This is a genomic window from Clostridium sp. CM039 (assembly GCF_055081075.1).
This window is the reverse complement of record NZ_CM143649.1, coordinates 1,095,757-1,153,427: the sequence shown is the minus strand read 5'-3', so window position 1 is coordinate 1,153,427 and position 57,671 is coordinate 1,095,757. Positions and strand designations below refer to the sequence as shown.

Genomic DNA, 57,671 nt, shown 5'->3' with positions numbered 1-57,671 from the left:
GTTTCCCAAACATGTCTTCTAATAGTTTTAAACTTGCTTTTTGCAGAAAAGCATTGAGCTCTATTTGGACATATCTCGCAATATTTTGCATTACCAACATATTCTTTATATCCTTCTCTTGTTGTCGTTTTATAATGTAAAGCCCTTAGGTCAGGGCATACGTAAATGTCCTGTTCTTTAAGATATTGGAATTTATTTTTTGTGTACATTCCTTTTGTATGTGGAGACCTACGGTATCCCATTACAGATTTTAATTCCCTCTCATATAGTTCTTTACATATAAGATTTGTAGCATAACCAGCATCTGCACCAACATATTTTGTATTAAAATTAAACTTTTTTATTTGCACATCTAATCTATCGATATAAGGATCAACATCATTTATGTTTCCAGGAGTAACATACACATCAGTAATTATATTATGTCTGCTATCGACAGTTCTGTGATCTAAATATGAGAAGCCTTCCGGCTTGCCATCTCTCATCATATATCCACTGTCAGGGTCGGTTGTGCTAACTTTAGTTTCTTTTATTTTGGTGACAGGTTCTTTTTCCTTTAAAGGTTTTTTACCATGGTTTATTCTATCTTCTTCCACTGCTTTATTAAGTTCAGCTACATATTCTTTCGGCGTTTTTTCAACTTCAATTTTCACAAGCTTTCGCTTATTAGCATTTGCTTTTAGGTGTGTAGAATCTGTGTAAAGTATTTTACCGGTTACCATCTTAAGATTTATAGCCTTAAATACTACTTCGTCAAATATTTTTTGAAACACATCTGTACCTTTAAACCGTCTACGTCTATTTTGGCTAATTGTTGAATGATCTGGAATAGGATCAGTAAGACTTAGTCCTAGAAACCATCTATAAGCCACATTTACTTCAATGTCCTTTACAAGTTGTCGTTCAGATTTTATTCCAAATAAGTACCCAATAAACAGCATTTTAAAAAGTATAATAGGATCTACGCCAGGTCTTCCATTATCTAAGCAGTAATATTTTTTAGTCAGTTCTCTTATAAAAGAGAAATCCATGTATTTATCTATATTTCTCAGAATATGGTCTTTAGGAACTAAATCTTCTAAATACACCATTTCTAGTTTTTGTTGTGTAAAATTCTTTTCATTAATCATAATAATGCCCTCCGAATTATAAAGTTTGTATACTATATATATTCGACATTGATGTCCTAAAATCCTTTTTGAATATAAAAAAAAACACTCCAATTTTAAATTAGAGTGTTTTACATTTTATGTTTGTCAACGGTCTGAAAGCCACCTTTATGCAGGTGGCTTTTGTTTCTTTTGAGTTATCACTGCCTTTTTCATCATTTAGTTTAATTTCTATTTATTTTCGTCTCCACAGTAGCAACATCTACATCCTCTAGTTTGTGCAAAACAATATAATTATCTTCTGTTATTCTTTTTTCTTAATTATGGTTTAAAAAGGATTTTAGAAAAAAATAACATTATATTAATATTATTAACCTAATTATAATATTCAGCTTTTTTTCTTGAGTGACCATTGGATAACTTTCAGTTAGCTATTATGGGTTGATGGAGATTTAAATAGAATAAGATATTGTGGTGTTGGGTTATCATTAGCATATCCAAGTTGAACTTTCGAATATCTATGATATACTTGAAGTGGTGGCTTTCGGAGATACAAAAGAAAACATTAAAGCTGTAATTGTTGAATTAACTATAATAGAGTTGCATCTTTACAAGCTTAAATTTATTATAATGGAGGAATTATTATGAAAATGGATGAATTGCCAAAGTATTTTAAAAAAATTGATAATGAACTGTGGTTTGAGGAAGTTGAAGTTGAGAAAAAAAGTTTGAAAATTACTTACAAAATTAATAAATGTTTTTCATATAGCAAATCGCCCTATCAAGAGGTAGCTTTGATTGATACTGTGGCATTTGGTCCATGTCTTGTGCTTGATGGGTCAATGCAGACTACTTCAGCAGATGGTTTTATATATAATGAAATGATTACTCATATTCCAGTAATCACACATAAAAACCCACAAAACGTATTGGTAATTGGTGGAGGAGACTGTGGAGCGGTACGAGAATTATCAAAGTATAAAGGACTTGAGACAATTGACATGGTTGAGCTCGACGAAGTAGTAACAAAAGAAAGCATAAAATTTCTTCCGGAAATAAGCGGAGGCGCAGGTTTTGATAAAAGAATCAATTTTAAATTCGGAGATGGAGTTGAATACGTAAAGAAGACCGATATTAAGTATGATATAGTCATGGTCGATTCACCAGATCCTGAGGGTCCTGCTAAGGACTTGTTTGGAGAAGAATTTTATAAAAATGTAAAAAGAACATTAAAAACTGATGGAGTAATGGTATGTCAAAGTGAATCTCCAATGCTTCATCGTAATATAATTGAGAATACAAGAAGGATATTAAAGAATAACTTTAAAATTGTAAAAACCTATATAGCGTTTGTTCCAACTTATCCAGGTGGATTATGGAGTTTTACAATGGCTTCAGATGTTTATGATCCTAGTAACATGGACGTAAATAAATTGCCTCTTGAAACTCGTTATTTAACAAAGGAGATTGCAAAATCTTGCTTTGATCTTCCAAATTTCATAAGTGATCTAAAATAGAAAAAGCTGAGCTTAAAAGTTTAGAGACTACAATTGATTAGGGTATAGACATGAAGTCTGTATCCTTTTTAATGTGATGGTTAAGGAGGGTTTAAATTATGCCAATCTGGGTGTCGTTTTTAATTGGGTTTATTATAGCAATTGTATTTAGCATTTTTATTAAAAAAAACAAATAACTTTTAAATAATTATGATTATAAAGTTATCACTATAAAAGCATATGCGAGGAGAAAAAACAAATGAAAAAGTCAGTAAAAGCACTTGTAATCTTATCACTCATAGTACTATTAGTTATAGTAGTAAGTATATACAGAATAGTCTCAACACCACCATCACAAGTATCATCAGAAGCTGCAACAGGAACACCAGAGCAAATAGCGGATAAAAGGATTTCAGATGCGAAAATAGTAGCGGATAAAAAAATAGCAGATGCAAAAATAGTAGCAGATAAAATAATAGAAGATGCAAAAGTGGCGGAGGAAAAAAAAACATCGGATTTAAAAGCAATCGAGACTAAAAAAATATTAGAGGCAAAGTCTCAGGGTAATCAACTTAAAGAAGATGAATATAAAAGTTATAGTAATGAAAAATTTTCATATTCAATTATGTATCCTAATGATCTTAAAGTAGTTAATGATACTGCAAATGGTAATATATTTAAATCTGACGATGGAAAGGTTTATTTGCAGGTATATGGAACTAATAATGCACCAAATGATACTATTGATTCAATATACAATAAAGCAATTAAAAATAATAATATGTATTATAAAGCTAAAGGTGGTAGTTGGTTTGTAATATCTTATACTGAAGGTGACGAAATAGTATATCAAAAAAAAGTAGTAGGAAAAGCTTCAACAAATACTTTTATTTTTAAATTTCCAGCAAATGAAAAGGACAAATATACTAAAGTTGTGGATAGGCTTGAAAAAAGTTTCAAGACATCTTCTACTGATAAAAATCATTAATGGTAGAGTTGATAAGCCGCATAAAAAAATAGATAACTATTATAAATAAATATAATAGAAAAAGGAGATAATTAAAGTTATCTTCTTTATTTTATTTCAAACACAATCAAAATTAATAAACCTAAATAAAAATTTTAAAGATGAATTAATGAATAAAAAGTTCGTTTTAAAAAATACTAGTTGTAGATATACAAGGTTGAGATCAAAATTATTACAATATATCTTGGGTATTTACAATATAAAATTATATGGAGGTAGTAAAATGACTAAAAGAACATTAGTACCAGAAGCAGCGGGAAAACTTCAAAAATTTAAGATGGAAGTAGCACAAGATATGGCAGTAGATAATATTGAAAGCAGAAATGTAGATATGGGCGATGTGCCAAGTAATATTGTAAATAAAATAAAAAATTCAGGTAATGTCGGCGGAGAAATGGTAAAGAGAATGGTAGAGGCAGCAGAAAAAAATATGGTGGATAATAAGTAAAGGGTGTCGTGCATCCGTATGAAGTTTCTCCGCCGTGCCTTGAAATAAGGGTTTGAAATGTGAATTCATAAAAGCAATGATAAGGGGTAATTTTAAATTTACAAAACAAGAATTAATAAAAAAAATTTAAGCAGAGAGTGATCTCTGCTTAAATTTTTTTACTCGTAAATTTTTTCTATACTTACTTCATAATTGCCTTCAGGAGATATAACAGAGCACTTTTCTCCAAGTGCCTTTTTATATATTGCCATTCCAAGAGGGGATTCAATACTTATGTTCATTAAATCAGGGTTGGTCTCTACTGTTGATACCAGGTGTATGTTCTCAATATCACCTGTGTCAAGAAATTTAATATCAGCCTGACCTCCAAGACCTAATTGGTCGTCACTACTGTAATCATCTACGACTGTAGAGTTCCTAAGTAACTCTTGAACTGCAATTATTCTATCATTATTGGTTGCTTCCTCATCTTTAGCTGCATCATACTCTGCATTCTCACTTAAATCGCCATGGCCCTTTGCTTCTTTAATTGCGGCTGTTATTTCTCTTCTTTTTTCTCCTGTGCGAAAGGATAATTCTTCCTCTAATTTTATTACTCCACTAGGTGTTAATATTGTATTTTTCATAGTTTTGTCACTCCTAACAATTTTTGCGTATATGATTCTGTCTTCTATTTTAAAATAAATTAGACATATCAAATTTTTTTAAATATAGAGAAGACAATAAAGAATTATTATATCACATTTTTGGACAATATATTAAATGTAATTTTGAAGTTAATGTTTATTTAAATGTATTCTAATAAACATTACAAACTATATTTATAAAAACTGCAATATATTTTGTTGTTAATGAGCCCTGAAGTAGATTGAATAATTTAGGCTTGCAGAATAAGAAAAAATGTAGAACATGTGTTATACTAGAAAATAGGTATATCAATGGTTAATGCCGCATATCTAAACATATGTGACTCAAATAGAATAATATAAAATTACTGGAAATTGTAAAAGTTTCTTACTGACATTTTAAATTTATATTTTTAGTATGGAGGAATGTTTTTATGAATCAAACAAAAGAATTAGGAACAGAAAGTATAGGAAAACTACTGGTTAAGTTTTCGGTGCCAGCTATAACAGGGATGATTGTAAATGCGTTATATAACATTGTAGATCGAATGTATATAGGGCATATTAAAGGGGTAGGATCCTATGCACTTTCAGGACTTGCTATAACGTTCCCCATATCAGTTATTATAATGGCTTTTGGAATGCTTATTGGGATAGGTGCTAGTGCAGTTATATCAATAAAACTAGGAGAAAAAAACAAGGAAGCGGCAGATAATATTTTGGGAAATGCCTTTATACTTATAACGATAATATCATTAGTGATTAGTATACTTGGAGTTTTGTTTTTAAATAAACTCCTAATCTTATTTGGAGCAAGTGAAAATAGTATCCCCTATGCAAAAGCATATATACAAATCATACTTATGGGAGCTGTTTTTCAAAATATAGGATTTGGTATTAATAATATAATTAGAGCAGAGGGTAATCCTAAAATGGCAATGCTTACAATGGTATTTGGTGCAATTATTAATATTATATTAGATCCAATATTCATATTCGTTTTTGATATGGGAATTCAAGGTGCTGCAATAGCAACCATAATTTCTCAAGCTTTTAATACTATATTAGTATTGAAATATTTTACATCTAAAAGCAGTGGAAGCGTGCTAAAAATAAAGAAAGCCAATTTAAAGCTGCATAAACATATTATAAAAGATATTTTTGCTATTGGCATGGCTCCTTTTTCTATGCAAATTGCATCAAGTTTTGTAATTATTTTATATAATAAAGGTCTTTATTCTTACGGAGGGGATCTTGCAATAGCTGCAATGGGAATATTAAATAGTATATCAATGCTTATTTTTATGCCTATATTTGGTATAAGTCAAGGGATTCAGCCTATAATAGGATATAATTATGGGGCTAAATTGTATCCAAGGGTTTTAAAGGTTTTAAAGCTTGCCATAACTTTTGGCACTTGCATTGCTATAATTGGATTTATAGGAGTACAAGTATTTGCGAAGCAGCTTATTGGCGTATTTGTAGGTAATAATACTGACCTAATAAATCTAGGTGCACGTGGAATTAGAATAGACTTAATCTTTTTACCTATATTAGGGTTTCAAATTTTAGGGGCAAGCTATTTTCAAGCAATAAATGAGGCAAAAACCTCAATGATTTTAAGCATATTAAGACAAGTCATAGTACTAATTCCACTTATTCTTATACTTCCATTATTTTTTAAATTGGATGGATTATGGCTTTCACAACCTTGTGCAGATTTGATCGCAACTGCACTAACCGCATTCTTCTTATGGAAAAGTATTAAAAAACTTAAATGTAAAAACATTGTATAGAAAAACAACAAATGTAACACAATAACAAAATAGATCCAACAAAAAAAGGTGTTTATAAAGAACACCTTTTTATGTTAATTATTTTTAATAATTCAGGAGGTTGAATAAGTATGCAAATACCTTATTAATAGCATATATGTAATATAATAGGAGAAATGCGATTGTCGAAAACTTGTATTTACTGTCGAGGTCTAGTACAATGTAAGAATATCGCTTAAATCTAAAGGGATGTGTTTACAAATAATACATAGATTAAATAATCAAAGAGGTGAATAAATGTTGAAAATTGAAGTTAAAGGTTTGACCAAGATTTTTGGTAAAAACCCTAAACAAGGAATAAAGCTTTTACAAGAAGGAAAAACAAAACCAGATATCTTAAAAGAAACAGGAATGACTGTAGGTGTAAATAGGGTATCGTTTGAAGTACACTCTGGAGAAATTTTTGTCATTATGGGATTGTCAGGAAGTGGGAAGTCCACCCTTGTTAGATTGATTAATCGTCTAATCGAGCCAAATGCAGGTAGTGTGTTAGTGGATGGTGAGGATTTGGCGAAAATGGATAAACATAAATTAAGAGAAACTAGAAGAAAGAAACTAAGCATGGTTTTTCAAGGATTTGGATTATTTCCCCATCGTACTATTTTGGAGAATGCCGGATTCGGATTAGAAATACAAGGTATGGATAAAAAAGAAATTGAGGAAAAAGCCCTCGAATCATTACAATTGGTAGGGCTTAAAGGATACGAGGATCAATATCCTAGTCAATTATCAGGAGGGATGAAGCAAAGAGTAGGTCTTGCAAGGGCTCTAGCTAATAATCCAGATATTTTATTAATGGATGAAGCCTTTTCAGCACTAGATCCTTTAAACCGTAAAGAGATGCAAGATGAGCTTATAGATTTACAAGCAACCATGCATAAAACAATTATATTTATTACGCATGACTTAGATGAAGCACTTAAAATTGGAGACAGAATAGCAATTATGAAAAATGGATTAATAGTGCAGGTTGGTACTCCAGAAGAAATTATGACAAATCCTGCTGATGAATATGTTAGAAAGTTTGTTGAGGATGTAGATAGATCCAAGGTTTTTTCTGCACAACATGTTATGAAACGCCCAGAGACCATAGATGTAGAAAAACATGGTCCACGAGTTGCATTAAAACGTATGAGACAGGCTGGAATTTCAAGTATCTATGTTATTAATAAAAACAAAGAGTTCTTAGGAGTTGTAACTGCAGATGCGGCAGCTGAAGCAGTGAAAAATGGAACTAAAGATATTTATGATGTTATGATTACGGATGTTCCTGTAGTTCTTCCAGATTTGTCATTAAATGATTTGTTTGAGATAATACACGATTCTCCTGTACCAGTAGCTGTTGTTGAAGAAAAAATATTAAAAGGAATTATAGTTCGAGGTGCAGTATTAGCGGCTCTTGCAGGAAATGAGGTGAATAACGATGAAACAAATACCAACGATACCAATAGTTAAATGGGCTGACATGCTTGTAGCATGGTTAAGAGATAACGCTCAGTGGTTTTTTGAACCAATTAAAGATATTCTAAATGCTGTTGTAAATGGGTTAAGTGACGCATTAATAGCTATCCCTCCAGTGGTTTTTATACTGATTATCGTAGCATTAACTATATTTATAACTAAGAAAAAATGGGGTTTATCTATATTTGCATTATTGGGGTTGCTATTAATCCTAAATCTTGGATATTGGGAACAAACCATGCTTACCCTTTCATTGATTTTGACATCTAGTTCAATATCAATTTTGATTGGTATTCCTCTTGGAGTTTGGATGTCAAAAAGCAGAATGGTGCAAGATATAGTAACGCCTATATTAGACATTATGCAGACTATGCCTGCTTTTGTTTATTTAATACCAGCTGTTTCTTTCTTTGGGATAGGAATGGTACCTGGAATTATTGCATCTGTTATATTTGCAATGCCTCCAGTTGTAAGGTTAACTAATTTTGGTATTCGCCAAGTTTCAACAGAACTTATTGAGGCAGCAGATGCCTTTGGGTCAACTCCTGCACAAAAATTATTTAAGGTTCAACTTCCGATTGCGAAAAATACAATTATGGCAGGGGTTAACCAAACAATTATGTTAGCACTATCTATGGTTGTTATAGCTTCTATGATTGGTGCTGACGGGTTAGGTGTTGAAGTCTTTAGAGCGGTTACAAGAAATGAAGCCGGACAAGGATTTGCTTCAGGTTTAGCTATTGTTATATTAGCGATGATATTGGATCGTATTACTCAAGCGCTAAATAAAAAACACACTACATAAGGTTTTAACGACATTTCAGAAGGAAAGTCTCCACTTCTATAATTGGGAGTGTAAATCTCCTTCTGAAGTTGTTAATATTGCAGCTTCGAAGAAGATGATTTAACGACATTTCAAAATAAAATAAAAGGAGTAAGTAAATTAATGATTAAAAATAATTGGAAACAATTTGGAATAGTAACATTTAGTCTAATAGCTCTGACTTTTGTAGGATGTAGTAGTAAAAGTGGCGAAGTAAAAAAGACTGATAATTCAAGTATTGAAAAACAATTAAATTATAAGATTACAGGTATAGATGCGGGCGCGGGCGTAGTGCAAGCTGCTGAAAAAGCTGTTAAAGACTATAAATTAGATTATAAAGTGCAAACTAGCTCAGGTGCTGCTATGACACAAGCACTTTCAGATGCAATTAAAAATAAGGAGCCAATTATAATAACTGGTTGGTCACCTCACTGGATGTTTAGTAAATATGATTTGAAATACTTAAAGGACCCTAAAGGATCTTTCGGTGGTGCTGAAAATATAAATACAATTGCACGCTTAGGATTAAAAAAAGATAAGCCAGATGCTTATAAAATTTTAGACCAATTTTCATGGACAGCTGATGATATGGAAGCTGTTATGCTTAAAGTTAACGAGGGTGAAGTTGTAAAGAAAGTTGCAAGACAATGGATTACTGACAATAAAGATAAAGTAAGTAAGTGGACAGCGGGTGCAAAAAAAGTGGATGGTAAGGAAGTCAAGCTTGCTTATGTTTCTTGGGATACAGAAATTGCATCTACTAATGTAATTGCATTAGTACTTGAAGATATGGGATACAAAGTTAGACTTACGCAAGTAGAATCAGGTCCTATGTGGGCGGCTGTAGCTACTGGAGATGTAGATGCTATTGTTGCAGCATGGTTACCAGGAACACACGCTAAATATATGGCTGACTACAAAGGTAAAGTTGAAGATCTAGGTCCAAACCTAGAGGGAGCTAAAATAGGGTTAGTTGTTCCTAAATATATGAACATTAATTCTATAGAAGATTTAGCTAAATAGATTATTTATTAAAAATAGGCCTTCAAAAGGCCTATTTTTTTACGTTATTAGATTCAGTGTATGTAGCAAGTTAGAGTGAGGTTAAATTGTCATCTCTAGTTCTACTTATTAATCTTTTCTGCAGCAATTCTTGTGAACCCAATTTTTATAGTCTTCTTGAAATCCTAAGTCAGTATAACAAATTAATTCTCCAGGAGAAATGGAATTAGTACATACCTGACAAGTAGAGTTATACTCAGCTGTCTTTGTAATCCCTAACCATAGGGGTTCATTAAGTTTTAAAAGTTCATGTTCTAGTTCATTATCTGTAAATTCCTTGCATACTAACTCACGTAAATAACCTGAAAAATTATTTTCTCCATGAGTTAATTTAGATTTTCGCAGTGCTAATTTATACACATGATCTGGCAGGTTAATTGATACTTTTTTACTCATTATTACTAACTCCTATAGTATTAATATCTACTGATATAATATGAGGGTTATTATAATTAGTGCACACTTTGTATCGAATATTGCCTTGGACGTGGTACTACTTTAAAGGTAATTATTAAAAAGTGCATAAGTAATCAATTAGAAGCAGATAGGATAGGGAACAACCTATATTAGTATTAACTACAAATTTGTTGTTGGGTATTTTTTTTCAAATGCAAAATCGGTTACTCTACTTAATAGATAAATAGAACTGCCCAAAAACCCGATCTGTTCACCAGTTAGTAAATTTAATATAGATAATATACCTAATAGTAGAAAACTAAATCCCGCTATAACAGTTGAAACTTTTTGTTGTTTTAGATATTTATTTAGTACATTCTTGTCTTGAATGTTCATTTCTAGTATTTTTTTTTTGGTATTATAAATTCCTAATAAAATGAGTGTTATTCCTAGAACTATTATAAGTGAACTCAGTGCTAATTTAAACATACTGTTACCTCCCATCATATAAATACATTTGCGATAGCCTGACAGAGCTATTGCTTATTAAATCATCTCCTGCGGAGCTGTATATTAACGACTTCAGAAGGGGATTTATACTCTCACTGAAGTTTTCTATTTGTTAGGGTAAGTAACGCCTACTTATAGTAGGTAACTCCCACTTATAGAAGTGGGAGACGTTCCTTCAGAAATGTCGTTAAATTGTACTTTATTTATATGGTAATTGTAACATTAATTTTAATAACATTACATTTTAAATGTTATAATTGAAGTGTTTTTTATTTCTCAATCGTTATATTAAGTGTAAGGGCAAAAAAGGGGGTGATGGTTGTTCAAAAAGAACAGTTTGCAAACTATATAAAACAATATGAACGTTTAATCATTACTATTTGTCTATCCTTTACAAAAAATTACTTTGATGCAGAGGATTTGGCACAACAAACTTTTTTGTCTGCATATATAAGCTTTGGTAAATTTGATGGGGTAAATTTTAAAGCTTGGCTTACAACAATTGCAGTGAATAAATGTAAAGATTTTCTTAAAAGTCCTGCAAGAAAAATTCACAGCATACCTGATGAAGATTTTGAGGGTATAAAGTATAAGGGGGAAACACCTGAGGAGTCGCTTTTAAAAAAACATAGTAGCGAAAGAATATATAGTTTATGTAAGAAATTAAAAGAGCCTTATAGGGCGGTGTCAGTAAACTATTTTTGTGAAGATGTTAAACTTTCTGATATGGCAAAAAACACAGGTCAAAGTTTGAAAACATTGCAAACACATCTTTATAGATCCAAAAAGATGTTGAAAGTTTTATGGAAGGAGGAGTTTATGTGAGTGGTACATTATTTAAAGAAAACGGACACTTAAGTAAAATATCAATAAAAGGGCTTAAAGAGGGATCTCTAAGTGATAATGAACTAATTTTATTATCAGAACATATTTGCCATTGTGAAGGCTGTGCTGATGCTTTAGCTAATAGTTTCGATGATAATGAACTTACTGATGCTCCTTTAGGATTTGAGCAGGAAATACTAAACAAAATAAATAAGGAAAAAGAAATTAATACTCAATTTATCTTTTATTCTATGAGGGTAGTAATGGCAGCAAGTATAGCATTAATGTTTGTTTTTTCAAATCCATTAAATTTTGTGGCCAATGCTAAAAGTGAAACACTGGAGGTAACCCCTATGAGTTTAAGTACCATAAACTCAATTAATGAAAGTCTTAATAATTTCTCGCAAAAAATAATTAACTTGGAGGTTTTTAATAATGAAAAAGGAAAAAAATAAATTTTTAACCTTTAGCTTTTCAATGTTACCTGGCGCAGGTCACATGTATATGGGATTTATGAAGATGGGTTTATCACTTATGACAGCATTCTTCTTTTTAATATTTCTTTCTAGCTGGCTTTCTATAGGGCCACTACTATTCGTTTTACCATTGATTTGGTTTTATTCGTTTTTCGATTGTATGAATAAACGTTATTCAACGGATGAGGAGTTTTTACTTTTAGAGGATAATTATTTATTTTCTCTCGATGAATTAGTGAAAATAGATAAAGGTTTATTTAAGAAGCACAGCTTGATTGCAGGGATATTACTAGTATTTACCGGAATTTATTTAATATGGAATAACATCATAAACAGCTTACTTGGACGTATGAACATGTCGGGCGAACTATATAGTCTTATTAATGATGTAACAAGAGTGGTGCCTCAAGTAATAATAGGTATTGTAATAATTGTTGTGGGTGCGAAACTTATTATAGGCAAGAAAAAAGAGTGTGATATGAATGATTAAGGGACGTAGAGCGGGAACATTTACTACTGGAATAGTTTTAGTTATATTTGGAATAATGTTTTTACTACGATTAATAAATCCAAGTATTAAATATTTACTAATAGCATCGATGTGGCCCCTAGTTTTAGTTCTACTAGGAATTGAAATTATTGTAGCCTACTTAATAAACAAAAAAGAAGCAATGAAATACGATTTTGGCGCAATAATACTGATAATAATGGTATCATTCTTTGCAATGGGTATGGGATGTATGGAGTATACAATTACTCACATTGAACAGTTTAGAACTGTATTTTAACGTCATTTTAGAAGCTGTGTAGCTTTGCAGGAGATGACTTAAGTTAAGAATCCCAGCACTTAAATATATTTAAGTACTGGAAAGTTTTGTTAAGTAAGTGGAAAATAGTAGTATAAAAAAATAGTTTAACCCCTAAAAGTATGCTATTTCCTGCAATTGTAGGGTTTGAATTGTAACTTTATGCATACAATGATATAATAGATGTATAGGTAAGAATAGTGATAAGTAATAGTTAAGATTTACAAATAAAATTTTTGAATTTACGAATGGGGTGAAGTCTGTGTTAGCTTATAATGAAAAAAATTCTACAGTTGAAAAATATCTAAAAACGTCTAACATAGTTATAGGTAAATTTACTTGCGTGAAAACTAATATGAAGTTAAATTATAATATAGTTAAAAACACCTAGAAAGGGCTATGAGCTTTCTAGGTGTTTTATTTTTGGAATTAAACAGCTAAAATATATACAATTAAAAGGAGAGTTTAAATATGAATAAGAGTGAGATTATAATTAAGGGATTACCTGTAAAAACAAATAGGTTAGAGAATGGAGATGTTAATTTACTATTTAAAATAGGAACTTATGATGATATGAATTCAATTTATAGAGTAATTGTCAAAAAAGATTATTGGAGAGATGCAGTAATAGGTATGAAGGATGTAAATTATTTTGTAATTAAAGGTGAATTAAAAGCGTGCGTAAATAGCAAGGGAACCCCTTTTATTTCAGTTGAAGCATCATCAATTAAAATATTCAATCTGTTAAAAGATGCGAATGGTCAAATAGATTTAAATTACGAAATGCCAATTGGAACAGACGAAATAATGGATATTTCAAAGTTAGTAAATGAAAATGAAGATTTGTCAATAAAACGTTCAAAAAACAAAGCAATAAATTATATGAAGAATAATAAAAAGTTTAACAAACCTATTGTTATTAAAAAAGGAAGCTTTGTAATTGTATCGGGCCATGATCAATATGCAGCAGCGCAAGAACTTGGAATAAATAACGTGCCAGTTTCATATGAAGAAAATTAGTAAGTCAAAATTATATTTTTATTTTACTATTTATATTAGTTTTTAATATTATCTACAGTCAGTGATGTGAATATGTTTGAACATAGTATGCAAACAGGCTATAATATATTAAATACAACATATTGTTTATTTTATATAAATGTTTGGAGGGAGAAAATGGTTTGCAACAGCTGTAAGAATGAATTTACTAATATTAATGGATTAAAATTTTGCCCATATTGTGGAGAGAAAATAGAAGAAAAAATAGATTTAGAAGATGAACGGATTACTAATAAAAATAATAACAGGGATAAAGAAAAGACAGTTGGAGCGGACAAAAAAGAGGAAAAACATCAGGAGACGATAGCGATGCCTGCAATAACTGAGGAAAACATAAAAAAGGATAAAAGGGATAAGTTTTTTGCTTATTTTAAAAAAACATTTGTGCATAGGAAAGTAATTATACCTATAATATCATTATTAGTTGTTACCTCAGTCGCAGTCTTTGCATACACAGTTTTTATTGTTAAACCAGTGGATGAAGTGAAAATAAAAGACGACTTGCTAGGAAAAGTAGTAACTCTTCCTAAAGGAACAGTAATAAAAATAAGCAAAAATGATATGAAAAGCTTTAAGATAAATAGTAGGAATACATATAAGGGCAAGGATGACATAAAAGTAGATTTAACTTTAAACAATGGCGCTATTGAGGCAAAGACTTCTTTGGCTCTAGTATATAATGATGAAGGAAAAAATCAATGGAAGATTAGCCCTAAAATTATAGTTGAGAGCGTTAATTCATTGAAACCGTTGGTAGGTATGAATGAAAAGAAGTTTTGGGTTGGATTAAAAAAATTAAGTATTAATATTGCAGATATACCAAAAGTATTAGGTGGACAAGATGTCACAAATCTTGGCATGGTTTCAAGAACACCGGATTTAGAAAACAAAAAAGAAGAAATTTTGGTGACAGCTTCTATAGACAGTGGACTTCTGGTTTCTACAGGAAAGATAAAGTGTAACCTTGTTTTTGAAAATGAAACTTGGAGAATTGATAACATTGAAGAAAACAGCGCAGAGGGATCTAAATTAGTCTTATCACCAACTTTTTCTGATGAAAAGGTTATTGAAACTATAAAAGAACAAGGAGTGGGAGAAACAGTATCCTATTCAAGTTTTTTTGGTGGCAAAGGGTTTGCTATAAATGATAGATTTACTAAGAGTATTAATATATCTGATAAAAAGTTTGATGTACAAAATGGAACATTAATTGTTAATGCTAAGAGGGAGAGTATAGTGGGAGAAATAAAGTTGGTATTATCAACTAATTATACTTTCTCAATATCTTTCGCCAATATATCTTTTTTAAACAGGTCAAAAACTACCGTTGATAGTGGGACAATAAACAATGTGCCTACGGAGATAATAGTACCCTCTATTACCAATGCCGAAATTGAAGGGAGTAATTTATTTTTCTGGTGGTCTAATAACCATAAAATAACAGCTAAAGAAGCGAAGACCTTTAAATCTAATGAAATATTGTCTAAGAAGGGATTAGATAATATAAAATATGTTTATGGAAGTATTACTTATAAAGATGAGAAAAAGAATGAAAACAAAAACGTTTCTTTTGTAGCGCTTTATTTTCTTGTTTACGATGCTGACAAGGGATATAACTGGAAATTAGATAAATTAGTTGGCGAAGATTCGCCCAATTACAAGGCTTATAAAAATCAATAAATGGAACAATTTATTGCTTGGCTCATAAGATATTTTATAAATCTTATAATGCAAAGGAGCAGTTATGTATAATAGATATAATAGGATAAATCCGAGCATTGTTAGTTATGCAAGTGGAGATGTAAATGGTGATGGAATAACAGATGCTGTGTACTTAACAGGTATAAAGACACCAGATAGTCCATATACTCAAAATATCGTCCTTGTAATTCAAGATGGAATAACAGGTGATTTTGCTAGTATACCACTTAGTGAAAATACAGGATACAATCCTACACTATTTTTGGGGGATTTTACTGGAGATGGTGTAGATGATATTTTAATAAGTATTGCAACAGGTGGTAGTGGTGGAATAATGTACTATTACATTTACTCGTTTATTAACAATGAAGCAAAATTACTATTTGACTTTAATGTATATAATGAGCAATACAAATACGATGTTACTTATAAAGACAATTACAAGGTTGAAGTTATCAGTAAGAAAAATAACCAAAAATACATTATAGATATATCCAACAAGGACGCCGATTATTTAAATGAAATATACGACGAAAACGGAAAGCTAAAGAATCCAATCAACGGATTCGTTGATCCTATAAGCGGCTTATATCCTGTGGATTTTGATTCAGATAAAGTATATGAGCTATTGGGTTATCAAAAAATAGCTGGAAGATACCATGCAGACTCCTTAGGATATGTTTTAAATACTTTAAAATGGAAAGATAAGATATTTGCTTTGGATAATCAGCAAGTAGCTATTAATGGATTACAAGTATAGGTATACTTGTAACGACAGTTTTGGAGGAGAGCGAGAAACGCTCTCCTTATTTATTGAATAATTCTAAGTAATCTCCATATCCTTCATCGCAGAGCTTATGAATTGGTATAAACTTTAGTGAAGCACTATTTATGCAATATCTTAATCCACCCTGGGAAATCGGACCATCGTTGAATAAATGTCCTAAATGACTGTCACCATATTTGCTCCTTACTTCTGTTCTCATCATACCATGGGTTGCATCCTTATTTTCTTTAACGTTAGCATCCTCAACAGGCTTTGTAAAACTAGGCCACCCACAACCTGAATCAAATTTATCAAGAGATGTAAATAAGGGCTCTCCACTATTAATATCTACATAAATGCCTTCTTCTTTATTATTCCAAAATTCATTTTCAAAAGATTTTTCTGTGCTGCTTTCCTGACTTACTTCAAACTGAATTGGAGTTAAGATCTTCTTTAGTTCTTCTTTACTTTTTTTAGTATAAACTTTATTATCCATAATAATGCCTCCTTAATAATGAGTATAATATTTATTGCACCAATTAATAGTTATTATATACTAAATACATTATAAGCAACAGGGGTAAAGATGTGTTGAAAATAGTATCCTGAGGGTATTAATTCTCTAGTTAATATAATTTATTTTATAATATATTTGTTTAATATGCAAAAAAATAAACTTTTAAAAATCATACTATTTAATTATACGGTTCAAGTGTTATAATAAGTAAGGGGTGGTAAAAAAATGTCGAAAAAAAACTTAAAAGTAGTACTTTTTACAACGATAGGGATTATATTAATAGTAATGGCAGTATTTATGTTTAATTTTTTTACAAAAGTGGATAGTGCAACAAAAACATTTGATACATATAAGAACAAGTGGGTAAAGCAGGATTTCAAAACAATGTATAGCATGCTTTCAGTTAAAACTAAGGAAACAATAACTGAAAAGGAATTTGTAGACAAATACAATGCTATTTATAGTGGAATAGAGGCTAAAAGTATATCTATTAATGTGGAGAATGAAGATAAAATTAAGGAAGGAAATAAAAAAGCTATAAATATACCATTTTCTATAGTTATGGATACTGCAGCAGGGCAATTAAAAATGCCAGGCTACCAGGCTACTATGGTGAAGGAAGAAGTTAACAATAAAAAGCAGTGGACATTAGTTTGGAATGAGAAAATGATATTTCCTAGTATGGAAGCGGGAGATAAGGTTAGGGTAGAGCCAGAAGTGGCTATACGTGGAGAAATTTATGATAGGAGTAAAAAACCACTTGCAATAAATGATTTAATTGTTACGATTGGAATAAAACCCATTACATTTATTAAAAATAAGGATGCTAATATATCGCAGATGGCTAAGATACTAGATATTGATGCTTCGGTTATAGAAAATAAACTAAAGGATAATGAAAATTCTGATCAATTTATACCGATTATTAACATATTGCGTAGTGAAAAAGTAAAAATAGATGGAGTTATGAAGCTTGATGGGGTAATCCCGAACAAGACTAAAGGTAGAGTATATCCAGGTGGGGAAGCTTTGGGGTCGCTTATAGGATACATAAAGCCGATAACTGCTGAGGAACTACAAAAGAATTCTAGTAAAGGGTATAACTCATTTAGTTTAATAGGAAAGGCAGGTCTTGAACAGGTTTATGAGGACAAGCTTAAGGGTGAAAATGGGGCAACAATATATATATCAAAACAAAATAATAACAATAAGGTTGTAATTCTTAAAAAAGAATCAAAAGCAGGTGAAAATATAACATTATCAGTAGATAGTGAACTACAGAAGAAAATATATGAAGGGATGAATAAAGAGCCGGGAGCCAGTGCAGCAATAAATCCAAAAACTGGAGAGGTATTGGCTTTAGTAAGCTCGCCGTCATATGATACAAATGCAATTACTACTTATGTTTCTAATACCCAAAAGGCAGAATGGGAAAAAGCAGGGGATCCATTTAATAATAGATTTAAGGCTGTATATTCTCCAGGGTCTACATTTAAACTGATAACGGCTGCAGTTGGGTTAGAGCAAGGGAAGATAAAACCTAGTGAACTTATTAACATACCGGGAAACGAATGGCAACCGGATAAATCATGGGGACTCAATAAGGTTACTAGGGTTGGTGAACCGAGAGAGTCAGTGAATTTACAGGATGCATTTGTATACTCTGATAACATATATTTCGCAAAGGCAGCTCTTAATATAGGTAAAGAGGAATTTATAAAAGGATGCAACAATTTTGGAATAGGTCAAAAGCTTCCAATAAATTATCCAATAGCAAATTCACAAGTAGCCAATGGTAACAACATTAAGAATGATGTAGCATTAGCAGATACTGGTTATGGTCAAGGGGAGGTCCTTATGAGCCCACTTCACCTTGCACTATCGTATAGCGCAGTTGTTAACGATGGAAATATTATGTCTCCAACTTTAGAAAGTTTGAATGAAAAGGTAAAGGCTAAGGTATGGAAAGCTAATGCAATTTCCGCGGATAATATAAAATTTGTAAAAGATGGTCTCACTGGAGTTATCGATAACCCAAATGGTACAGGTCATGCGGCAAAAGTTGATGGGCAAGCTCTCGCGGGTAAAACTGGAACAGCGGAACTTAAGAAAGATGACAAGGATAAAGCTGCAGAAGAAAATGGATGGTTTATATGTATGGATACAGTTAATCCTAAAATAGTAGTATCAATGTTAATGGAAAACGTTAAAGAGAAAGGTGGAAGTCACCATGTGGTACCTATTGTAAAAGGAGTAATGGAATATTACTTAAATAAAACACTGAAATAGCGTTAGAAAGTAGGTAGAATGATTTACATTGCTTTAATATTTTTTTGATGTTACAATAAAAATAGTCAACTTAATAAAAATTAAATATTGTTTTAGGTGCCTTGTAACAGGGGTTAAAAGGGAAAGTGACTAAAAAACCACTGCAGCCCACCGCTACTGTATTAGAGGATGAAATCCAAAGAACCATTGGGAAACTGAGAAGGTTGGAGAGTAAGATGATGCTAAAGCCAGTAAACCTGCCTATTGCTTGAAATTTTAGTCTTCGGAGGGAGGATGAAAAATGCGTGATTTAACAATAATATTGGGTTATCCAATATATGAAAAATTTAATTGCATTATTCCACATCCTTGAGATGTGGTTTTTTTATTTTCTGATTTTTTTACATTAGAGCATATTATTAAAATAATAAGGAGCATACTATGAAAAAAATTATACTTATAACAGGTGGCGCAAGGAGTGGGAAAAGTACATATGCTGAGAAGCTAGCCAAAGAAGAGAAGGGCAACGTACTTTATATTGCAACTTCAATTCCGTTTGATGATGAAATGAAGGACAGAGTAAAAAAACATAAAGAAAGAAGACCAGCTAATTGGTATACCTTTGAAGGCTATAAGAATTTAAAACAGGTATTCTATAACGAAGAAATGCAGTTTGATACGATTTTATTAGATTGTATTACAATAATGACTACAAATCTTATGTTTGATGAAGCGGGGGATAATTTCGATGATCTTAATAATCAAGCTATAAGCGCAATGGAAAAAGGGATTTTACAAGAGGTAGCAGTATTTCTTGACGAAGCAGAAAAAAACTTAAAAACAATAATTCTTGTAACTAACGAAATTGGCTCTGGAATTGTACCAGAATACAAGATGGCAAGGGTTTTTAGAGATATTGCGGGTAGAGTTAATCAGTATATTGCATCAAGGGCTCAGGAAGTTCACATGGTGGTTTGTGGTATCCCAATTAAAATTAAATAAGTAATTAAAAAATTAAAATTTATGGAGGCAACTTATGTTTAAAAGAAAAAGTATAATAAGTCTAGTTTTAGCTGTTTTTGTTTGTGTTGTATTTAGCGCGTGTGGCAGCAAAGGTGAGAATAAAGGGTCGCTTAATACTACTAAAAAGGAAACTAACGCTGTAGTATATCCGCTAAAGGTAGTTGACTCATATGATAGAACGGTTATCATTGAAAAAGAACCTAAAAGAATTATTACAATTGCACCAAATATAACAGAGGGAATATATGCACTTGGTAAAGGAAGCAGTGTAGTTGGTAGAAGTGATTACGATGATTACCCAGCTCAGGCCCTTAAGGTTACATCTGTTGGTGACTTATTGCAACCAAGTGTAGAGAAAATTGTTGAATTAAAACCTGATGTAGTTATTGTATCAGCTCTTTTTGATAAGGCTATTATTAAAAAATTAGAGGCTCTTAATATAAAGGTTGTAGCGCTTGGTGGTGAAGAAAATTTTAATGGTGTGTATGACACAATGTCAAAACTTGGTCAGGTTGTAAATGCTAGTGGGGAAGCCCAGACAATAGTATCAGATATGAAAAGGAAAGTTGCAGAAATAACTGATAAGGTTAAGGATGCTAAGAAGCCAACAGTGTACTATGTAGCAGGATTTGGCAAGAGTGGTGATTTTACAGCAGGAAAAGATACATTTATAGGTAGTATGATAGACATTGCTGGCGGAAAAAATGCTGCGGGCGACGTAGTTGGTTGGAACTACAGTGTAGAAAAGCTTGTAGAAAAGAATCCTGATGTGCTAATTTGTTCAAAGCTCTATGATTCAAAAAAAGGTATAAAAGCTACCAATGGTTACAAAGATTTGAATGCAGTTAAGAACGGCAAATTATTGGAGATTGATGAAAACATTATTGTTAGGCAGGGACCGAGACTTGCAGAAGGACTTGAAGCAATTGCTAAATTAGTTCATCCTGAACTTTTTAAATAAAAGGGGTTAAATAACCATGACGTTTATAGAAAATAAGAGTTATTATCGACGAGTTTTTGCAGTAGGGGTATTTTTACTCCTAATTGTAATGATTGTAGCAACAAATTTTGGGGTAGCAGATATTTCTTTAAAACAGACAGCCCTAATTATTATAAGCAAAATTCCAATATTAAATAACAGTGTATCCTTAGATGGAATTAATCCTACATCTGCAATCATATTGGTAAAGTTAAGACTTCCTAGAATCATTTTATCCTGTTTAGTAGGAGCAGCACTTTCAGTGGTTGGTACCTCTTTTCAGGGTATTTTCAAAAATCCAATGGCAGATCCATTTATTCTCGGAGTTTCATCAGGGGCTGCACTTGGGGCCACTATAACCATGGTTTTTCTTAATGAAATCAATTTTTTAGGGATGAGCATGGTGGCATTCAATGCTTTTGTAGGTGCTATAATAACTACTTTTCTGGTTTATAATATTGCGAGAGTCGGTACTAAAGTTCCAGTTACCACACTTTTACTATCGGGTGTTGCCATAAATTATTTATTATCATCCATTATTTCATTAATGATGACCTTTAATAGAGATAATATTGAAAAAATAGTTATGTGGACGATGGGAAGTTTTTCAACGGCTGGATATCACGAGGTAATTTTACTGTTTATAATAGTAGTTCCCTCAATTTTATTTATTTTTACATTTTCAAGAGATCTGAATATCATGGTTCTTGGAGAAGAGAGTGCTAGAAGTCTTGGTGTAGATGTAAATGGATTAAAAAAGTATATACTTTTAATAAGTACTTTGATGGTGGCAGCAGTCGTATCTGTAAGTGGAATAATTGGATTTGTAGGTCTTATAGTGCCGCACTCTATTAGAATGATTTTTGGACCAGATAATAGGGTGGTTATACCATTTTCTGCACTTGGGGGAGCTATATTTTTAATAATTTGCGATACGCTTGCAAGAGCAGTAGTGCCTCCATCAGAAATACCAGTAGGAATTATTACTTCAATTTTTGGAGTTCCATTTTTTATATATTTATTATATAGAACAAAGAAGAAGGCGATGTAATTGATAGAGATAAATAACGTAAGTTTTTCCTTTGAACAGGAAGTATTAAAGGATATTAGTATAAACATAGAAAGAGGAAAATTTCACACTATTCTAGGTCCAAATGGTTCAGGTAAAACTACACTTCTAAGGATATTATCAAAATCACTGCAACCTGAAAAAGGTGAAGTTTTTATTGATGAAAAGGACTTAGCCCAAATGAAATCAAAGGTTTTAGCAAAGAAAATAGCAGTGGTACCGCAAAGCACAGAAATCGAATTCGATATTTCAGTACAAGATATAGTTCTTATGGGAAGAACGCCTCATATTTCTAGATTCTGCTCAGAAAGTGAAAAAGATATGGGAATAGCTATGAAAGCTATGAAAATGACAAACACTTGGGGTCTTAGAAATAAAAGCATAAATGCATTAAGTGGCGGAGAAAGACAACGAGTGGTAGTGGCAAGAGCGATTGCCCAAGAAACAGGAATAATTCTTTTAGATGAGCCTATTTCTCACCTAGACATTCATCATCAAATTGAAATGATGAATCAATTAAAACAATTAAATGAAAATAAAAACATAACAATTATTGCTGTGCTACATGATTTGAACATAGCGGCTGCATATGGCAATCATATGATACTAATGCATGATTGCTTAGTTTACAAAGATGGAACTCCAGAGGAAGTATTAACAGAAGATATAATTAAAGAGGTTTACGGATTAGATGTATATATAACTAAAAATCCTAAAACGGGTAAAACTTTTATTATGCCATTTTAGTAGCAAGGGTAATCCTTTGCTACATTTATTTTTTTGAAACAATATGGGAAAAGAGATATAATGGAGGAAGGGGGATAATAAAAATGATATCCTACAGATATTTTAGTCGGTGTAGCTTTAGGGCTTATATGTTGTAGAATAATAATATACCCTTTTAATAAAGTAAACAATAATACCAAGGCTAGTATATAATAGAAAGAGGTGACAAGGTTAATATTAGTACTTAATGGAATTGCAGTTTACAAAATGATAAGGTAATTCTCTTGGGCACTTATCATTATGCTTACGAAAAAAAATACTAGAGATGAAGGTGGCTTTATTATGGGCATTTTAGTTTTATTAACAATCATTTCTCCTTATACGACCATAATACCATTATTATATATGATATATATGGTGTTATTTAAAAAAATTAAGATAGATAAAAATTATTGGAATATAGGACTTTGTTTACTATTTATTTGGTCTTTAATAGTAGGAGTTATAAATTATAGTTTTACATCAATTGTTGCATCGTTTGCTCTCTTTATATATCTATGTGTTAGTATTTTTTTGCAAAATTATTGTAAAAATGAAAATATGGTGGAAAAGATATATATGCATTTAGTGTTTTTTTCTCTGTTCTCAGCAATTTTTGGAATTATTGAGAAAGTGTTATATGAGTATTTTAATTTTAATATTTGGGGGGCATTTCTTCAAAGTACAGCTCAGCCAGCAGTTAATGGTAGAATATATAGCACCTTTGGTAATCCTAATGTAGCGGGGAACTGGTTTGCTATAATGATTCTTGTAGGTATTTATTTTTGTAGCATTAAATCAAAAACTGCAAAATTATTTTATGAGACAGCGACAATCCTCTTTGTTATTGCATTGTGTTTAACGGGATCTCGGGGTGCTTTTATGGGGCTATTATTTGGCGTTTTTATATTTTATCTACTTAAAGGTAATAAAAAAGATATATGGCTGTTTATCACAATATTTATAATTACGGCTGTAATTACTTTTGTACCACCAGAAATGCTTAAAAATTTAACCGGACATGATTTCGATACCTCATTCAATAGTCGTTTTGGAATATGGGATGGATGTTTAAAAATGATAAAACTTAAGCCTTTTACGGGTTGGGGTATTATGGGGATAACTGACCATGGAGAAAGCTTCATGAAAGGGTATTATTATGCAACCCTATACCACGGTCACAATATCTGGATTACTATTATGACAACACTTGGAGCTGTTGGGCTTCTCATATATACCTATATGAAAATTAATTTATTCCGAAATTTAAAGATACTTCATGCACAGAATTGTAGATTAGTTCCAATGCTGGCAGGTATTCAAGCTGTAATAATTGGGCATGGACTGGTTGACTTTACAATGATTGCACCACAAGCTGGGTTATTATTTATAGCTAGTTCAGCTATAATAAACGCCCTTATAAAACAAGATAATATCAATTGAGAAAAATATAATAGATATAATAATTTCATTACTAATAGACTAAATTTAAGTCGTTATAATTATTTTTGAGTTTATTATTTATTTATTTATTTATTTGAAGAACAAAGGAATTGATAATATTTAGTCGAATTAGATATATTAGTAATAAATATTTTGACTTGCAATAATTTCAAATACGAAAGGAATTTTTAAATGGAGGATTATAAAAATAAAAACATCAAAATAATAGAGATTGATCCATATCTCAAGCCGTTTGAAAGTGATATTAGGATTAGAGTGGACCGTTATACATCTTGTAAAAAAGAATTACTTGGTAATAATCAAAGCTTTGACTCTTTTGCGAGTGGCGACTTATTTTACGGGTTCCATTTAATTAAGGGGGGATGGGTTTATAGAGAATGGGCCCCTATGGCTGATGCTCTTTATTTAATTGGCGATTTTAACTCTTGGAATCCTCAAACACATCCATTGATAAGAAAAGAAAGTGGAAATTGGGAGATTTTTTTGCCAGGGGTACAAGCCCTAAAACATTTATCCTATGTTAAGGTAAGGGTAGTGGCTAAAGGTGTATCAAGAGATAGAATTCCTCTTTATATTAAGCGGACGATGCAGGATCCTATTACTAATGATTTTGTAGGACAAATTTGGCAACCAGACTTTGAATTTAAGTGGCGGGATAGTGAATTTCATGTTGATAGCGAATTGCCATTGTTTATATATGAGGCTCATGTAGGTATGTCCCAGGAAAAAGAAGGAATGGGTACTTTTAGCGAGTTTACAGAAAATATTCTTCCAAGAATAAAGGCTGCTGGTTATAATACTGTGCAGCTTATGGCGGTAATGCAACATCCATATTATGCCTCTTTTGGTTATCAAGTATCTAATTTTTTTGCTGTTTCATCTTGGTTTGGAACCCCTGAAGAGCTTAAAGCATTAGTTAATGCTGCCCACCTTATGGGAATTGCGGTATTACTTGATTTAGTACACTCTCATTCAATTAAGAATATAGCTGAGGGGATTAATGAGTTTGACGGAACTGATTATCAATTCTTCCATACTGGAGTTAAGGGGAATCATCCAGCATGGGGTACAAAACTTTTTAATTATGGGAAGCCAGAAGTTCTTCATTTCCTTTTGTCGAATATTAAGTTTTGGCTAGAGGAATACCATTTTGATGGTTATCGATTTGATGGTGTGTCATCGATGTTATATCACCACCAAGGGCTTGGAGTAGTGTTCTCGGATTACAGTAAATACTTTAGTATGGATACGGATATAGAAGCAATTACTTACCTTCAATTTGCTAATGACTTAGTAAGAGAAGTAAAACCTAATGCAGTAACTATTGCAGAGGATATGAGCGGAATGCCTGGAATGTGTCTGCCAGTTGATTTTGGTGGCATTGGCTTCGATTATCGTTTGTCTATGGGAGTGCCTGATCTTTGGGTGAAATTGTTAAAAGAACTGCCAGATGAAAAATGGAGCATGTGTCAGTTGTGGCACGAGTTAACTAATAGACGGCCTAAGGAAAAGAATATAGGGTATTCTGAATCACATGATCAAGCACTTGTAGGTGACAAGACCTTAATGTTCCGTTTAGGCGGAAAGGAAATGTATTCTCACATGCTAAAAAGTGATGATAATTTAATAATAAATAGAGCAGTAGAACTTCATAAACTTATTAGATTTATTACTATAACTTTAGCTGGTGAAGGCTATTTAAATTTCATGGGGAATGAATTTGGTCACCCGGAATGGATTGACTTCCCAAGAGAAGGTAATAATTGGAGTTATAATTACGCAAGAAGACAATGGAGTCTGATGGAAAATAAAGATCTTAAGTATGAATATTTGTCAAATTTTGATAAAGAAATGCTAATTTTATTAAAAACATATAATGTTTTAAGTGCAACAGACCTCCAAAATCTTTGGACTGATGATAAGCAAAATATGATTGCTTTCAGAAAAGGTGAATTAGTATTTTTATTTAATTTTAATCCATCTGCTTCTTTCTCAGAATATGAACTACCTACTGGCGAGATGGGTGAATATAAGATTATCTTTAATAGTGATGAAACGATATTTGGTGGCCAACACAGAATTGCAACAGATTATATATACAGCGCGAAAACATTACGAAATAAGGGGAATAAACCTGGGATTATAGTGTATTCACCTAGTAGAACTGTGCTAGTTCTAAAGAAAGTTATTCAAATGAGTGACCCCTGCCAGGCAATGGAAGGGTAGAAAATCATGAATTCCTAAAAGTAATGATATGTAATATATGACAAAATAAAAACACCTAGAAGAAGTTCTTCTAGGTCAGGTTGTTTACAAACCCAGTATAATTTTTTTATTATACTGGGCTTTTTACATGCAATTATGCGATAGCATTTTGAGTTATGGATAAATGTAAAATAACAACTATCTTCTTAGTTAGAAAATCAAAAAACAGTAAAGATAGCAGGCTAGCTATCTTTTTCATATTCTGCACTGCTGCTGTAAGCAGACACTGCTCTTGCACATTTTCTAATCCACGCATATGGCAATAGCGAAGCCCATGCAGTTGTTTTGAATCTGCGAAGCTTCGCTCTATAGTTTCTTTTCTTCTTCTATATATATTTCTGCCTTTATCTGTTCTGGTGAACTTTACAACATCTTCTTTATACGTTTCCCAAACATGTCTTCTAATAGTTTTAAACTTGCTTTTTGCAGAAAAGCATTGAGCTCTATTTGGACATATCTCGCAATATTTTGCATTACCAACATATTCTTTATATCCTTCTCTTGTTGTCGTTTTATAATGTAAAGCCCTTAGGTCAGGGCATACGTAAATGTCCTGTTCTTTAAGATATTGGAATTTATTTTTTGTGTACATTCCTTTTGTATGTGGAGACCTACGGTATCCCATTACAGATTTTAATTCCCTCTCATATAGTTCTTTACATATAAGATTTGTAGCATAACCAGCATCTGCACCAACATATTTTGTATTAAAATTAAACTTTTTTATTTGCACATCTAATCTATCGATATAAGGATCAACATCATTTATGTTTCCAGGAGTAACATACACATCAGTAATTATATTATGTCTGCTATCGACAGTTCTGTGATCTAAATATGAGAAGCCTTCCGGCTTGCCATCTCTCATCATATATCCACTGTCAGGGTCGGTTGTGCTAACTTTAGTTTCTTTTATTTTGGTGACAGGTTCTTTTTCCTTTAAAGGTTTTTTACCATGGTTTATTCTATCTTCTTCCACTGCTTTATTAAGTTCAGCTACATATTCTTTCGGCGTTTTTTCAACTTCAATTTTCACAAGCTTTCGCTTATTAGCATTTGCTTTTAGGTGTGTAGAATCTGTGTAAAGTATTTTACCGGTTACCATCTTAAGATTTATAGCCTTAAATACTACTTCGTCAAATATTTTTTGAAACACATCTGTACCTTTAAACCGTCTACGTCTATTTTGGCTAATTGTTGAATGATCTGGAATAGGATCAGTAAGACTTAGTCCTAGAAACCATCTATAAGCCACATTTACTTCAATGTCCTTTACAAGTTGTCGTTCAGATTTTATTCCAAATAAGTACCCAATAAACAGCATTTTAAAAAGTATAATAGGATCTACGCCAGGTCTTCCATTATCTAAGCAGTAATATTTTTTAGTCAGTTCTCTTATAAAAGAGAAATCCATGTATTTATCTATATTTCTCAGAATATGGTCTTTAGGAACTAAATCTTCTAAATACACCATTTCTAGTTTTTGTTGTGTAAAATTCTTTTCATTAATCATAATAATGCCCTCCGAATTATAAAGTTTGTATACTATATATATTCGACATTGATGTCCTAAAATCCTTTTTGAATATAAAAAAAAACACTCCAATTTTAAATTAGAGTGTTTTACATTTTATGTTTGTCAACGGTCTGACCTAGAAGAAGTTCTTCTAGGTGTTTTTATTGTGCGCCCGGCATGGGCGCAATCTAATGGGTGAAAGTCCCTAGCACGGGTTAATAGTGCCAAGTGCATAGCTTAAGACAAGGGTGTCCATCGTGAGATGGAATCTGAAGGAAGTTGGCGGCCAAACTCCGGTCTGACGAACAGAAACTACATATAAGGCATATGCTTGTGGGTAAGTTTGCAATACAAAACGAAGCCCAAAACTATTCGAAACAAGTGGTGTAAATGTAGCAGATAGATGGAGTGAAAGATTGCGTTCTTACCCGGGGAGATCTGATAGGTAAGTTGTGGATATGAATTTAGAAATAACAACCCATACAGTGATGTATGGCTGAACTATCAGAAGTCAGCAGACGTCATAGTACCATGCAAAACGCGTTAGCGTGGGAAGGACTGAACAATAGGAGGTTTGGAATTTTGAAGGATACGAGAAAATATGATAAAAGCAGACAACTTCATAAAGAAGGCTCTCTACGAGAGAATAGAGTGGAACTCGAAGGTAATGTAGAAGTGCATAGTATTTCCTCTATGTCAGAAGAAGGAAGAAACGATGTGAATGAATATGATAATGGTTTACTCGAGCAGATATTATCGAGAGATAATATGAATAAAGCATATAAAAGAGTAAAAGCCAATAAAGGAAGTCATGGGATTGATGGTTTGACAGTAGATGAACTTCTACATTATCTAAAAGAGCATGGACAAGAATTAAGGCAATCATTATTAGAAAGTAGATATAGACCTCTAGCCGTAAGAAGGGTAGAAATACCAAAACCTGACGGTGGAATTAGGCTACTTGGAATACCTACTGTATTAGATAGAGTTATTCAACAAGCGATATCACAAACTCTAATACCAATATATGAAAAGAAATTTTCTGATAATAGTTACGGTTTTAGACCTTTAAGAAGTGGAAAACAAGCTGTTGAAAAATGTAGGGGATATATTAATGCTGGACATACATGGACGGTGAATATAGACCTTTCTAAATACTTTGATACGATAAATCATGATAAATTAATAAGGATACTATCGGAAGATATTAAAGATAGTAGAGTAATTTCTCTGATACGAAAGTATCTACAAAGTGGAGTGATGATAAATGGGGTATTTATGAATACAGAAGAAGGAGCACCTCAAGGCGGGCCTTTGTCCCCATTATTAAGTAACGTAATGTTACATGAACTCGATGTAGAACTAACAAAACGAGGACTAAACTTTTGTAGATATGCTGATGATGCGAATATATACGTCAAAAGTGAGAAATCAGCAAATAGAGTAATGAAGAGTATTACGAGATTTATTGAGGAAAAGTTAAAGCTTAGAGTGAATAAAGAAAAGAGTACAGTAGATAGACCTTGGAAACTTAAATTTTTAGGATTTTCATTTTACCGAGCAAAAGGTGAATACAGAATGAGAGTTCCTCAAAAACCTATAATCAAATTCAAAGCAAAGCTAAAAGAATTAACTTCAAGAAGTAATGCGATGAGCATGAAATATAGGTTTATGAAACTTAAGCAAGTGATAGTTGGATGGATAAATTATTTTGCTATTGCAGACATTAAAAGTATTCTTAAAACACTTGATGAATGGTTAAGGCGAAGAATTAGAATGTGTTTTTGGAAACAATGGAAAAAGATTAAAACAAAATATGGGAACCTTGTTAAATTAGGAATACCAAACAATAAAGCTTTGCAATATGCAAATACAAGGAAAGGCTATTGGAGAACATCCAATAGCCCTATATTAAACAAAACATTGACCAATAAATACCTTAAAAATATAGGATTAGTTTCTATATCTGAGACATATTTATTAAAACATTAATTTCTATTGAACCGCCGTGTACCGAACGGTATGCACGGTGGTGTGAGAGGTCGCTAAATAAATTAATTATTTAGCTCCTACTCGATTTGAAGGGTTTGGAAGTAGCTTATAGAAGAGGTATTGTTAAAACATAATTAAAAATATACTAATTCTCATTTATATTCTATATTGACATTTTGGAATATAATGTTATTATTATACTTATGATATCAATGTATCGGATTACTAGGTATAAATGGTATCATATGCCATAAAAATATAAGGGGGGCAATAACATGTCAATAAACAAGGAACTGTTAAAGGGAAGTACGATAATCCTCATTTTAAAATTAATTGATAAAAAACCAATGTATGGCTATGAAATGATAAAAGAAATGGAAGAAAAATCAAACGGTGTGTTTACATTGAAGGAAGGAACTCTCTATCCAATTCTTCATACCTTGGAGGCAAAAGGATTAGTTGTGGCATATTGGGGTGAGGGTTCTGGAAAACGTCCTAGAAAGTACTACAGGATAATGGAGGAAGGTAGATTATCATTAAAGGCAAAAGAGGAAGAATGGACAACTTTCCGTTCTACAGTTGATAAAATATTAGGGGGGGCTATATTATGGACGTAGGAGATAATTCTAAAATTAGTGAATATATAGATTATGTATGTTCTTATGTAAAGTATAAGGGAGCTCATAAAGAAATAAAACAAGAGCTATCCTCACATATTGAGGATATTGTAGGCGAATATGCTGAAAAAGGAATAGTACAAGAAGAATCAGTAATTAGAGCTGTTGAACGCATGGGAGATGGCGAAGCAGTAGGTAAACAGCTAAACATAGCACATAAGGGAACTCCGGATTGGATTACATTAATTTTAACCATACTACTCGTTAATATAGGTGTTGCATTGATGTATCTCATGCAATATAAAAATTCATTCAGAAGTAGTGATTATCTATTTAAGCACAGCTTATTATATGCTGCTATTGGTACTATAGGTATAGTATTATTATATTTCTTTGACTATAGAAAACTTCAAAAGTATTCGAAACATATCTTTGTAGGCATGTGCTTATTATTTACCTTATCATTTTTTATAAGCCACCCTATAAATGGAAGTCCTTTTATCAGTGTAGGAAGATTTACATTTGATATTAAAGCAATTAGTTTATATGTATTTATAATAGCACTAGCAGGTATATTCAATAACGATGACTGGAATAAAAAAATGAATTTAATTAAAGCTGTATGGTATTTAATTATTCCAATGCTTTTAATGCTAGCTGCTCAAGGATTAGGTTACTGTGGAATTTATTTTATTACATTTATAGTTTTAGCTCTTAAATCTAATATGAAAAAAAGATATGTAATTTACATTGTTGCACTTAATACTATTTGTTTTCTGTATTATATTATATCAGAACCATATAGAATAAGTAGGTTTTTTACTTTTTTACACCCATTCTCGGATGCGAGAGGAGTAGGGTTCTTGAATGTACAGATGTACGAAATAGCTCATACATCTGGAATTTTCGGACATGGGTTTTCTGCAAATGAGGCACTGTTAAAGGTACCTGAGATGCAATCAGACTTTGTTTTTATTTATATAGTACATACTTTTGGGTGGCTTGGAGCCGCGGTTATTATTTCTATTATTGTTTCTTTCATATATAGAATTCTACATGTTTCAAAATATGTTAGAGATAATTATGGACGATTACTTATAAGCGGTTTGATTAGTATATTTATAGTTCAATTCGCAACGAATATATTAATGAATCTAAATTTATTCCCTATGATAGGAATTCCACTTCCTTTCATAAGCTATGGAGGCTCTTTAGGGATTATTAATATGGTATCCGTAGGCATTATTATGAGTGTGTATAGAAGGCGAAGTTTATCCAATTCATGAGTGTGCTAATTCTATGTTGATTATTAAATAATTACTTAAGTATAATATGAAAAATATGTTATAATTTTATTATAGGTTATTTATATCATAAAAGGACGATACATACATAAGTGTAAGCTATGACGAATCAATATGAAAATACATTAAATAAAAAGGCGGAATTATTTTGAAAAAACGTTTATTAATAATAGCTCTGATAATCAGTTTTCTATTTGCAACTTACGCTTTCATTAATCAAAAAATACAAAGAAAAAAAGCGAATGAGGTATTTATACATTGCATTTATGAACTTGTAGGTTGCTTTGGGATTGGTTACAGTAAAGTTGATGAGGAAGATAAAATATCTTACTATATGGAGGCATCTGCATATTTACATACAGCTATATCTATATTACCTTTTACGTCCTATGCTAACGTTGAAAATAAAACTGGAGGTTCAACTGCACTATCTAAACTTTATATGTCCATTTCAATAAATGCTACACCTCAATCTACTAATAGATCGATAGCTTTTACTGAAAAAGAAGAAGAAATACAACGGTATTTGTATTTTATGAGTATTAATCCTAATGATAAGGAGAATTGGGATTTACTTTCAAAAATTGCAGTGGATATAGGATATTAAAAGAGTGTAAAATAAAGTTATAGCTTTAACCGCTGGGGCAGTTAATTTGAACTGTTCTTTAATTATGTGCTGCAAGGATAATTTATATTTGGAGATAGAGGTTATATGAAGAAAAATTTGAAATTTGGCACTTTGATTATTGCTCTGATTACTATGTGGTAGGCTTTTGAATTTGATAGGGATTATTACAACTCAATGGGAGTGGACAAGTTTTTCAGTGGTTTTGTTAATGATTTTTGCGAGTAATGAACAATTTAAAAAAAAAGGGAACAAAATAAAAGAAAGAATGCTGGGATAAAAAATTTGATAATAGAAGTAACATACCATTAAGTCCAGAAAAAACATTAGTCGAAAATTGAAAATAACGAGGATAGATGCTTTCTCGTTACTTACATTTTTCGTAAGATGCAAAGTTAAGTCAACATTTGTGGATCTTATTAAAGGTTGAAAAATATAAAAGATAGGAAGAAGGCTGTGTTAAATAAAACCTTCTTCTTATCTTTTATATTATTAAAATACATACCATAGGATGTGCTAATTACTATATAGTATGAACTTTCTCCGAAAGTGACTTCAAATAAGAAGAGCAGAAACATTGAAAATTCATTTAGTAATTCTTCTTTTGGCAATATAAAATTCTCGTGAGCCTCCTGTAAGGAAGGCTAGGGAACCGGCTGTAAGCCGAATGTGAGCGTTAGAGAAATTTATATTGGCAAAAGATTAGAATTATTTGATGGAATTTCACGTTTCAAGCTCTTATTTCGAATCACGCAGGAGAGATTTCATACTGATTGTACTATTTGCTCTTACCCCCTTAATGAAGTTTCCCCCATTAAATACTTATCAATATTTTTAGTAACTGCGCGACCTTCATATATTGCCCAAACAACTAATGATTGGCCCTTTTTCATATCTCCAGCTGCAAAAACGCCTTGTAAATTAGTCATATAATTATCATCTACAATAACGTTTCCTCGGTTATCAAAGTCTAAAGCTAAGTCCGTAAGCATACCTTCATGTTGTGGATGCAAGAAACCCATAGCTAAAATAACCAAGTCAACTTTGAGCTCAAATTCTGAACCTGGTATTTCACTCATTTGTTGCATACCTTTTTCATTACGTGTCCACTCAACTTTAGATGCATGGAGCGTAGTAACTTCGCCATCTTCACCAGTGAATTTTCTTGTAGTAATATTCCAATCGCGGTTGCAACCTTCTTCATGAGAAGTAGTAGTTTTTAGTGTTCTAGGGTATGAAGGCCATGGCATTGTGTCGTCTCTATCTACAGGGGGCTTTGGCATAATTTCATATTGATATACGCTCTTAGCTCCTTGCCTTATTGCAGTTCCAATACAATCTGAGCCAGTATCTCCGCCTCCGAGTACCAGTACAACTTTGCCTTTAGCATTTATCTCACTAGCTTCTATTGTTTTGCCTGAAACTCTTCTATTTTGTTGTTTTAGATAATCCATAGCAAAATGTACACCTTTTAATTCTCTGCCTTCAACTAATAAATCTCTAGGAATTGTACTACCACCAGTTAAAGCTACTGCATCAAATTCAGATAAAAGAGTGTCTACAGAATAATCAACTCCGACATTTACATTAGTTTTAAAGCTAACTCCTGCCTCAATCATAAAATCCACTCTTCTTTGAACTATGCTTTTATCTAATTTAAAATCTGGTATGCCATATCTTAAAAGCCCGCCTATTTCATCGTCCCTTTCAAAAACAGTTACATCATGGCCTACAGAGTTAAGTTCAGCAGCTGCCGCAAGGCCCGATGGACCCGAACCAACAATAGCGACCTTTTTACCAGTCCGAACTCTAGGCTCTAAAGGGTTTGTCCATCCTTGTGAAAATGCTTTTTCTATAATATTTAATTCTATTTCCCTTATTGCAACAGGGTCTCCATTAACTCCTAATGTACATGAACCTTCACAAGGGGCGGGACAAATCCTGCCAGTGAACTCTGGGAAATTATTTGTAAGGGTTAACCTGTTATATGCTTTTTCCCATTTTTCTTTATATACCATGTCATTCCAATCTGGAATTAAGTTTCCTAGAGGGCAACTCCAGTTACAAAAAGGAACACCACATTCCATGCACCTTGCACCTTGCTGACGCAGTTTTTCAACTGGAAATTCTATGAATAATTCTTTAGAGTCCTTAATTCTATCTTTTACAGGGCGTTTATTTGCAGTTTCTCTTTTGAATTCTTTGAAACCATACAATTTTCCCAAATTTAACACCTCCAAAAATTGAAAACTGAGAACCGTCCCTAAAGAGAGACAGTTCTATAGCTTCTATTTACCTTCTAATATTGCTTTGTAAGCGGTTGGTATTACTTTTTTGAACTTTAACTTGTATTCTTTCCAGTTATTTAGAATTTTACTTGCTTTATGGCTGTTAGTTGCTTCAAAATGTTCTTTTATTATCGAATGGAGCTGTAATAAATCTGGTTCTGAAGTTATTAATTCTACCTCTATCATTTCCATATTACAGTTTGATTTTAATGTTTCATCTTCGTCGATAACGTATGCTATACCACCGCTCATTCCGGCTGCAAAGTTCCTGCCTGTTCTTCCGATAATAACTACAATTCCACCTGTCATATATTCACAACCGTGGTCTCCAATTCCTTCAACTACAGCCTGGGCTCCTGAATTTCTTACTGCAAAGCGTTCGCCTACTAATCCGTTTATAAACAACTTACCAGAAGTCGCTCCATAAAGAATTGTATTACCCGCGATGAAGTTTTCGTCTTGAATAAAACTGCAATTTTCTGGTGTCTTTACAATTATTTTAGCACCTGATAATCCTTTGCCAACATAATCATTTGCATCTCCTACTAAGTTTAATGTTAATCCATTAGCACCAAAGGCTCCAAAACTCTGACCTGCTGCCCCAACAAAATTTAATGTTATTGTATCGTCAGGAAGTCCAGCGGCGCCATATTTCATAGCAATTCTTCCACTTAACATTGCACCAACAGAACGATTAACATTTTCAATTTCTAAATTAGAGGTGCTTTTCATTCCATTTTCTAGGGATATTTTTGCCATTTCAATAAGCTTGAAATCTAAAGAAGTATCTAACCCGTGATCTTGTGATATTACACAGTACCGCTTAATCCTTTTGGGCATATCAGGTTTATATAGAATATTTGATAAATCTAGTTCCTTTGCTTTCCAGTGGTCTATAGCCTTTTTCTGATTAATTTTATCTACTCTACCTATCATTTCATTCATAGTTCTAAAACCAAGTCTCGCCATATGCTCTCTTATTTCCTTGGCAATAAATGTAAAGAAATTCACCACGTATTCAGGTTTTCCCCTGAAATTCTTACGAAGTTCTGGATCTTGCGTAGCTATGCCCATATCACAAGTATTCAAGTGACAATTTCTTAGCATAGTACAACCGAGCACTACAAGAGCTGTAGTTGCAAACCCAAATTCTTCTGCTCCAAGAAGTGCTGCAATAACAACATCACGTCCTGTTTTAAGCTGACCATCAGTTTGAACGGTTACTCTGCTTCTTAAATTATTTAAAAGCAATACCTGCTGGGTTTCAGCAAGTCCAAGCTCCCAAGGTAGCCCCGCATGCTTTATTGAGGAAAGTGGGGAAGCACCTGTTCCTCCATCATGACCACTTATTACTATAGCATCTGAATGTGCCTTAACAACTCCAGCGGCTATGGTTCCAACACCTAACTCTGAAACCAATTTTGTACTTATTCTGGCCCTAGGGTTTACACTCTTTAGATCATGAATAAGCTGAGCTAAATCTTCAATAGAATATATATCGTGATGAGGTGGTGGGGAAATTAAATCAATCCCAGGGGTTGAATGCCTTAGCCTAGCTATATTTGCATCAACTTTTTTGCCTGGTAGTTGACCACCTTCACCAGGTTTTGCTCCTTGAGCTATTTTTATTTGCAATTCGTCTGCATTTACAAGATATTCAGCAGTTACACCAAATCTACCGGAAGCTATTTGTTTAATTGCACTTCTTCTTAAATCACCATTTTCATCAACTTTGAATCTTTCGGCATCCTCTCCACCTTCACCAGTGTTGCTTTTTCCACCAAGCCTATTCATAGCTATAGCCATAGTTTCATGGGCTTCCTTGCTGATGGACCCAAAGGACATTGCACCTGAGCAAAAGCGTTTTACTATTTCACTAATTGGTTCAACACTTTCTATTGGAATTCCGTTCCCATAATTAAGTTCAAATAATCCTCTAATTGTACATAAGTTCTTGTCCTGCTCATTTATCACTTTTGCATATTCTTTATATAAATTATAATCATTTGATTTTGTAGCAACTTGAAGTTTAAAGATTGTATCCGGGTTAAATAAGTGGTGTTCTCCACCTTTTCTCCAAGAATATGCCCCTCCTACATCAAGTTCAGCTATAGGTTTTCTTAATTTGTTGAAGGCATTTTTATGCCTAATTAATACTTCTCTTGCTACGGTATCTACACCAATTCCACCAATTCTAGAAGAGGTTCCACCAAAATATTTTTGGAGTAAATCAGAACTTAAGCCAACTGCGTCAAAAATTTGTGCTCCATGATAACTCTGTATAGTTGAAATTCCCATTTTTGATAATATTTTTAGAAGCCCTTGTGATATTGCATGTATATAGTTTTCATGGGCTTTTTCTATAGAAACATTTTCTATATCGCCATCATTTATAATATTATCAATAGACTTAAATGCAAGATATGGATTAACACCTGTTGCCCCATAGCCAATTAATAAGGCAAAATGCATTGTTTCTCTAGCTTCTCCTGTTTCGACTATAATAGAAACAGAGGTTCTGGTCTTTTTGCGGGTTAAGTGCTGCTGAACGGCAGATAATGCAAGTAAGCTTGGGATTGCAGCATCATAAGAGTCTACTGATTTATCACTAAGAACGATAATATTATAGCCTTCTTCAATTCTTGCAGATGTTCTTTTGCAAAGCTTGTCTAGGGCATCTTTAAACCCTTCAATTCCAGTATCTGCTTTAAAAGTTATGGGAATTGTTGTAGTTTTAAAAGCGTTATCTTTTAAATTTTTAATCTTAGCTACTTCTAAATTAGTTAAGATAGGACTCTTTATTTCTATAAATGGGTTATCAGTAAGATCTTGATTTAAAACATTATCTTGAGATCCCAAATAGTTCATAAGTGACATTACCATTTTTTCTCTAATTGGATCTATTGGTGGATTGGTAACCTGAGCAAAAAGTTGCTTGAAATAAGCAAATAAGAGTTGAGGCCTATTAGATAATACAGCCAGTGGTGTATCATTTCCCATAGAGCCAATGGGTTCCTTACCATCTCTTGCCATAGGAGATAGTATAATCCTTAAATCTTCTAGAGAATATCCAAAGGCTTGTTGCCTTTCCTTTAAAATATCTTTGTCTATTTTAACGTCATTAATTACAGCATCAAAATCTTCTAGATAAAGTTTATTTTTTAAAATCATTTCACCATAAGGCTTGTTTGTGCAAACTGCTTTTTTTACTTCTTCATCTTCAATTATTCTGCCTTCATTTGTATCAATCAAAAACATCTTTCCTGGTTGAAGCTTGCCTTTTTCTTTGATATTCTCTGGTTTAAACTTAAGTACTCCAGCTTCAGATGCAAGAACAGCAAAGCCATCCTTTGTTATTATATACCTTGCGGGCCTAAGTCCATTTCTATCGAGTGTTGCACCTATTCGAATACCATCTGTAAATGCAACAACAGCAGGACCGTCCCAAGGTTCAATTAACGAACCATGATACTCATAAAAAGATTTTTTATAATCTTCCATATCATTATTTGACATCCAAACTTCAGGAATCAACATCATTATGCTATGAGGTAGAGATCTTCCATCCATTTTTAAAAGTTCTAACATATTATCCAGGGAAGCTGAATCGCTACCATTAGGGCTAATAATTGGAAACAATTTCTTTATGTTCTTTCCATACACTTTGGACTTTAAAACTCCTTCGCGAGCATTCATCCAGTTTCTATTTCCTCTAATTGTATTTATTTCGCCATTATGAGCCAAATATCTAAAGGGTTGTGCTAAATCCCAAGTTGGAAAGGTGTTTGTACTATATCTTTGATGAACAAGGCAAATCGCACTCTTAAAATTTATGTCTTGTAAATCGATGTAAAATCCTTTTATTTGGTCGGCAAGTAAAAGTCCCTTGTAAACAATTGTTCTGCTAGAAAGACTGCAGATATAGAAATATTCTGTGCTTCTATTAACCAATTTGATTACTTCTCTTTCTGCTCTTTTTCTTATAATATAAAGTCTTCTTTCAAATTCTTCTTGAAGCTGCTCGTCTGTTAGAGTCGGATCTTTAAAATTTGATCCTAAAAAAATCTGTCTAATTATTGGCTCTGTTCCTTTTGCCGTGTCTCCAATGTTTCTATTATCTATAGGAACAGATCTCCAACCTAATATTTTTTGTCCTTCTTCTTCGGCAATTCTTTCAAGTATTCCTTCACATTGAAATCTTAATGCAGGTTCCTTTGGCAAAAAAATCATTCCTACGGCGTAGCTTCCTGCCATTGGTAATTCTAGGCCTAAATTGTCACAGCTAATCCTAAGAAATTCATCAGGAATTTGTACCAAAATACCTGCACCATCTCCAGTTTTAGGATCTGCACCCACTGCACCTCTATGAGTTAAATTCACAAGAACTTTTAACCCTTTTTTTATAATACCGTTGGTTTTCTCACCTCTGATATTTGCTACAAAGCCAACGCCACAATTATCTTTTTCAAAGGCCGGATCATACAATCCTTGCTTTTCAGGATAACCAATGCTATTACTCATGATATTACCCCCTTTATATTTATAAATGAATTATATAAATTGTACCATGATTTTATGAAAATGCAAGTTTCATTTTTAAAAAAATCATATTTAACAAATTATACTTAATAAATTGTGTTTAAAAAATAACAAAAGCAACAAAAATTGAAAGTTAATTTCCAATCTTTGTTGCTAAGGAATTATATGATACGTCTGAATATATGTTCTATGAGCGTATCAACATTTTTAATGTTGTAATAAAAAGTTGTAGTTTTCTTTTAAAAATTTTAATATAACATTTGCTATTAATGATTGACCTTCAATATTGGGATGTATTCCATCTTTACATAAAAATTGACTATAGTCGCTGTACTTTAAAAACTCTGTGCGTACATCAATAAGAACAGTGCTAGTTTCAGCGGCTATCTCAGTAATGATTTTACTATATGAGTTATGCCAATTAAAGAGTCTATCCTTCGTGCCTAACCACTGTAAGATATTTTTTTCTGAAGTAGAATCTTCTTTTGTAATCCATTTAAAATACTTTAAAGGATCGAGTGGTGGCAACGTCATAAGTATAGGGAATATGTGATTAGTTTTCAATGTGTCTATCATTGTAAGTAGTGTTTCACGAAAGATAGAAATATCAGTATTAGGTCTGTATTCCATATCAGGATTTTTAGCGATGTCATTCCAGTTATAGTCACAGTCATTACCACCAAATTCTATTAACACTATATCAGGTGATTTTTTGATGACATCATTATACATCTTACGTGCGCCTCTCATAATGGTACTACCAAATTTACCAGCATTATATACTGGGCCTTTTATTTTATTTTCAATGATGCTCGTAAAGTTTTCTTTTAAAGTTGCGTATTTAGATCTTTCATCATCATAAATGATTCCCTTTGTAATAGAATCACCAAATGCTATAAAAATATAACTATCTTTTATTTCCATAATATACCTCCATGAAATTAAATTATAATCGTATAAATTGATTGCGCTAATTTATATATATTAATAATATATCATATGAATATAAATAATTCAATACGTAGTTATTGAAACTACGTATTGAATAAAAAACTTTGCTATCAATTAAATTATAACTAGCGCAGCTTCGAAGGGTTTAACAACTTCAGGAGGAGATTTATATTCCAACTGAAGTTTTCTATTTGTTATAGTATGCATCTTATTTGTTATAGTATGTATCTTAATTGTATCCATTCACTTATAGAAGTGGAAGACATTTCAATAAAACATAGTAAACCTATTGACATTATAGGGGATGGAATATATACTTATATAAAATATATAAGAGGGACACTTTCCTTTTGAAATATTGTTAAAAGTGGGGATTTAAATTAGGAGAGATAAAATGAAAAATTCAAAGAGTCTTAAATTTTCAATGGTATTATTCGTAGGTGTTTTAATACTTGGGGGATTAGCAGGATGCTCATCTAAAAAAGTAGAAAATGATAATGTAAATCTTAGAGTTGGGTATTTTCCAAACATAACTCATTCACAAGCTCTTGTAGGACGCGCACAGGGAAGTTTTCAAAAAGCCGTCGGCGGAAAAAATAAGATAGATTGGAAATTATTCAATGCAGGCCCAGCAGAAATAGAAGCACTTTTTGCAGAAGCTATTGATATAGCATATATAGGGCCTGGTCCAGCTATTAATGGATATGCAAAATCCAAAGGCGACATTCAGATTATTGCAGGGGCAACCGACGCAGGAGCAATATTTGTATCTAAAAGAGGAACAATTATTAAAAATCTAAAAGAGTTAAGTGGCAAGAAAATTGCAGTTCCACAATTTGGTAATACACAAGATCTAACACTTCGAAATATATTATCTGCGAATGGGCTTAAAGACACGACAAAGGGTGGAACCGTGGAAGTAAGGCAAGCAGCAAATGCGGATATTTTATCTCTGATGCAAAAAGGGGATATAGATGCAGCCTTAGTGCCAGAACCATGGGGTTCAAGATTTATTAAAGAGGCGAAAGCAAATATTATTTTAGATTATAAAGAAATATTTAGAAAAGGAAAATATACTACTGCTGTAGTAGTTGTTAGAACTGAATTTTTAAAGCAGCATCCACAAATTGTTGAAAATTTTATAAGAAATCATGTAGAAGTAACTGATTATATTAATAAAAATCCAGATAATGCTAAGGAAATAGTAAACAAACAAATTACTGAATTAACTAAAAAAGGAATACCAAATGATGTTTTAGATGCTGCTTTTAAGAGATTAACAATTACAAATAATCCGGAAAAAGACTCAGTAATTGATTTTGTTAAATATTCACTCCATGCAGGCTTCTTAAAATTAGAGCCAGATACTAAGGAGTTGTTTAATCTTAGTATTTTGAATAAAGTTTTAAAAGAAAAAGGGCAAGATCAAATCAAATAAAAGAGGTGATAAATTTGAGTCTTATTGTTAAGGGCGTAAGCAAAGAATTTGTTTCAAAACATAAAAAAACAAGCACACTTGAAAATTTTAATTTAGAGATAAAAAAGGGCGACTTCGTATGTATACTAGGACCGTCTGGTTGTGGGAAATCAACACTGCTAAATATTTTGGCAGGACTTGAAAAGGCCACTAAGGGCGTGGTTATACTTAATGGTAATGAGATAGCTGGGCCGGGACCAGATAGGACAGTGATGTTTCAGGAAGCAGCATTATTCCCATGGCTTAAGGTAATTGATAACGTAGAGTTTGGAATGAAAATGGCAGGTGTGACTAAGGGAGTTAGATACGAGAAGGCACTACATTATTTGAAAATGGTTCATCTTTCAAAGTTCCAGAATTCCTATGTTTATGAGCTGTCGGGGGGAATGAAGCAGAGAGTAGCACTTGCTCGCGCACTATCTCTTGACTGCGAAATACTTTTAATGGATGAACCTTTTGCGGCTCTTGATAGTCAGACTAAAATGATGTTACAACAAGAATTGCAACGCATATGGGTAAATACAAAAAAAACCATCATTTTTATTACTCACAACGCAGAAGAGGCAGTTTATTTGGCCAATAGAGTTGTAGTGATGGCAGCAAATCCAGGTAGAATAAAGCAGGAGTTTATTATAGAGCTTGCAAGGCCAAGACAGATGGAAAGTTGTGATATTGCTTATTACACATCTAAAATAATGAAAGCATTAAAAGAGGAGGTGGAGAAGGTTGCAAAAGCAGAATACGATGGTGATTGGAATATTGAAGAAAATTCTGTTTTATATTCTTCTAATATTAATATGGGAGGCGATTTATAAAGTAGGAGTTGATATTCTAAGAATTTGGAGGCCTTATACGTTACCATCACCTATAGATGTTTTTGGGACTCTGGCAGTTCTAATAAAGGATAATACTATAGGGATAGCCATTGTTGCAAGTTTAAAGAGAATACTAGTGGGATATTTTATTTCAGTAGTAATAGGAGTTACTCTTGGGCTCACAATTGCTAAATTTAAATATTTAGAAGAGAACCTGGGTCCATTAATTCTAGGCCTTCAGACATTGCCAAGTATTTGCTGGTTGCCGTTTGCGATTTTATGGTTTGGGCTTAGTGAGAGTTCGATTATTTTTGTAATTGCAATTGGTTCCACATTTGCGGTGGCAATATCAGTTAATTATGCAATAAAAAATGTTAATCCCTTATATATAAGAGCTGCAAGAACGATGGGAGCTAAGGGTAGAAAGATCTATACTCAGGTAATCCTGCCGGCAGCGTTGCCGGATATAGTTAGTGGATTAAAGCAGGGATGGTCCTTTGCATGGAGGGCTCTAATGGCTGGGGAAATGCTTTCGTCTACAAAGGGGCTTGGTCAAGTACTAATGGTAGGAAGAGATTTAGCAGACATTAGCCAGGTTGTAGCAGTAATGATAGTAATAATAATTCTTGGGTTATTAGTTGATAAACTTGTTTTTTCAAGATTAGAGAAAAGCATGAGACATATTTGGGGTCTTGATAGGGTCTAGTTTTTAAAAATTGATGGAGGTGAAGTTAAATGAGTACAGAAAATCTTACCTGGCATAATACGTTTGTAACTCGCAGGCATAGAGAAGCCACACTTACACAAAAATCTAAGTTATTATGGTTTACTGGGTTATCAGGTTCTGGTAAGTCTACGGTGGCAAACGCTTTAGAGATAAAATTAAATCATCTAGGAAAATCAACTTATCTATTGGATGGTGATAATATTCGCCTTGGCATAAATTCAGATCTTGGATTTTCTGTAGAGGATAGAAGTGAAAATATTAGGCGAATTAGTGAAATTGGAAAGCTATTTGTAGATGCAGGACTAATAACTATTGCTTGTTTCATATCCCCGCTTATTGTAAACCGTGAAATGGTAAGAGCAACTCTTGGTGAAGATTTCATTGAAATATTTGTAGATTGCCCACTTGGCGAATGTGAGAAAAGAGATCCTAAAAATCTATATAAAAAGGCGAGACTCGCTGAAATTAAAGAATTTACAGGAATAACTTCACCTTACGAAAACCCAGAAAATCCAGAAATTGTGATAAATACAAAAGAGCAAACTATAGATCAATGTGTAGATAAAATATTAGATTATTTAAAGCTATAGTTTAGGAGGTTAAGATGAAGCTAGAAATGAAAACTTTGGTAGCAGATATATTAGTTGTTGGTGGAGGCACGGCCGGATGTTATGCATCACTTACTTTAACTAAGAGAGAAGACATAAGCATTATAGTAGTGGACAAAGCTAATATAAAAAGAAGCGGATGTCTAGCGGCAGGAGTTAATGCAATCAATGGTTATATTAATAAAGGATATACCCCAGAAGACTTCGTAGATTATGTTAAAAATGAAGCTGAGGGAATAATAAGGGAAGACCTGGTATATTCTATTGCTAAAAATTTAAACAAAGTTACAAAAAATATGGAGGGACTAGGGCTTGCAATCTTAAAGGATTCACAGGGCCAATATGTTACTCGTGGCAAAAGAAGTATTAAAATCAATGGGGAAAATATAAAACCTCTTCTTGCAAATGAGGTTAACTCAAAGAAAAACATAAAGGTTTTAAACAAGGTAAATATAATAGATTACATTGTTAAAGATGAAGTAGTTATAGGTGCTTATGGTTTCCATATAGAAAAAAATATTTTTTATGTAATTTATGCAAAGGCAGTTATTTGCACCACTGGTGGAGCTTCAGGCCTTTATAAACCTAATAATCCTGGATTTTCTAAACATAAGATGTGGTATTCACCTTTTAATACCGGAGCAGGGTATGCAATGGGAATAAGAGCAGGGGCTGAGATGACATCTTTTGAAATGAGGTTTATTGCGCTTAGATGCAAGGACACCATAGCACCTACAGGCACTGTGGCTCAAGGTATTGGTGCTAAGCAAATTAATGCCTACGATACGGAGTATGTACAAAACTATGGGAGACCTTTAACCATTACACGATTATTTGCAACTGTAGAGGAAAATAAAAAAGGCTTAGGACCTTGCTATTTGAAAACTAAGGGCATTTCAAAGGAAGTAGAGGAAGAACTCTACAAGGCATATCTTAATATGGCTCCAGCACAGACTTTAAAGTGGATTGAAGATGGTTTGGGGCCTAGTACAGAAAATTTGGAGATAGAAGGTACAGAACCTTATATAGTAGGTGGTCACTCTGCTAGCGGTTATTGGGTGGATGCAAAACGAGCTACTACTATCTCAGGATTATATGCAGCTGGGGATGTGGCAGGGGGAAGCCCTAAAAAATATGTAACTGGTTGTTTTGTCGAAGGTGAAATTGCAGCTGATGCCGCAACGGAGTTTATAAAAAACAAGAAAAATAAATTAATAGAGGAAGAAGAAATTTTATCTAAAGCTAAATTATTAGAAACTTTTCTTGAAGATAATGACAGTTTATTTTCTATAAATGGTGTTGAAGAGGCTATGCAAAAGGTAATGGATGAATATGCAGGTGGTATATCTAAAAACTATGTTTTTAATTCTTCAAAATTGCGAATTGCAAGTGGTAAAATAGATGAGCTTTTAGTGCTTTCAAAGGATTTGAGGGCCAAGGACATGCGAGAACTTTTGCAAATATTTGAAGTCATAGATAGGTTATATGTTTGCAAAGTTTTAATAGTTCATCTTCTAAAAAGAAAAGAAACCCGCTGGAAATGCTATGGAGATAATGCGGATTTTCCATATAAAGATGATGGTTTACTTAAATATATCAACACAATATATAAAGATGGAAAGGTTAAAGTTGTTTTTAGAAATTTAATAAAGCGAGATGAAGTTTATGAGCATTAAAATAGATCCACAAAAATGTGTGGGTTGCGGAAAATGTATGGACGTTTGCCCGGGAAATCTTATATTTAAAAAGAATGACTCAAAAGCTTTTATAGAATACCCACAGGAGTGTTGGGGATGTTGTGCTTGCGTTAAAGAATGTCCTTTTATGGCTATAAATTATTATCTTGGAGCAGATATTGGAGGTAAAGGAACTTATTTAAATACAAAAAAAGAAAAAAATCTTCTTCATTGGCACATGTTTAAACCAAATAGTGAAGAAATCATTATTACAACAAATGTAGCAGAGGCTAACAAATATTAGGGAGGTAAAATTATGGATCATTTAGATACATTAGAAGCAGAAAGTATTTTTATATTAAGAGAATCCTATAAAAAATTAGGTAGACTTGGGATGTTATGGTCAATTGGAAAGGATTCAACAGTACTGTTGTGGCTCGCTAAGAAGGCTTTTTTTGGACATTGTCCTTTTCCTTTTATTCATGTAGATACCAAACATAAAATACCTGCAATGATTGAATATAGAGACAAAATTGCTAAAGAGTTTAATATTGACCTTATAGTACACACGAATGAGGAAGCTATAAAGAATGGTATGGGGCCACATTGTGGAAGACTTAATTGCTGCAAGGCACTAAAAACAGATGGCCTTCAACAGGTGGTTACAAAGTATGAATTTGATGGATTAATTCTAGGAATTAGAAGTGATGAGGAAGGTTCGCGGTCAAAGGAAAGAGTATTTAGTGAAAGAAATAAGGATTCGGAATGGGATTATACTAATCAAGCACCAGAACTTTGGGATCAATTTAAAACTGATTTTCCAAAGGGCAATCATATTAGAGTTCATCCAATACTTCATTGGAGTGAAATTGACATATGGGCTTATATACAGAGAGAAAATATACCAATTATAGATTTGTATTTTGCTAAAGACGGCAAAAGATATAGAAGTCTTGGTTGCGCTGAGTGTACTGGTAAGATAGATTCTACGGCTACGACTATTGATGAAATTATTGAAGAACTAAAAAACACTACAACAGGTGAACGCGCAGGTAGAGCTCAAGATCAAGAGGATGCTTACGCAATGCAAAAGCTTCGTAAAGATGGGTATATGTAAGGGAGGGGTTTATTACTAATGGAAAATACAAGAGAAGTATTAAGAATAGTTACGGTAGGACACGTAGATCACGGCAAGTCTACAGTAATTGGAAGATTGCTTTATGATACAAAATCATTGCCAGAAGGTGCAATAGACAGAGTTAAAAAAATTGCTAAAGAAAAAGGTAAACCATTTGAATATGCATACCTATTAGATGCTTTTGAAGAAGAACAAAAACAAGGAATAACAATCGATACAACTTCTCTTCAATTTCATACAGACATGCGGGATTATGTAATTATAGATGCTCCAGGACATGTAGAATTTCTTAAAAACATGATTACAGGGGCAGCTAGCGCTGAAGCTGCACTTTTAATAATTGATGCGGAAGAAGGAATTCAAGAACAATCTAAAAGACATGGTTATATACTTTCTCTTTTAGGGATTAGGCAGGTGTGCGTTGTAGTTAATAAAATGGATCTTATTGATTATAGCCAGGAAAAGTTTAATGTTATAAAAAATGAAATGAATGCTTTTTTAAATAATCTAAATGTACACCCTATGAGTTATATCCCTATATCAGCATTTTACGGTGAAAATTTAACTTCAAAATCCGATAAATTATCTTGGTATAAGGGGGAAACTGTGCTTGAAGCATTAGATTTATTTACCCAAGAAACAGGCCTCGAAGCAAAACCTCTAAGATTACCTATACAAGATGTATATAAGTTTGATAATAGGAGAATAATTGCAGGAAGAGTAGAGGCAGGTACACTTAATATTGGGGATGAGATTCTTATTTCACCAGAAAATAAAACTACAAAAGTTAAAACTATTGAATATTTTGTAGAAAAAGATAATGTAAAAACTGTAAGTGCAGGTATGTCGGTAGGTATTACTTTTGAAGATGAATTTTTTAATAAAAGAGGAGAAATAATCTCTCATAAAAAAAATACACCTATTGTCTCAAATATTTTTAAGACCAATATATTTTGGATGGGGAAAAGCAATTTTGTAAAAGGTAGGAAATATAAGATAAAGCTTGTAACTCAAGAAGTGGAATGTGAAATTGTATCGTTTAATAAAGTTATAGATGCAACTACTTTAGGTACTTACGAAAATGCACTTGAGGCAAAAACTAATGATGTAGCTGAAGTTACTATAAAAACAAAGGAGAATATATGCTTTGATAAATTTTCAGATAACCAAAACACTGGTAGATTTGTAATAGTGGATGGTTATGAAGCATGTGGTGGTGGAATTATTTCAGGCGCTATTGATCCTGATGAAGTAACGGTGACTAGCTTTATTAAAGGTGAAATTAAGATTCCAATAAATTGTTTTGATGAATATTATTATGATATTAAAACAGCAGAAGTTAAAAAGAACTTGTCAAAAGTCGTGCAATATAACATTTGTGATAATGTACCTTTCCTTGGAGAAAGTTATGATTTTAAAGAAAACTTCGATGTAATAGTATTAAATGCTAGCATTGTTGCTAAAATAAGGGCTGGTAAGTTAATGGATGTTATCTCAATAGATAAGTATTCTTATGAGGCCGTAGTCACTATTAATGAAAATGGGTTTGGTATCAATATAGGCGCTGATAAAGATTTATTGGACTATATCGCTGATTACGAAAAAGGCATTAACGATATTTTTGCAAATAAATGGCTTAATTTCACTAAATATAGAACTATAAAGTTTAGAGATATTATAGAAGAAATAGTAGAATACGAGATTTAAATCAAAAAGGAGGGGTATAATCCTCCTTTTAATTTATGAAAAGAATAACTATTTTTATCGGATTTTACATGATTATTGATGCAACAAATAAAGATGTGTATAATTAATATAGGTGTATTAAATAATAAGACATTGTATTGTAGATTATAAGTTACTAAACAAAAAATCCATAGTTTAGTAGCTTTTTTATATTATAAGAAAGTGAAATTTATTTTATAAAGAATAAGAGGAGAGTTTAATGAAAAGTTTGGAGTTGTTAAAAAAAGAACTAGCTAGAATTGATGGGAAAAGTTATAGGTTGTACAAGGAGTTAGAGGGAGAGTATGATTTTGGGGGTTTTGCACTTTGCATAGATCATGTTCAAGGTGATCCTTTTGCATCACCATCAAGAATTAGGGTAATAGTAAATCAGAGGGTTGCTAAATTTCCAAAGGATACTTTTGATAATAAAATAAAAAATATTGCAGTAGCTGATTATTTAACAAGAGAATTTTATTCTAATATAAATAAGTGCTGCGTAAAAGTTTTTGGATCTGGGAAGAGTGGATTAATAGCTATAAGCAAATGTCCACAAGAGATACTAAATAGAACTTCAATAATTATAGATGAGGATAAAATAGAAGCAAGGTTTTATGTTGGATTTCCAGCGAGAGGAAGAAGCGTTTTATCAAGAGAGCTTGAGAAAATTTTGTATAATGTTATACCAAATATTGTAGAGAGGACTTTAATGTATAAAAATATTAATAGTGAAAAATTAATAAGCAGAGTAAATTTAGTAGAAGATCAAGAGCATATAAGAAGGTCGCTTGCAAGTAGAGGGCTAGTTGCATTTGTAGCCAATGGATCAATGCTGCCGAGAGAAAGTGGAATATCTACAAAAGCATTAAAAGCTGGCATGGTATTTGCCTCACCAAAGGAATTAGAAGTAGAGTTTAATACAAAGAGCCGTGGCAAAATTTGCGGAATGGGAATAAAAAAAGGTATAACGCTTATAGTAGGTGGAGGATATCATGGTAAATCAACATTATTAAAAGCAATAGAGCTTGGAGTTTATAATCATATTGAAGGTGATGGTAGAGAGTTTGTTATAACAGATGAATCAGCTTTAAAAGTAAGGGCAGAAGATAGTAGATGCGTCACTAAAACGGATATATCACTATTTATTAGTAACTTACCTAACGGGAAGGACACTGTAGAATTCTCTACGCAGAACGCAAGTGGGAGTACATCACAAGCGGCGAGTATTATTGAGGGGATAGAAAGCAGAACTAAGGTATTTTTAATAGATGAAGATACTTCAGCTACTAATTTCATGATGAGAGATGATTTAATGCAAAAATTAGTTTGCACAGAAAAGGAACCAATCACACCGTTTATTGAAATAGTGGGATCTTTATATAACCAGAAAGGTATTTCAACAATAATGGTAGTAGGAAGCTCTGGAGATTTTTTTGATGTAGCGGATTCTGTAGTGCAGCTTGATAATTATGAGGCCAAGGACGTCACAAAAAAGGCTAAAAAACTAAGTAGTGGTCATATTACAAAAAGAATTAACGAAAGAAATTTAAAAATAGATATCTCATTTAACAGAGTAGTTAAAGCCGGAACTATTTCACAAGGAGAAAGGGGAGTTAAAATCAAAACAATGGGGCTCAATATATTGTGTATAAACAGAGATGACATAGATTTAAGAGCTGTAGAGCAAATAGTTGATAGTGAACAAGTAAATGCTATAGGCACAATTATGAAATGGGCAGAGGTAAATATTATGAATAAGGGCTTAAGATTTGAAAGTATGGTTGATGATATAATTTGTAAAATAAAGAAAAATGGGTTAATATCCATGGATAAATTAAAAGGTGGAAGTGGAGATTTAGCCATGCCGCGAAAGCAAGAAATAATGGCAGTATATAATAGGTACAGAAACCTAAAAATATAAAAAGATATAACTAGAATTTGGAATAAAAATAAATCAATGACATTTTTATTTATTGCATTTTTTTTAAAAATCCTGTATTCTTATGAATAATGAAGTAGATTAAAGGCTAAAACAGGGGGTAACAAATGTGAAAAAATTTAAACGAGTACTAGTAGCAAACAGAGGCGAAATTGCTATAAGAATTTTTAGAGCTTGTAATGAACTTGGGATTCGTACGGTGGCGATTTATTCCAATGAAGATAAGTATTCACTTTTTAAAACTAAGGCAGACGAAGCTTATTTAATTGGAAAAAGCAGAAGTCCTGTTGAGGCATATCTAAATATTGAGGAGATAATCAGTATTGCGCTTAAAAAAGGTGTAGATGCAATTCATCCAGGGTATGGATTCTTATCAGAGAACCCTGAATTCGCGAAAAAATGTGCAAAAGCAGGTATTGAATTTATCGGGCCTACAGCTGAAATGATGGATAAACTTGGAGACAAGATTAAATGCAAAATTGTGGCAAAATCATTAGGAGTTCCTACGATACCTGGTTATGAAAAAGAAATTGAAACAGTAGACATTGCAAAGAAACTCGCAGGGGAATGTGGATATCCTATTATGTTAAAGGCAGTTGCTGGCGGCGGCGGACGAGGCATGAGAATTGTAAGAAATGAAGGCGAATTAGCCTCTGCTTATAGAAGTGCTAAAAGTGAAGCAAAGAAAGCGTTCGGTATCGACCATTTATTTATAGAAAAATATTTTGAAAAGTCTAAACATATAGAAGTACAGGTTCTTGGAGACAAGTTTGGTAATATTGTTCATTTATTTGAAAGAGATTGCTCTATTCAAAGAAGACATCAAAAGGTAGTAGAGTACAGTCCTGCTTTTTCAATATCAGAAGAAAAAAGAAATGAAATCTGCAATGATGCATTAAAAATAGCTAAATCAGTAAATTATAGAAGTGCTGGAACTTTGGAGTTCTTAGTAGATACTTATGGGAATCATTATTTTATAGAAATGAACCCTAGAATTCAAGTTGAACACACCGTTACAGAAATGGTAACAGGTATTGATATAGTTCAAAGCCAAATACTTATAGCAGAAGATTATGCTTTAAATTCCTCTAAAATAGGAATTTCGTCTCAAGAAGATGTTGTGCTTCGAGGATATTCTATTCAGTGCAGGATAACAACAGAGGATCCTTCTAATAATTTTGCACCGGATACTGGAAAAATAGAAGAATATAGAACAGGTTCTGGCTTTGGAATAAGGCTTGATGGCGGTAATGGTTTTGCAGGGGCGGTAATTAGCCCTTACTACGATAGCCTTTTGGTAAAAAATATATCATGGTCTAGAACTTTTCAAGATGCTATAAGAAAATCTATAAGAGCTGTTGAGGAAACTAGAATTACAGGAGTAAAGACTAATATAGGTTTTCTAATTAATGTATTAAATCATCCTACTTTTTTGAAGGGCGAATGTAATACAAGTTTTATTGAAGAAAGTCCAGAATTAATATCCATTGCACCTAAGGAAGATGAGGAAGGCAGAGTGTTAAAATTCATTGGAGACAAAATGGTAAATGAAGTAAGTGGAATTAAAAAGCTTTATGATGTGCCGGTAGTTCCTAAAATTATAATGCCAAATAAACTTAGTGGGACAAAACAGATTTTAGATATGCAGGGTACGGAAGGTCTTTTAAACTGGATTAAAAATCAAAATAAATTACTGTTAACAGACACCACAATGAGAGATGCTCATCAATCTTTAATGGCAACTAGAATGCGAACGAAGGATATGTTAAAAATAGCAAGTGCTACCTCTGTTTATGGAGGAGATTTGTTTTCCCTTGAGATGTGGGGAGGAGCTACTTTTGATGTAGCATACCGCTTTTTAAACGAATCGCCCTGGGAAAGATTAACACAGCTACGATCGAAAATTCCTAATGTGCTTTTCCAGATGCTACTACGTGGAGCAAATGCAGTAGGCTATAAAAATTATCCTGATAATGTAATCCGTGAATTTATTAAAGAATCTGCAGATACAGGCATTGATGTTTTCAGAATTTTTGATTCTCTAAACTGGTTAAAAGGAATGGAAGTTTCAATAGATGAAGTTATTAAAAGTGGTAAAGTTGCAGAAGCTTGTATTTGTTACACAGGAGACATCTTAAATGATAAAAAAGATAAATATAATTTGGATTATTATATTAAGCTAGCAAAGGAAATTGAGAAAACAGGAGCTCATATTTTAGGAATAAAAGATATGTCAGCACTGCTTAAACCTCATGCTGCGTTTAAGTTAATAAATGCACTAAAGCAAGAAGTAGGAATGCCTATTCATCTTCATACCCATGATACTACAGGAAATGGAGTTGCTACAGTTTTGATGGCGGCTCAAGCAGGCGTTGACATTGTAGATACTGCTTTTAACAGTATGTCAGGGCTTACAAGTCAACCAGCTTTAAATTCAGTTGTTGCAGCACTTAAGAATACTGACAGGGATACTGGGATAGAACCCAAAGGAATTCAGGAAATTTCAGATTATTGGGATGCAGTAAGACCAGTTTATGACCAATTTAAATCAGATTTGAATTCTGGTTCCGCTGAAATTTATAGATATGAAATTCCAGGAGGCCAATACTCTAATCTCAAACCACAAGTAGAAAGTTTCGGACTTTCACATAAATTTAATGAAATTAAAGAACTGTATAAAGAAGTAAATGAAATGGTAGGGGATATTGTAAAGGTAACTCCATCCTCTAAGATGGTTGGAGACTTTGCAATATTTATGCTTCAAAATGACCTTACACCAGAAAATATATACGAAAAAGCTACTAATATGTCTTTCCCAGATTCCGTTGTAGCATACTTTAAAGGCATGATGGGTCAACCAATGGGAGGATTTCCAGAAAAACTTCAGATATTAGTTTTAAAGGGTGAGAAGCCAATTACATGTAGACCGGGTGAATTACTCCCTGATGAGGATTTTAGCAAGATAGAGAAACACCTAATAGAGAAATTTAATATTGCTCCAAATAAAAAAGACGTACTTAGCTATTCATTATACCCTGAGGTATTCGATGGCTATATAAAATATGTTAAGGAGTTTGGAGATTTAAGTAGAATCGGAAGCGATGTATATTTCCACGGGCTCAATGAGGGTGAAACCTGCGAAGTCGAAATTGCTGAAGGAAAAACCTATATGATAAAGTTGCTTCACATTGGTAGATTGGATTTAGAGGGTAACAAAGTTCTTGTTTTCGAGGTGGATGGAAATAGACGCGAAATAAAAATAAAAGATAGAAACAATAAAGCGTTGCAAGATTTCCAAGGACCAGAAATGGCAGATTCATCAAATCCTTTAGAAATCGGAGCACCTATACCAGGAACTATTTTAGCCATTCTTGTAGCAGAAGGAGATACAATAACTGAAAATCAACCATTGATGACAGTGGAGGCTATGAAAATGGAGACAAGGGTAAGCGCCAGTGTAACAGGAGTGGTTGAGTCAATTAATGTTATTGAAGGACAACAGGTAAAGGCTGGAGAACTTTTAATAAATTTAAAATAGCTTAGAAAATTAGCAAATAAAACTCAAATAAGAGTAAAAAAAACACTAAAGTTTTTAAGCTTTAGTGTTTTTTACTCTTATTTTTTTGTTAATTAAGGTTTAATGCACGTTTGAAACTAATTTATGAATTTTTAAGAAAATATTTATATAAAAAGATTATATTGGTTATTGCGTTCGAATATAAATTATAAGACATGAAGTTTATATGATGAGGGAGAAATCAAAATTTATGAAAAGAGAGGATGAAGAATAATGAAAAAGTTATCAATAACCTTAGCGTTTGTTATGATTGCTTCCATGTCTTTTATCGGATGCAGTAAATCTACTGAGCCAAAAGTAACAACTATTCAGTTTATGGAGACTCTAACCAGTCCTGAGAGGACTAAATTTGTAAAAGAGCTTATATCTGATTTTGAATTAAAGAATAAAGATGTAAAAGTGGAACTAATCTCTGAGCCATGGGAACAAGCCCATGATAAAATCATTACAATGTCAGCTGCAAATCAACTGCCAGATGTAATGGAAATGGCTGCAAATTGGGCTTCTGAAATCGGTGCAACCGGAAAGCTTGAAGATTTAGGGCCATATTATAATAAATGGGACAAAAAGGATACATTGACAGAGAAAAGCCTTAAGCTTGGTAAAGCATACAAAGACACATTGTATGTCGTTCCTCATAGTTTATATTTCCAGGCAATGTATTATAGGAACGATTGGTTAAAAGCAGCAGGTGTTGATGTTCCAAAAACAACAGAGGATTTCTTTAATACTGCAGAAAAAATCACGGATAAATCAAAAAACAGGTATGGATATTCATTCAGAGGAGGAGCGGGAAGCTGGACCCTTATGTCGAACTTCATTATGACTAATGGAGGATTTACAAATTACTTTGATGAAAATGGTAAATGTGTGTTTAGAAAACCTGAATCCGTTGAAACATTTAAGAAATTCACTGATATGTATCTAAAGGCTGCTCCAAAGGATGCTCTTAACTGGGGATATGCGGAAACAGTTGATGCATTCACATCAAGTAATACAGCCCTAATCATACAGGACTCTGAAGTAATAAAATCATGTGAAACAAAAATGGACAAAGGAACATTTGAAACAGGATTATGTCCTGTAGGTCCTGATGGCAAGAGATATTTACAAGGAGGATACATTGGGTTCTCAATGCCATCTGCTTCATATAAGAAAGAAGCTTCTTGGAAATTCATTTCTTATATGATGAGCCCTGAAGTTAACCTTAAATGGGGTGTTAAAAACTCTGTAATTCCTGCAACAAAAGTGCCTAATGATAGCGCTGAGTTTAAAAAAGGTTATATTTCTGCATATACAAATACTTTAGAAGATTCCAATACAGTATTGTTCAGCGCTCCTGAATATTTGCCAGAATGGGGAGAATTTACAGGAAAGGTTGCTGGGCAGGAACTTCAGTCATATCTCTTGAAAAAGCAAACTGCAGAAAAAACTATGAATAATATATCTACGTATTTAGAAAATGCAAATGCGAAATACAATAAAAAAAGTAGTATTAAATAAAGAGAAATGGAGAAATTATCCATTTATCTTGATAGGAGGTAGTAGTTTGGACAGTAAAAAATCATTAGCACAAAAAAAACGGGTTATAAACAGTGTTAAGAAAAAGAATATTGAGCCTTATTTATATATAATGCCGGGATTAGTATTAATGTTTGTTTTTATTGGATATCCAATTGCAAAGGGGATAGCAACCTCCTTCTATCATTATAGGCTAAATGATCCCAATATTTACTTTAATGGCTTTGAAAATTACAAAGAAATACTTGCAGAAAAAGATTTTTGGAAGATTTTAAAAAATTCATTCTGGTGGGTTGCAGGTTCGATAAGTTTCCAGTTTACATTTGGGCTAATTTTGGCTCTGCTACTAAATAGAAAATTTAAATTTAGGGGCTTATATCAGGCCTTAGTTCTTGCGCCTTGGGCAGTACCTGGCTTTTTAATAGGACTTATATGGAAATGGCTACTTAATGGGCAATATGGAGTTATAAATGATATTTTTATTAAATTGCATTTAACAAAAGAGCCTATTTCATTCTTGGCACAATTAAATACTGCACTTCCAAGCACAATAGTGGCAAATATTTGGTATGGTATACCATTTTTCACCATAATGATTTTGGCTGCACTTCAGTCAATACCGTTGACTTTATACGAATCTGCAGAAATAGATGGTGCAGGAAAAGTAGCAAAATTTTTCAAAATAACTTTGCCATACATAAAACCCACTATCATTACAACTTTGCTGCTTAGAGTCATATGGATATTTAGTTTTGCAGATATTATATATATAATGACAAATGGTGGGCCTTTGAATTCATCAAATAATTTGGCTTCTTATATTATTTTTAAAGCATATAAAGCCCTTGATTTTGGTCAGGCGTCAGCTATAAGTGTCATATTTTTAGTAATACTACTCATATATACTGTACTTTATCTAGCAATTACGAAATTTGATAAAGCGGGTGATTTTTAATGAACAAGGAAAATAAATTAAGCAGAGCATTGACATACTTTTTAATGGTAGCATTCTTTATTTTTATGACTTCCCCTATCATCTGGATATTTATTACATCAGTAAAGTCAGTTAAGGAGATAGTGACTATACCTATAACATACTTTCCAAAACACTTTACTTTAAAAAATTATGAAAGTATATTAAAAACTACAAACTTTCCAGTATACTTTAAAAATAGTGTGATTGTAGGTACTACTGCATCAATAGGGACTTTGATTATATCACTATTTGCAGGGTATTCTCTGGCAAGGTTTAAATTTGCAGGTAAAAAACTTACCCTCTTTCTATTCCTTGCAACTCAGATGGTTCCTGTGGCAGCGATTATAGTGCCTATATTTATGCTTTTTTCAAAATTAGGCCTTATAAATAATTTGCTGGGGCTAATAATAATTTATATAGTTTTGAACATCCCTTTTTGCACTATGATGATAAGGGGATTTTTCGAAAAAATACCTTATACTTTGGAAGAAGCTGCAATGATTGATGGATGTTCAAGAATACAAGCATTGATAAAAATAATACTTCCTGTAATGAAACCAGGTATTATTGCAACTTTTGTTTTTGCTTTTATGGGAGCATGGAATGAATTATTCTTCAACACTCTGTTTATAAGCCGTGAAGGCCTTAAAACTCTGCCAACAGGGATTAATGCTTTTATCGGGAAATATGATATAGACTGGGGAATGATGACAGCAGGTTCTGTTATTGCTTTAATACCTATATTCATTATGTTTGGTGTTATCCAAAAATATCTGGTAGGGGGTCTTACTGACGGTGCTGTCAAAGGATAATAATTTTATCTATGGTTGTGTATAGACAAGTAAGAGATTATATAACAAGATGATGCACCTAGATATAGGTGT

The 57,671-nt window shown here is 32.6% G+C and carries 48 protein-coding genes and 1 riboswitch (1 of these 49 running past the window's edge); of the genes, 39 read left to right on the top strand and 9 right to left on the bottom strand.

Features of this window, described 5'->3' with window-relative positions; translation table 11 throughout:
• Positions 1-1,130 carry the 5' portion of an IS1182 family transposase gene (locus ACWJJ2_RS05415; protein ID WP_462953338.1) on the bottom strand. It extends 289 nt beyond the left edge of the window, so the window shows 1,130 of its 1,419 coding nt (coding positions 1-1,130); the start codon lies at positions 1,128-1,130; its stop codon lies beyond the left edge, outside the window.
• Between the two features lie 623 nt (positions 1,131-1,753).
• Here ACWJJ2_RS05415 and speE point away from each other — a divergent pair.
• The 3 genes from speE (at position 1,754) to ACWJJ2_RS05400 (ending at position 4,080) form a co-directional block, all read left to right on the top strand.
• Entirely contained in the window at positions 1,754-2,626 is an 873-nt protein-coding gene (gene speE, locus ACWJJ2_RS05410; protein ID WP_165414534.1) for a polyamine aminopropyltransferase, read from the top strand.
• Between the two features lie 238 nt (positions 2,627-2,864).
• On the top strand, positions 2,865-3,593 hold the full coding sequence (locus tag ACWJJ2_RS05405) for a hypothetical protein (RefSeq protein ID WP_216303689.1): 729 nt from the start codon (positions 2,865-2,867) through the stop codon (positions 3,591-3,593).
• Between the two features lie 262 nt (positions 3,594-3,855).
• Positions 3,856-4,080 carry an alpha/beta-type small acid-soluble spore protein gene (locus ACWJJ2_RS05400; protein WP_165414532.1) on the top strand — a complete coding sequence of 75 codons (225 nt, stop codon included), beginning with the start codon at positions 3,856-3,858 and terminating at the stop codon, positions 4,078-4,080.
• 158 nt (positions 4,081-4,238) lie between these two features.
• Here ACWJJ2_RS05400 and ACWJJ2_RS05395 read toward each other — a convergent pair whose 3' ends face one another.
• On the bottom strand, positions 4,239-4,706 hold the full coding sequence (locus ACWJJ2_RS05395) for a GreA/GreB family elongation factor (RefSeq protein WP_216303688.1): 468 nt from the start codon (positions 4,704-4,706) through the stop codon (positions 4,239-4,241).
• A 434-nt stretch (positions 4,707-5,140) separates the two neighbouring features.
• On the opposite strand from ACWJJ2_RS05395, the gene ACWJJ2_RS05390 reads away from it, so the two are divergent.
• The 4 genes from ACWJJ2_RS05390 (at position 5,141) to ACWJJ2_RS05375 (ending at position 9,848) form a co-directional block, all read left to right on the top strand.
• The gene (locus ACWJJ2_RS05390; protein WP_216303687.1) at positions 5,141-6,502 is read left to right on the top strand and encodes an MATE family efflux transporter; all 1,362 of its coding nucleotides are present in this window, start codon (positions 5,141-5,143) and stop codon (positions 6,500-6,502) included.
• A gap of 276 nt (positions 6,503-6,778) precedes the next feature.
• Positions 6,779-7,996, top strand: a complete 1,218-nt coding sequence (locus ACWJJ2_RS05385) for a quaternary amine ABC transporter ATP-binding protein (RefSeq protein WP_216303686.1) — start codon at positions 6,779-6,781, stop codon at positions 7,994-7,996.
• Complete coding sequence (locus tag ACWJJ2_RS05380; protein ID WP_216303685.1) at positions 7,965-8,807, top strand: ABC transporter permease; 843 nt, start codon at positions 7,965-7,967, stop codon at positions 8,805-8,807. The genes ACWJJ2_RS05385 and ACWJJ2_RS05380 overlap by 32 nt, the downstream gene beginning before the upstream one ends.
• Before the next feature lie 141 nt (positions 8,808-8,948).
• Positions 8,949-9,848, top strand: a complete 900-nt coding sequence (locus tag ACWJJ2_RS05375; protein WP_216303684.1) for a glycine betaine ABC transporter substrate-binding protein — start codon at positions 8,949-8,951, stop codon at positions 9,846-9,848.
• 108 nt (positions 9,849-9,956) lie between these two features.
• Here the strand turns inward: ACWJJ2_RS05375 and ACWJJ2_RS05370 are convergent, their stop codons facing one another.
• Both ACWJJ2_RS05370 and ACWJJ2_RS05365 read right to left on the bottom strand, forming a co-directional pair.
• Positions 9,957-10,283, bottom strand: a complete 327-nt coding sequence (locus ACWJJ2_RS05370) for a hypothetical protein (protein ID WP_216303683.1) — start codon at positions 10,281-10,283, stop codon at positions 9,957-9,959.
• A gap of 180 nt (positions 10,284-10,463) precedes the next feature.
• Positions 10,464-10,772 (bottom strand): hypothetical protein, encoded by a 309-nt coding sequence (locus tag ACWJJ2_RS05365; RefSeq protein WP_462953949.1) that lies wholly within the window; start codon positions 10,770-10,772, stop codon positions 10,464-10,466.
• Between the two features lie 333 nt (positions 10,773-11,105).
• On the opposite strand from ACWJJ2_RS05365, the gene ACWJJ2_RS05360 reads away from it, so the two are divergent.
• The 8 genes from ACWJJ2_RS05360 (at position 11,106) to ACWJJ2_RS05325 (ending at position 16,420) form a co-directional block, all read left to right on the top strand.
• Positions 11,106-11,618, top strand: a complete 513-nt coding sequence (locus ACWJJ2_RS05360; RefSeq protein WP_462953948.1) for an RNA polymerase sigma factor — start codon at positions 11,106-11,108, stop codon at positions 11,616-11,618.
• The gene (locus ACWJJ2_RS05355; protein ID WP_462953947.1) at positions 11,615-12,073 is read left to right on the top strand and encodes a hypothetical protein; all 459 of its coding nucleotides are present in this window, start codon (positions 11,615-11,617) and stop codon (positions 12,071-12,073) included. Before ACWJJ2_RS05360 ends, ACWJJ2_RS05355 begins: the two co-directional genes overlap by 4 nt.
• On the top strand, positions 12,054-12,584 hold the full coding sequence (locus ACWJJ2_RS05350) for a hypothetical protein (protein ID WP_462953946.1): 531 nt from the start codon (positions 12,054-12,056) through the stop codon (positions 12,582-12,584). The genes ACWJJ2_RS05355 and ACWJJ2_RS05350 overlap by 20 nt, the downstream gene beginning before the upstream one ends.
• Positions 12,577-12,882: a LiaF transmembrane domain-containing protein gene (locus ACWJJ2_RS05345; protein ID WP_462953945.1), complete on the top strand. Its 306-nt coding sequence runs from the start codon at positions 12,577-12,579 to the stop codon at positions 12,880-12,882. Before ACWJJ2_RS05350 ends, ACWJJ2_RS05345 begins: the two co-directional genes overlap by 8 nt.
• 280 nt (positions 12,883-13,162) lie before the next feature.
• Positions 13,163-13,291 (top strand): hypothetical protein, encoded by a 129-nt coding sequence (locus ACWJJ2_RS05340; RefSeq protein WP_258280698.1) that lies wholly within the window; start codon positions 13,163-13,165, stop codon positions 13,289-13,291.
• Between the two features lie 80 nt (positions 13,292-13,371).
• A complete protein-coding gene (locus ACWJJ2_RS05335) occupies positions 13,372-13,920 on the top strand; it encodes a ParB N-terminal domain-containing protein (protein ID WP_165414791.1) in 549 nt (182 codons plus the stop codon).
• A gap of 156 nt (positions 13,921-14,076) precedes the next feature.
• On the top strand, positions 14,077-15,639 hold the full coding sequence (locus tag ACWJJ2_RS05330) for a hypothetical protein (protein WP_216303678.1): 1,563 nt from the start codon (positions 14,077-14,079) through the stop codon (positions 15,637-15,639).
• Positions 15,640-15,703: 64 nt separating this feature from the next.
• Positions 15,704-16,420 carry an FG-GAP-like repeat-containing protein gene (locus ACWJJ2_RS05325; protein WP_216303677.1) on the top strand — a complete coding sequence of 239 codons (717 nt, stop codon included), beginning with the start codon at positions 15,704-15,706 and terminating at the stop codon, positions 16,418-16,420.
• A gap of 46 nt (positions 16,421-16,466) precedes the next feature.
• Here the strand turns inward: ACWJJ2_RS05325 and msrB are convergent, their stop codons facing one another.
• Positions 16,467-16,922 (bottom strand): peptide-methionine (R)-S-oxide reductase MsrB, encoded by a 456-nt coding sequence (gene msrB, locus ACWJJ2_RS05320; RefSeq protein ID WP_220286891.1) that lies wholly within the window; start codon positions 16,920-16,922, stop codon positions 16,467-16,469.
• 246 nt (positions 16,923-17,168) lie between these two features.
• Here msrB and ACWJJ2_RS05315 point away from each other — a divergent pair, with 246 nt between their 5' ends.
• The 7 genes from ACWJJ2_RS05315 to ACWJJ2_RS05285 all read left to right on the top strand — a co-directional run bounded on the left by ACWJJ2_RS05315 (position 17,169) and on the right by ACWJJ2_RS05285 (position 26,737).
• Complete coding sequence (locus ACWJJ2_RS05315) at positions 17,169-19,232, top strand: penicillin-binding transpeptidase domain-containing protein (protein ID WP_220320302.1); 2,064 nt, start codon at positions 17,169-17,171, stop codon at positions 19,230-19,232.
• A gap of 77 nt (positions 19,233-19,309) precedes the next feature.
• Positions 19,310-19,490, top strand: a riboswitch (cobalamin riboswitch).
• Positions 19,491-19,652: 162 nt separating this feature from the next.
• Positions 19,653-20,213 carry a bifunctional adenosylcobinamide kinase/adenosylcobinamide-phosphate guanylyltransferase gene (gene cobU / locus ACWJJ2_RS05310; RefSeq protein ID WP_165414029.1) on the top strand — a complete coding sequence of 187 codons (561 nt, stop codon included), beginning with the start codon at positions 19,653-19,655 and terminating at the stop codon, positions 20,211-20,213.
• A gap of 34 nt (positions 20,214-20,247) precedes the next feature.
• On the top strand, positions 20,248-21,195 hold the full coding sequence (locus ACWJJ2_RS05305) for an ABC transporter substrate-binding protein (protein WP_216303674.1): 948 nt from the start codon (positions 20,248-20,250) through the stop codon (positions 21,193-21,195).
• 16 nt (positions 21,196-21,211) lie between these two features.
• Positions 21,212-22,264, top strand: a complete 1,053-nt coding sequence (locus ACWJJ2_RS05300) for a FecCD family ABC transporter permease (protein ID WP_165414031.1) — start codon at positions 21,212-21,214, stop codon at positions 22,262-22,264.
• Positions 22,265-23,029, top strand: coding sequence for an ABC transporter ATP-binding protein (locus tag ACWJJ2_RS05295; protein WP_216303673.1), 765 nt, complete (start codon positions 22,265-22,267; stop codon positions 23,027-23,029).
• Between the two features lie 321 nt (positions 23,030-23,350).
• Positions 23,351-24,490, top strand: a complete 1,140-nt coding sequence (locus ACWJJ2_RS05290; protein ID WP_216303672.1) for an O-antigen ligase family protein — start codon at positions 23,351-23,353, stop codon at positions 24,488-24,490.
• A gap of 192 nt (positions 24,491-24,682) precedes the next feature.
• Positions 24,683-26,737: an alpha-amylase family glycosyl hydrolase gene (locus ACWJJ2_RS05285; protein WP_220286888.1), complete on the top strand. Its 2,055-nt coding sequence runs from the start codon at positions 24,683-24,685 to the stop codon at positions 26,735-26,737.
• A gap of 133 nt (positions 26,738-26,870) precedes the next feature.
• Here ACWJJ2_RS05285 and ACWJJ2_RS05280 read toward each other — a convergent pair whose 3' ends face one another.
• Positions 26,871-28,289, bottom strand: a complete 1,419-nt coding sequence (locus tag ACWJJ2_RS05280) for an IS1182 family transposase (protein ID WP_462953338.1) — start codon at positions 28,287-28,289, stop codon at positions 26,871-26,873.
• Positions 28,290-28,874: 585 nt separating this feature from the next.
• Between ACWJJ2_RS05280 and ltrA the strand changes: the two genes are divergently transcribed.
• From ltrA to ACWJJ2_RS05260, 4 genes are all read left to right on the top strand, one after another.
• Positions 28,875-30,284, top strand: a complete 1,410-nt coding sequence (gene ltrA, locus ACWJJ2_RS05275) for a group II intron reverse transcriptase/maturase (RefSeq protein WP_462952630.1) — start codon at positions 28,875-28,877, stop codon at positions 30,282-30,284.
• Positions 30,285-30,559: 275 nt separating this feature from the next.
• Complete coding sequence (locus ACWJJ2_RS05270) at positions 30,560-30,901, top strand: PadR family transcriptional regulator (RefSeq protein WP_216303670.1); 342 nt, start codon at positions 30,560-30,562, stop codon at positions 30,899-30,901.
• Positions 30,892-32,187: an FtsW/RodA/SpoVE family cell cycle protein gene (locus ACWJJ2_RS05265; protein ID WP_220286887.1), complete on the top strand. Its 1,296-nt coding sequence runs from the start codon at positions 30,892-30,894 to the stop codon at positions 32,185-32,187. The genes ACWJJ2_RS05270 and ACWJJ2_RS05265 overlap by 10 nt, the downstream gene beginning before the upstream one ends.
• Before the next feature lie 166 nt (positions 32,188-32,353).
• Positions 32,354-32,812, top strand: coding sequence for a hypothetical protein (locus tag ACWJJ2_RS05260; protein WP_216303668.1), 459 nt, complete (start codon positions 32,354-32,356; stop codon positions 32,810-32,812).
• 806 nt (positions 32,813-33,618) lie between these two features.
• Here the strand turns inward: ACWJJ2_RS05260 and ACWJJ2_RS05255 are convergent.
• From ACWJJ2_RS05255 to ACWJJ2_RS05245, 3 genes are all read right to left on the bottom strand, one after another.
• The gene (locus ACWJJ2_RS05255; protein WP_216303667.1) at positions 33,619-35,055 is read right to left on the bottom strand and encodes a glutamate synthase subunit beta; all 1,437 of its coding nucleotides are present in this window, start codon (positions 35,053-35,055) and stop codon (positions 33,619-33,621) included.
• 63 nt (positions 35,056-35,118) lie between these two features.
• Positions 35,119-39,639: a glutamate synthase large subunit gene (gltB, locus tag ACWJJ2_RS05250; protein WP_220320298.1), complete on the bottom strand. Its 4,521-nt coding sequence runs from the start codon at positions 39,637-39,639 to the stop codon at positions 35,119-35,121.
• 225 nt (positions 39,640-39,864) lie between these two features.
• A complete protein-coding gene (locus tag ACWJJ2_RS05245) occupies positions 39,865-40,581 on the bottom strand; it encodes an SGNH/GDSL hydrolase family protein (RefSeq protein ID WP_165414043.1) in 717 nt (238 codons plus the stop codon).
• 421 nt (positions 40,582-41,002) lie between these two features.
• Here ACWJJ2_RS05245 and ACWJJ2_RS05240 point away from each other — a divergent pair, with 421 nt between their 5' ends.
• The 13 genes from ACWJJ2_RS05240 (at position 41,003) to ACWJJ2_RS05180 (ending at position 57,599) form a co-directional block, all read left to right on the top strand.
• Positions 41,003-42,046 (top strand): aliphatic sulfonate ABC transporter substrate-binding protein, encoded by a 1,044-nt coding sequence (locus ACWJJ2_RS05240; RefSeq protein ID WP_220320297.1) that lies wholly within the window; start codon positions 41,003-41,005, stop codon positions 42,044-42,046.
• Positions 42,047-42,060: 14 nt separating this feature from the next.
• Positions 42,061-42,900, top strand: a complete 840-nt coding sequence (locus tag ACWJJ2_RS05235) for an ABC transporter ATP-binding protein (RefSeq protein ID WP_220320296.1) — start codon at positions 42,061-42,063, stop codon at positions 42,898-42,900.
• Entirely contained in the window at positions 42,830-43,606 is a 777-nt protein-coding gene (locus tag ACWJJ2_RS05230) for an ABC transporter permease (RefSeq protein WP_216303692.1), read from the top strand. Before ACWJJ2_RS05235 ends, ACWJJ2_RS05230 begins: the two co-directional genes overlap by 71 nt.
• Positions 43,607-43,635: 29 nt before the next feature.
• Entirely contained in the window at positions 43,636-44,217 is a 582-nt protein-coding gene (cysC, locus tag ACWJJ2_RS05225) for an adenylyl-sulfate kinase (RefSeq protein WP_220286884.1), read from the top strand.
• A 14-nt stretch (positions 44,218-44,231) separates the two neighbouring features.
• Complete coding sequence (locus tag ACWJJ2_RS05220) at positions 44,232-45,911, top strand: adenylyl-sulfate reductase subunit alpha (protein WP_216303662.1); 1,680 nt, start codon at positions 44,232-44,234, stop codon at positions 45,909-45,911.
• On the top strand, positions 45,901-46,215 hold the full coding sequence (locus ACWJJ2_RS05215; RefSeq protein WP_462953944.1) for a 4Fe-4S dicluster domain-containing protein: 315 nt from the start codon (positions 45,901-45,903) through the stop codon (positions 46,213-46,215). The genes ACWJJ2_RS05220 and ACWJJ2_RS05215 overlap by 11 nt, the downstream gene beginning before the upstream one ends.
• Before the next feature lie 12 nt (positions 46,216-46,227).
• On the top strand, positions 46,228-47,028 hold the full coding sequence (gene cysD / locus ACWJJ2_RS05210) for a sulfate adenylyltransferase subunit CysD (RefSeq protein WP_220286883.1): 801 nt from the start codon (positions 46,228-46,230) through the stop codon (positions 47,026-47,028).
• An 18-nt stretch (positions 47,029-47,046) separates the two neighbouring features.
• Positions 47,047-48,756, top strand: a complete 1,710-nt coding sequence (locus ACWJJ2_RS05205) for a sulfate adenylyltransferase subunit 1 (protein ID WP_462953943.1) — start codon at positions 47,047-47,049, stop codon at positions 48,754-48,756.
• 238 nt (positions 48,757-48,994) lie between these two features.
• On the top strand, positions 48,995-50,695 hold the full coding sequence (locus ACWJJ2_RS05200; protein WP_462953942.1) for an ABC-ATPase domain-containing protein: 1,701 nt from the start codon (positions 48,995-48,997) through the stop codon (positions 50,693-50,695).
• Between the two features lie 127 nt (positions 50,696-50,822).
• The gene (locus ACWJJ2_RS05195) at positions 50,823-54,251 is read left to right on the top strand and encodes a pyruvate carboxylase (RefSeq protein WP_216303657.1); all 3,429 of its coding nucleotides are present in this window, start codon (positions 50,823-50,825) and stop codon (positions 54,249-54,251) included.
• A 252-nt stretch (positions 54,252-54,503) separates the two neighbouring features.
• Positions 54,504-55,793 (top strand): ABC transporter substrate-binding protein, encoded by a 1,290-nt coding sequence (locus tag ACWJJ2_RS05190; protein ID WP_462953941.1) that lies wholly within the window; start codon positions 54,504-54,506, stop codon positions 55,791-55,793.
• A gap of 46 nt (positions 55,794-55,839) precedes the next feature.
• Entirely contained in the window at positions 55,840-56,766 is a 927-nt protein-coding gene (locus tag ACWJJ2_RS05185; protein ID WP_253198224.1) for a carbohydrate ABC transporter permease, read from the top strand.
• A complete protein-coding gene (locus ACWJJ2_RS05180; protein ID WP_216303655.1) occupies positions 56,766-57,599 on the top strand; it encodes a carbohydrate ABC transporter permease in 834 nt (277 codons plus the stop codon). The genes ACWJJ2_RS05185 and ACWJJ2_RS05180 overlap by 1 nt, the downstream gene beginning before the upstream one ends.
• Positions 57,600-57,671: the final 72 nt, after the last annotated feature.

Bases quoted from the DNA above. Each gene is read 5' to 3' on its own strand.
- speE (WP_165414534.1), top strand. From the start codon at position 1,754: ATGAAAATGGATGAATTGCCAAAGTATTTTAAAAAAATTGATAATGAA.
- ACWJJ2_RS05405 (WP_216303689.1), top strand. From the start codon at position 2,865: ATGAAAAAGTCAGTAAAAGCACTTGTAATCTTATCACTCATAGTACTA.
- ACWJJ2_RS05400 (WP_165414532.1), top strand. From the start codon at position 3,856: ATGACTAAAAGAACATTAGTACCAGAAGCAGCGGGAAAACTTCAAAAA.
- ACWJJ2_RS05395 (WP_216303688.1), bottom strand. From the start codon at position 4,706: ATGAAAAATACAATATTAACACCTAGTGGAGTAATAAAATTAGAGGAA.
- ACWJJ2_RS05390 (WP_216303687.1), top strand. From the start codon at position 5,141: ATGAATCAAACAAAAGAATTAGGAACAGAAAGTATAGGAAAACTACTG.
- ACWJJ2_RS05385 (WP_216303686.1), top strand. From the start codon at position 6,779: ATGTTGAAAATTGAAGTTAAAGGTTTGACCAAGATTTTTGGTAAAAAC.
- ACWJJ2_RS05380 (WP_216303685.1), top strand. From the start codon at position 7,965: ATGAAACAAATACCAACGATACCAATAGTTAAATGGGCTGACATGCTT.
- ACWJJ2_RS05375 (WP_216303684.1), top strand. From the start codon at position 8,949: ATGATTAAAAATAATTGGAAACAATTTGGAATAGTAACATTTAGTCTA.
- ACWJJ2_RS05370 (WP_216303683.1), bottom strand. From the start codon at position 10,283: ATGAGTAAAAAAGTATCAATTAACCTGCCAGATCATGTGTATAAATTA.
- ACWJJ2_RS05365 (WP_462953949.1), bottom strand. From the start codon at position 10,772: ATGTTTAAATTAGCACTGAGTTCACTTATAATAGTTCTAGGAATAACA.
- ACWJJ2_RS05350 (WP_462953946.1), top strand. From the start codon at position 12,054: ATGAAAAAGGAAAAAAATAAATTTTTAACCTTTAGCTTTTCAATGTTA.
- ACWJJ2_RS05345 (WP_462953945.1), top strand. From the start codon at position 12,577: ATGATTAAGGGACGTAGAGCGGGAACATTTACTACTGGAATAGTTTTA.
- ACWJJ2_RS05335 (WP_165414791.1), top strand. From the start codon at position 13,372: ATGAATAAGAGTGAGATTATAATTAAGGGATTACCTGTAAAAACAAAT.
- ACWJJ2_RS05330 (WP_216303678.1), top strand. From the start codon at position 14,077: ATGGTTTGCAACAGCTGTAAGAATGAATTTACTAATATTAATGGATTA.
- ACWJJ2_RS05325 (WP_216303677.1), top strand. From the start codon at position 15,704: ATGTATAATAGATATAATAGGATAAATCCGAGCATTGTTAGTTATGCA.
- msrB (WP_220286891.1), bottom strand. From the start codon at position 16,922: ATGGATAATAAAGTTTATACTAAAAAAAGTAAAGAAGAACTAAAGAAG.
- ACWJJ2_RS05315 (WP_220320302.1), top strand. From the start codon at position 17,169: ATGTCGAAAAAAAACTTAAAAGTAGTACTTTTTACAACGATAGGGATT.
- cobU (WP_165414029.1), top strand. From the start codon at position 19,653: ATGAAAAAAATTATACTTATAACAGGTGGCGCAAGGAGTGGGAAAAGT.
- ACWJJ2_RS05305 (WP_216303674.1), top strand. From the start codon at position 20,248: ATGTTTAAAAGAAAAAGTATAATAAGTCTAGTTTTAGCTGTTTTTGTT.
- ACWJJ2_RS05300 (WP_165414031.1), top strand. From the start codon at position 21,212: ATGACGTTTATAGAAAATAAGAGTTATTATCGACGAGTTTTTGCAGTA.
- ACWJJ2_RS05290 (WP_216303672.1), top strand. From the start codon at position 23,351: ATGGGCATTTTAGTTTTATTAACAATCATTTCTCCTTATACGACCATA.
- ACWJJ2_RS05285 (WP_220286888.1), top strand. From the start codon at position 24,683: ATGGAGGATTATAAAAATAAAAACATCAAAATAATAGAGATTGATCCA.
- ACWJJ2_RS05280 (WP_462953338.1), bottom strand. From the start codon at position 28,289: ATGATTAATGAAAAGAATTTTACACAACAAAAACTAGAAATGGTGTAT.
- ACWJJ2_RS05270 (WP_216303670.1), top strand. From the start codon at position 30,560: ATGTCAATAAACAAGGAACTGTTAAAGGGAAGTACGATAATCCTCATT.
- ACWJJ2_RS05265 (WP_220286887.1), top strand. From the start codon at position 30,892: ATGGACGTAGGAGATAATTCTAAAATTAGTGAATATATAGATTATGTA.
- gltB (WP_220320298.1), bottom strand. From the start codon at position 39,639: ATGAGTAATAGCATTGGTTATCCTGAAAAGCAAGGATTGTATGATCCG.
- ACWJJ2_RS05245 (WP_165414043.1), bottom strand. From the start codon at position 40,581: ATGGAAATAAAAGATAGTTATATTTTTATAGCATTTGGTGATTCTATT.
- ACWJJ2_RS05240 (WP_220320297.1), top strand. From the start codon at position 41,003: ATGAAAAATTCAAAGAGTCTTAAATTTTCAATGGTATTATTCGTAGGT.
- ACWJJ2_RS05230 (WP_216303692.1), top strand. From the start codon at position 42,830: ATGGTGATTGGAATATTGAAGAAAATTCTGTTTTATATTCTTCTAATA.
- cysC (WP_220286884.1), top strand. From the start codon at position 43,636: ATGAGTACAGAAAATCTTACCTGGCATAATACGTTTGTAACTCGCAGG.
- ACWJJ2_RS05220 (WP_216303662.1), top strand. From the start codon at position 44,232: ATGAAGCTAGAAATGAAAACTTTGGTAGCAGATATATTAGTTGTTGGT.
- ACWJJ2_RS05215 (WP_462953944.1), top strand. From the start codon at position 45,901: ATGAGCATTAAAATAGATCCACAAAAATGTGTGGGTTGCGGAAAATGT.
- cysD (WP_220286883.1), top strand. From the start codon at position 46,228: ATGGATCATTTAGATACATTAGAAGCAGAAAGTATTTTTATATTAAGA.
- ACWJJ2_RS05205 (WP_462953943.1), top strand. From the start codon at position 47,047: ATGGAAAATACAAGAGAAGTATTAAGAATAGTTACGGTAGGACACGTA.
- ACWJJ2_RS05200 (WP_462953942.1), top strand. From the start codon at position 48,995: ATGAAAAGTTTGGAGTTGTTAAAAAAAGAACTAGCTAGAATTGATGGG.
- ACWJJ2_RS05190 (WP_462953941.1), top strand. From the start codon at position 54,504: ATGAAAAAGTTATCAATAACCTTAGCGTTTGTTATGATTGCTTCCATG.
- ACWJJ2_RS05180 (WP_216303655.1), top strand. From the start codon at position 56,766: ATGAACAAGGAAAATAAATTAAGCAGAGCATTGACATACTTTTTAATG.